Origin of the sequence: Streptomyces sp. LN549 (assembly GCF_043203805.1) — a bacterium.
In the GTDB taxonomy this organism is placed as follows: Bacteria; Actinomycetota; Actinomycetes; order Streptomycetales; family Streptomycetaceae; genus Streptomyces.
Window position 1 is genome coordinate 1897750 of sequence record NZ_JAZHRI010000002.1, and the last position, 56796, is coordinate 1954545.

Below are 56796 nucleotides of genomic sequence, written 5' to 3' on the forward strand. Positions count from 1 at the left end.
GAGTCCAGCAGCTGTACGGCGTTGACGTAGCCGTACAGTGCGGCGGTGACGGCCGTCCCCGCGAGCGCGAGCCGTACCGGATTGGCGGACCGGCTGCCGCCGAGCAGATACACGGCGACCGAGACGATCGCGGCTCCGGCGAAGGCGAACCAGACATATCCGGTCAGCGAGGTGACGCCGAAGAAGCTGATGGCGGAGACGACCGCCGCCGACGCACCCGCGTTGACGCCGAGCAGCCCGGGCTCGGCGAGCGGGTTGCGGGTCAGCGCCTGCATCACGGCCCCGGCGAGTCCGAGTGCGGCGCCGACGATCAGCCCGAGCACGGTCCGGGGGATCCGCACCTTCCGTACGAGGACGTCGTCGCCGCTCCCCCCGTAGTGGAACAGGCCGTGCCACACATCTGCGAGCGGCAGGCCCTTGGCGCCGATCGCAATACTCGCCAGGCACACCAGCACCAAGGCGGCCAACGCCACCAGGAGCCCTGCGGCACGTACCGCATGGCGCCTGGGGGGCGCGGCGCTGACCGGCGCGGCTATCGGGCCTGCGCTCGGGTTCGGAGGACTCTCAACCAACACGGGGTTAGGTTAGCCTAGCCTGCTGTGGCCTCGATCTGAGCGCCCTCACCGCGGCCCGGCCCCCGCCGGAAGCGGCCGCCCCTCACCGCCGCTACAGCCCGAGCCGGGCCACCGCCTTCCCCGAGTCCAGTGCGCACGAGCCGTCCCCGGCGTGCGTCCACGCGGCCGCGCACAGCGCCCGCAGACCGTCGAGCGCGTCCCCATCGCCTTCCAGCACCAGCGCCTCGCCACGTACGGAGGCCGTCCAGCCGCCGCAGGCGTACGCCTCGTCCGTCCGCGTCACCTCGGGCTGCCCCGTCAGCAGCCCACGCAGGTCGGCGTCCACGTACGTCGGCCGGTGTTCGGGCACCGCGGCCACCAGCTGTGCCGCATCCGTCACTCCGGTCAGCACCAGCAGGGAGTCCACTCCCCCGTTGAACGCCCCCTCGATGTCCGTGTCGAGTCGGTCCCCGACCACCAGCGGCCGCTCGGCCCCGGTCCGCAGCACCGTCTCGCGGTGCATCGGCGGCAGCGGCTTCCCGGCCACCTGCGGCTCGGCTCCGGTCGCGATCCGTACGACCTCCACGGCCGCTCCGTTGCCCGGCGCGATCCCCCGGGCGCTCGGAATCGTCAGGTCCGTGTTGGACGCGAACCACGGCAGTCCGCGATTGATGGCGTACGAGGCCTCTGCGAACCTGCCCCACGCCATGTCCGGCCCGCCATATCCCTGCACCACCGCGACCGGGTCGTCGTCCGCGGACTCCACGGGCTCCAGCCCGCGTTCACGCAGCGCCACCCGCAGCCCCTCGCCCCCGATCACCAGCACCCGTGCCCCGGCCGGCAGCTGGTCGGCGACCAGCCGGGCCACGGCCTGCGCCGAAGTGATCACGTCGGCGGGCTCGGCGGGCACCCCGATTTCGGTCAGATGCTGCGCCACTGCGGCCGGCGTCCGCAGGGCGTTGTTGGTGACATACGCCAGATGCATACCGCCGTCCCGTGCGGTACCGAGGGCCTCGGCAGCATGGTTGATCGCCTGCCCACCCGCGTACACCACCCCGTCGAGATCGAGCAGCGCCGTGTCGTACGCCTCGCTCAGCGCGGTGCTGCTCCCGCTCGGTCCGGTCCTGCTCGCCTGGCTCATATCCTGCGCTCCTCGTAGCCTGTCTGTCCCCCGATCATCGCGCATCGCCGGACCGCACATACGATGCAGAAATGAACACACGAGGCCCCGCGGACGAGGGACTGCGTCTCATTCCTTTCCGTGGACTGCGTTACGTCCCCGAGCGGGTAGGCAGTCTCTCGGCGGTGACCTCGCCCCCGTACGACGTGGTCGTACGGCCCGACGGGCTGCTCCACCTGGAATCCGCGGACCCGCACAACATCGTGCGGCTGATCCTGCCGCAGGCCGACACCGCGGCCGCCCGGCACGAACAGGCCGCCGCGACCCTGGACCGCTGGCTGGCCGAGGGGGTGCTCGCCCCCGATTCCGAACCGGCGCTGTACGTCTACGAGCAGCGCAACGGCGAGATCCTGCAACGCGGCGTCGTCGGCGCCCTGGCACTCTCGGGCCCCGCGGACGGCATAGTGCTCCCGCACGAGGACGTGATGGCCCATGTCGTCGAGGACCGCGCCGATCTGATGCGGACCACCGGAGCCCACCTCGAACCGCTGCTGCTGACCTACCGCAGCGACGGCAACGCCACAGGCGCGACCGCGGTCATCGAGCGGATCATCCACCGTCCGCCGCTGCTCGCCACAACTACCGAGGACGGCTACAGCCACCGGCTGTGGGCGGTCACCGATCCCACCGACCGGGCGGAGATCGAGACGGACCTGGCCGGTCACCAGGCCCTCATCGCCGACGGCCATCACCGTTGGGCCACCTACCTCCGCCTCCAGCAGGAGCACTCCGTCCCCGGCCCCTGGGACTTCGGCCTGGTCCTCCTGGTCGACACGGCCCGCTACCCGCTCCGGGTCCGCTCCATCCACCGGCTGCTGCACGGGCTGCCCGTCGCCGACGCGCTCGCCGCGCTGGACGGCCTGTTCCGCGTCCGCATCGTCGAGGGGCCGCTCCCAAGGGCACTGGACGCCTTGGCAGACGCGGCAGCGAAGGGCAACGCCTTCCTGCTCGCGGGCGACGGCGCCTTCCATCTCGTCGACCGCCCGTCCGAGAGCCTGCTGGCCCGTACCGTACCGGCGGACCGGCCGGCCGCCTGGCGCACCCTCGACGCGACGGTCCTGCACTCGGCGCTGCTCGACCATGTCTGGCAGATCCCCGACGACCCGGCGCACATCGCCTACATCCACGACACCGCGGCAGCCGTCGAACAGGCCGAGCGCCACAACTCCACGGCGGTGCTGATGCATCCGGTACGCGAAGAGGTCGTCCGCGACCTGGCCCGGCAGGGTGTGACCATGCCTCGCAAGTCGACCTCCTTCGGCCCCAAGCCGGCCACGGGCCTGGTCCTGCGCAGCCTGACTCTCGGCTGACCCGCCCCGAACGCAGAAGAGGGCGGCACCCCATGGGTGCCGCCCTCTTCCTATGCGTTACGCCTTGACCGGACCGTCGTCCTCGTCGTCGTCCTCGTCCTCGTCATCCGCGTCCTCGTCGTCGATGTCGTCGTCCTCATCGGCTACGACCGGCGCCTCGGCGGTGGCGGTGGCGGTGGCGGTGGCGGTGGCGGCATCGTCCTCGTCGTCACCAAGGGCATCGACGAACTCGACACCGTCCAGCTCGGCAAGGCGGTCCGACGCGTCCGTGGAGCCGTCCTTGTCGGCCTCCAAGGCCTTCCCGAACCACTCACGCGCCTCGTCCTCGCGCCCTGCGGCCAGGAGCGCATCCGCGTACGCGTAGCGCAGACGCGGCGTCCACGGGTGCACGGCGCTGGACGCGAGCTCGGAGCTCTGCAGCGTCACGATGGCGGCATCGATCTGCCCCATGTCCCTGCGGGCCCCGGCTGCCACCAGACGCATCTCGACCTGGCCGGCCTTGTCCAGCTTCTGCACCTCGGGCTCGCCCGCCATGGCCATCGCCCGCTCGGGCCGGCCCAGTCCGCGTTCGCAGTCGGCCATGACGGGCCACAGCTCCACGGAACCGGTCATCCGCCGGGACGCCCGGAACTCCGCCAGGGCCTCCGCGTACTTCTGGGTCGCGTAGGCGGCGAAGCCGGCAGCCTCACGCACCGCGGCCACACGCGAGGCGAGCCGCAGGGCGATGCGGGAGTACGCGTACGCCTGCTCAGGGTCCTCGTCGATGAGCCGGGCCACCATGACCAGGTTCCTCGCCACGTCCTCGGCCAGAGTCTTCGGGAGGCTCATCAGCTCCTGGCGGACGTCCTTGTCGATCTCGTGACCGGTGACGTCCTCAGGGATCGGAAGCCGCTTGATGGGCTCACGGTCCCGGTCGTCACGACGCTCGTACCCACCGCGGTCGTCGCGCCCGCGGTAGCCGCCCCTGTCCCGGTCGTCCCGCTGACCGCGATAGCCACCGCCACCGCCGCGGTTGTCGTCGCGACGGAATCCGCCACCGGAGGAGGAACCACCACGGCTGTCATCACGACGGAAGCCACCGCCGGAGGAGGAACCGCCACGGTTGTCATCGCGGCGGAAGCCACCGCTGCGGTTGTCGTCATCGCGACGCGGGCCGCGCGGCCGGTCGTCACGACGCTCGAACCCACCACTCGGACGCCCACCACGGTCATCGTCCCGACGCGGAGCCCGGTCATCACGGCGGAACCCACCGCCGGACGAAGAACCACCACGGCTGTCATCGCGGCGGAAGCCACCGCCGGAGGAGGAACCGCCACGGTTGTCATCGCGGCGGAAGCCACCGCTGCGGTTGTCGTCATCGCGACGCGGGCCGCGCGGCCGGTCGTCACGACGCTCGAACCCACCACTCGGACGCCCACCACGGTCATCGTCCCGACGCGGAGCCCGGTCATCACGACGGAACCCACCACCGGACGAAGAACCACCACGGCTGTCATCGCGGCGGAACCCACCGCCGGAGGAGGAACCACCACGGCTGTCATCACGGCGGAACCCACCACCGGAGGAGGAGGAACCGCCACGGTTGTCATCGCGGCGGAAGCCACCGCTGCGGTTGTCGTCATCGCGACGCGGGCCGCGCGGCCGGTCGTCACGACGCTCGAACCCACCACTCGGACGCCCACCACGGTCATCGTCCCGACGCGGAGCCCGGTCATCACGACGGAACCCACCACCGGACGAAGAACCACCACGATTGTCATCGCGAGGGAAACCACCGCTGCGGTTGTCGTCATCGCGACGCGGGCCACGCGGCCGGTCGTCACGACGCTCGAACCCACCACTCGGACGCCCACCACGGTCATCGTCCCGACGCGGAGCCCGGTCATCACGACGGAACCCACCGCCGGACGAGGAACCACCACGATTGTCGTCACGACGGAACCCACCACCGGAGGAGGAACCACCACGGCTGTCATCACGACGGAAACCGCCACCGCCGGCGCCGGCGCCACCACGGTCATCACGACGGAAGCCACCGCCGGAGGAGGAGGAACCGCCACGGTTGTCATCACGACGGAAGCCACCGGACGAGCTGCCGCCACGGTTGTCATCACGACGCGGCGCACGATCCCGGTCACGGTCGTCACGACGGAAACCGCCGCCACCACTGGTGGGCCGGCTGTCGTCACGACGGAAACCGCCGCCACTGGTGGGCCGACTGTCATCGCGACGGTCTCCGCCGCGGTCGTTGTCCCGCCGCTGGCCGCCTGACCGGTCGTCACGACCGCCGCTGAAGCCGCCCCGGTCACCGCCGTCCCGGCGACGCGGCTCGCGCTCCGAACGATCGTCGGGAGAGTTGGTGGACATCGGTGGTGCTCCTGTCATCGGGTACTACAGACATTCTTGCGCAGCCGGACACCCGACGCGCTTCGGAAAAAACAAAAAGGACCCTTGGTCCCAGCGTTGAACGCTGGGACCAAGGGTCCTTCAAAGATTGTTCGGCGGCGTCCTACTCTCCCACAGGGTCCCCCCTGCAGTACCATCGGCGCTGAAAGGCTTAGCTTCCGGGTTCGGAATGTAACCGGGCGTTTCCCTAACGCAATGACCACCGAAACCCTATCGGGTTCTAGCGAACAAGCACACTTTTCAATTAAGTAGTGAAGCTGTTCAACCGGTGCGATAACTGTTCGCAACCCGGGAACAACACAGTGGACGCGAGCAACTGAGGACAAGCCCTCGGCCTATTAGTACCAGTCAGCTCCACCCGTTACCGGGCTTCCACATCTGGCCTATCAACCCAGTCGTCTACTGGGAGCCTTAACCCTTCAAGAGGGTGGGAATACTCATCTCGAAGCAGGCTTCCCGCTTAGATGCTTTCAGCGGTTATCCTTTCCGAACGTAGCCAACCAGCCATGCCCTTGGCAGGACAACTGGCACACCAGAGGTTCGTCCGTCCCGGTCCTCTCGTACTAGGGACAGCCCTTCTCAATATTCCTACGCGCACAGCGGATAGGGACCGAACTGTCTCACGACGTTCTAAACCCAGCTCGCGTACCGCTTTAATGGGCGAACAGCCCAACCCTTGGGACCGACTCCAGCCCCAGGATGCGACGAGCCGACATCGAGGTGCCAAACCATCCCGTCGATATGGACTCTTGGGGAAGATCAGCCTGTTATCCCCGGGGTACCTTTTATCCGTTGAGCGACAGCGCTTCCACAAGCCACTGCCGGATCACTAGTCCCGACTTTCGTCCCTGCTCGACCCGTCGGTCTCACAGTCAAGCTCCCTTGTGCACTTACACTCAACACCTGATTGCCAACCAGGCTGAGGGAACCTTTGGGCGCCTCCGTTACTCTTTAGGAGGCAACCGCCCCAGTTAAACTACCCATCAGACACTGTCCCTGATCCGGATCACGGACCCAGGTTAGACATCCAGCACGACCAGAGTGGTATTTCAACGACGACTCCACAACCACTGGCGTGGCCGCTTCAAAGTCTCCCACCTATCCTACACAAGCCGAACCGAACACCAATATCAAACTATAGTAAAGGTCCCGGGGTCTTTCCGTCCTGCTGCGCGAAACGAGCATCTTTACTCGTAGTGCAATTTCACCGGGCCTATGGTTGAGACAGTCGAGAAGTCGTTACGCCATTCGTGCAGGTCGGAACTTACCCGACAAGGAATTTCGCTACCTTAGGATGGTTATAGTTACCACCGCCGTTTACTGGCGCTTAAGTTCTCAGCTTCGCCGACCCGAAAGTCAGCTAACCGGTCCCCTTAACGTTCCAGCACCGGGCAGGCGTCAGTCCGTATACATCGCCTTACGGCTTCGCACGGACCTGTGTTTTTAGTAAACAGTCGCTTCTCGCTGGTCTCTGCGGCCACCCCCAGCTCAGGAAGCAAGTTCCCTCACCAGTGATGGCCCCCCTTCTCCCGAAGTTACGGGGGCATTTTGCCGAGTTCCTTAACCATAGTTCACCCGAACGCCTCGGTATTCTCTACCTGACCACCTGAGTCGGTTTAGGGTACGGGCCGCCATGAAACTCGCTAGAGGCTTTTCTCGACAGCATAGGATCATCCACTTCACCACAATCGGCTCGGCATCAGGTCTCAGCCTTAATGTGTGACGGATTTACCTACCACACGGCCTACACCCTTACCCCGGGACTACCACCGCCCGGGCTGGACTACCTTCCTGCGTCACCCCATCGCTTACCTAGTACAAGTCTGGTTCGTCGGCTCCACCACTACCCTCAACTCCGAAGAGATCGGGCCGGCTTCACGGACTTAGCATCGCCTGATTCAGTATTGGGCGTTTCAAAGCGGGTACCGGAATATCAACCGGTTGTCCATCGACTACGCCTGTCGGCCTCGCCTTAGGTCCCGACTTACCCTGGGCAGATCAGCTTGACCCAGGAACCCTTAGTCAATCGGCGCACACGTTTCTCACGTGTGTATCGCTACTCATGCCTGCATTCTCACTCGTGAACCGTCCACAACTCGCTTCCGCGGCTGCTTCACCCGGCACACGACGCTCCCCTACCCATCCACACAGGCGTTGGCCCTATATGTGTGAATGACACGACTTCGGCGGTACGCTTGAGCCCCGCTACATTGTCGGCGCGGAATCACTTGACCAGTGAGCTATTACGCACTCTTTCAAGGGTGGCTGCTTCTAAGCCAACCTCCTGGTTGTCTCTGCGACTCCACATCCTTTCCCACTTAGCGTACGCTTAGGGGCCTTAGTCGATGCTCTGGGCTGTTTCCCTCTCGACCATGGAGCTTATCCCCCACAGTCTCACTGCCGTGCTCTCACTTACCGGCATTCGGAGTTTGGCTAAGGTCAGTAACCCGGTAGGGCCCATCGCCTATCCAGTGCTCTACCTCCGGCAAGAAACACACGACGCTGCACCTAAATGCATTTCGGGGAGAACCAGCTATCACGGAGTTTGATTGGCCTTTCACCCCTAACCACAGGTCATCCCCCAGGTTTTCAACCCTGGTGGGTTCGGTCCTCCACGAAGTCTTACCTCCGCTTCAACCTGCCCATGGCTAGATCACTCCGCTTCGGGTCTTGAGCGCGCTACTAAATCGCCCTATTCGGACTCGCTTTCGCTACGGCTTCCCCACACGGGTTAACCTCGCAACACACCGCAAACTCGCAGGCTCATTCTTCAAAAGGCACGCAGTCACGACTGCATGTGCAAGCACATACAGCGACGCTCCCACGGCTTGTAGGCACACGGTTTCAGGTACTATTTCACTCCGCTCCCGCGGTACTTTTCACCATTCCCTCACGGTACTATCCGCTATCGGTCACCAGGGAATATTTAGGCTTAACGGGTGGTCCCGCCAGATTCACACGGGATTTCTCGGGCCCCGTGCTACTTGGGTGTCTCTTAAACGAGCCGTTAATGTTTCAGCTACGGGGGTCTTACCCTCTACGCCGGACCTTTCGCATGTCCTTCGCCTACATCAACGGTTTCTGACTCGTCTCACAGCCGGCAGACCGTGAAAAAGAGATCCCACAACCCCGCATGCGCAACCCCTGCCGGGTATCACACGCATACGGTTTGGCCTGATCCAGTTTCGCTCGCCACTACTCCCGGAATCACGGTTGTTTTCTCTTCCTGAGGGTACTGAGATGTTTCACTTCCCCTCGTTCCCTCCACACTGCCTATGTGTTCAGCAGTGGGTGACAGCCCATGACGACTGCCGGGTTTCCCCATTCGGACACCCCCGGATCAAAGCTTGGTTGACAGCTCCCCGGGGCCTATCGTGGCCTCCCACGTCCTTCATCGGTTCCTGGTGCCAAGGCATCCACCGTGCGCCCTTAAAAACTTGGCCACAGATGCTCGCGTCCACTGTGCAGTTCTCAAGCAACGACCAGCCACCCATCACCCCACCCTTACAGGCGAGTTCACTGGGGCCGGCGTTTGAAGGCAGCCTTGCGGCCATACCTTCAGACACCCAACAGCGCGCCCAGTACCCGGAATCCAATCGGTTCGTTTTCCACGCTCCTAGGAGCAGTACTTACGACCCGGTTGAACCACCAGGTACTGAATAGTCAACGTTCCACCCATGAGCTGACCACCGCCGAACATTTGCCGGCGTAGTGGCTCTGGATTCCTTGCGGAATCTAGATGCTCCTTAGAAAGGAGGTGATCCAGCCGCACCTTCCGGTACGGCTACCTTGTTACGACTTCGTCCCAATCGCCAGTCCCACCTTCGACAGCTCCCTCCCACAAGGGGTTGGGCCACCGGCTTCGGGTGTTACCGACTTTCGTGACGTGACGGGCGGTGTGTACAAGGCCCGGGAACGTATTCACCGCAGCAATGCTGATCTGCGATTACTAGCAACTCCGACTTCATGGGGTCGAGTTGCAGACCCCAATCCGAACTGAGACCGGCTTTTTGAGATTCGCTCCGCCTCGCGGCATCGCAGCTCATTGTACCGGCCATTGTAGCACGTGTGCAGCCCAAGACATAAGGGGCATGATGACTTGACGTCGTCCCCACCTTCCTCCGAGTTGACCCCGGCAGTCTCCTGTGAGTCCCCATCACCCCGAAGGGCATGCTGGCAACACAGAACAAGGGTTGCGCTCGTTGCGGGACTTAACCCAACATCTCACGACACGAGCTGACGACAGCCATGCACCACCTGTATACCGACCACAAGGGGGGCACCATCTCTGATGCTTTCCGGTATATGTCAAGCCTTGGTAAGGTTCTTCGCGTTGCGTCGAATTAAGCCACATGCTCCGCTGCTTGTGCGGGCCCCCGTCAATTCCTTTGAGTTTTAGCCTTGCGGCCGTACTCCCCAGGCGGGGAACTTAATGCGTTAGCTGCGGCACCGACGACGTGGAATGTCGCCAACACCTAGTTCCCAACGTTTACGGCGTGGACTACCAGGGTATCTAATCCTGTTCGCTCCCCACGCTTTCGCTCCTCAGCGTCAGTAATGGCCCAGAGATCCGCCTTCGCCACCGGTGTTCCTCCTGATATCTGCGCATTTCACCGCTACACCAGGAATTCCGATCTCCCCTACCACACTCTAGCCTGCCCGTATCGACTGCAGACCCGGGGTTAAGCCCCGGGCTTTCACAACCGACGCAACAAGCCGCCTACGAGCTCTTTACGCCCAATAATTCCGGACAACGCTTGCGCCCTACGTATTACCGCGGCTGCTGGCACGTAGTTAGCCGGCGCTTCTTCTGCAGGTACCGTCACTTTCGCTTCTTCCCTGCTGAAAGAGGTTTACAACCCGAAGGCCGTCATCCCTCACGCGGCGTCGCTGCATCAGGCTTTCGCCCATTGTGCAATATTCCCCACTGCTGCCTCCCGTAGGAGTCTGGGCCGTGTCTCAGTCCCAGTGTGGCCGGTCGCCCTCTCAGGCCGGCTACCCGTCGTCGCCTTGGTAGGCCATTACCCCACCAACTAGCTGATAGGCCGCGGGCTCATCCTTCACCGCCGGAGCTTTTAACCTTCCCCCATGAGAGGGAAAGTGTTATCCGGTATTAGACCCCGTTTCCAGGGCTTGTCCCAGAGTGAAGGGCAGATTGCCCACGTGTTACTCACCCGTTCGCCACTAATCCACCCCGAAGGGCTTCATCGTTCGACTTGCATGTGTTAAGCACGCCGCCAGCGTTCGTCCTGAGCCAGGATCAAACTCTCCGTGAATGTTTTCCCGTAATCGGGTAGACACCACGAGAGCGGAACGACCAGGTCGGAATATGACCGATCGTCCACTGAATCCTCGCTGTGTGCATTGCCTACCAGGCCAGAGACCTGTTAGGACTTTTCAAAGGAACCTCGAACCTGCCGAAACAGGTCGGGGTATCAACATATCTGGCGTTGACTTTTGGCACGCTGTTGAGTTCTCAAGGAACGGACGCTTCCTTTGTACTCACCCTCTCGGGCTTTCCTCCGGGCGCTTCCCTTCGGTCTTGCGTTTCCGACTCTATCAGACAATTTCTTGTCCGATTCTCGGTCGAAGCGAGTTTCTCTATTACCTTCGAGGAATTCGCTTTCGCGTTTTCCCTTTCGGCGTGTCCACCACGTTAGCCGATTCCCCCGATTACTCATAATCGAGTCAGCTGGCCGAATTTCGGCATGCCGAAATCCGCACCCTCTGGGGTGAGTCGTAGGTAGTGGTTGGCCGCTTCGAGTTGCCCGGCATGCGATCCGAAGGATCGAACCAAAAGCTGTACCCGTCTCAAGCGGCTCGGACTACATTAGGCGTCCCCCAAGGGCGAGTCAAGTTGACCGGCGGCGTGGCACATGGGCCCTGTACGGGCTCACCGTGGGGTCGCCGTCGATCCAGAACCTCCATGGGTGAGTGGCCCCGTCACCGCCCACCCCCGTGCGGGGACCGCTGCGTACCTGGTCGCGGGGTGGAGGGGTGCCGTGCAGTACCGAGAGGTGCGCACCCGGGTGGGCGATGGCGTCGGTTCCGTCGAGTACCCGGTCGATGTCCAGAGCCGTCGCGAGGCGGGCCGGCCCTTTGGCCAGTTCTCTGTCGTTGCGGGCCGAGAATCGACGTTTGCGGGTGAGGTCGGCGCCCGTACGGATCTCACCGGCCCTGAGGAGCACACCGCTCGCCATGCCCTCCGGACCGCACACCAGGTTGAGGCAGTGCCACATGCCGTAGGTAACTCACTAGGCATGTATGTCGTTGGTCCGGCATCATCCGCAGGGCGACGACAAGTAGGAGACAGGCAGTGCGGGCGATCATCTACGCCAGGCTCAGCCCCACCCCGAGGGGCGAGGAATCCAAGGGCGGGAACCTGGCACAGCAGGTCGAGCTGAGTCAGGCGCTGTGCGACCGGAAGGGCTGGTCGGTCGTAGCCGTGGTCGTTGAGAAGGACACGTCAGCTTCGACCAAGCGGGGAACCAAGCGGAGTGCCGAGTGGGAGCGCGTCAAGGCTCTGGTGGAGGACGGCAAAGCCGACGCCATCGTGTCCCGCCACTACGACCGTATGTACCGCACCCCCTGGGATCTTGAAGACCTGGTGGACCTGGCCGAGGCGACCGGCGTCACGCTGGCCGCCGCACAGGCTCAGGGTGTGCTCGACCTGTCCACTCCGTCCGGCCGTCTCGCTGCCCGCATCGGCGCTGTGGTGGCTCGCAACGAGACCGAGATGCGAGTAGAGCGTCAGGTACTCGGACACCAGCGGCGCAGAGAGTCGGGGAGGCCCTTCTGGAGCACTCGCCCCTTCGGCTTCGAGCGGGACGGCCGGCATCGGGAAGCAGAGGCGGAAGCCCTCCGGCAGGCGTACCGGGATGTCCTGGCTGGCGTCACCCTCTGGTCCATCGCGAAGGACTGGAACACGCGTGGACTGCTCTCGCCGCACGGCAAGGAGTGGCGCAGCTCGAACCTTCGGATCGTCCTGTTGAAGCCGAGGAACGCGGGAATCCAGACGTACTCGCAGTGGGTCGAGAAGCCGGACGGGAAGCGCGTACGTCGGACCGAGGAGACCGGCGCGGGCAACTGGCAGGCGATCGTCTCCGAGGGCATATTCCGGGCCCTGGTCCGCTACCTGAGCGACCCCGAGCGCAACACGGGCGGTGGCGGCAAGCGCAAGGCCCTGTTGTCCGGCGTGGTCCGCTGCTCGAAGTGTCAGGCCGTCGTCACTCAAGGGTGGAGCAAGAAGAACGCGGCAGGCGAGCGGTACCGCATCTACACCTGTTCGGGTGGCCGGTGCATCACCTGCCCGGCGGACCCGCTCGACTCCTTCGTGGTCAGGAAGGTCATCGACAGGGCCGAGGAGTGGAACGCGGCACCGGCCACGGATGCCGCAGACGAGGAGCGAGAGGCTGAGCTGCTGGCCGAGGAGACGGCTGCCTCGGAGAGGCGCACCGCTCTGGCGGAGATGTTCGCCGTAGGGGACATCGACGCGTCGACCCTGCGGGCTGGCATCGGCAGGTGTGACGCCGACCTGACCAAGATCCGTGCCGAGCTGGCAGACCTGGCATCGCAGCGGGTGCGCGTCGACCTTGGCGACATCGAGTACCTGTGGGAGGAACTGGACTACGAAGACCCCGACCGCATCGACTACGTGAGGACCGTCGTCATGCAGGTCTGCGAGCGAGTCGAGCTGATGCCGCGCGGTCGAGGGGTCCGATCCTTCAAGGGCGAGCACTGCCGGATCACGTACCGGAACCCCTGAGATCCCAGCACGGAGAGTCGAGCCGGCCGTCGGTGCTCAGTGAGCACGGGCCCTGTCTGGCAAGAGTCGGGCAGGGCCCTTCGCCATGCCCGGTGAGGAAGGACCAAACATCCCTCAGAAGCCTCTGTGCGCCCCGTCGCTCCCCAGTTCATGCAACAACGTGCATGAGTCACGTCCGTGCATGGACGGCCACAGGCGGCACCCGTACGGTCGCCTCAGACGGCCCAACCGGGCCGACAGGTCAAGGGGGTTCCGCATGGCACGCGAAGAACTGACTCGACTCACTGGCAACGGCAACGGCACATGTGGAGAGGACGACTGCCCGAACGTCTACCGCACTGCTTCCGGCTCCATCGTGGTTCAGGGTGACGTGTCCGACGCTTTCAGTCCCCCGCAGGGGGAAGGGCTCGTGGAGATCCCCGAGCGCGTTCTTCGGGAGGCTGTTCGTGCTCTTGGATGGTGATGAGTGGCGGGCGACGCTCCGCGGTTTCCAGTCGGAAGCGTGGCGGCTGGAGACCCTGCCCCAGTACCTGGTTCCGCAGGAGACGGAAGAGCTTGAAGCCTTCCGGGCAGGCAACCGCGTCGACCCCCATGCCTACTCGTCCGCCTACACGGAAGACCTGAAGCGGCTGCGTGGCGAAGGGAAAAGCAAGGGGCGAGTGCACGTCCTAACTCGACCGCTCTCCGAGTACCTTCGCTTCGAGTTCTCCCGGTACTACGCCCCGCACGTGCTCGCCGGGGAGGACATCCGCATCCTTGACGTGACCGAGCGGGAGAACCCGCTGCCGGATGTCGAGGACTTCTGGATGTTCGACCGCTCGACGGTCGTCCTGATGCACTACGAGGGCGACGGCACGCAGATCAGCCGAGAGCTGTACGAGGGTGACCCTGCGCCGTTCATCGAGTGGCAGCGCATCACCGTTGCCGAGTCTGTTCCCTTCCTGGAGTACGCGGAGCGCGTGACGGAGTGACGTTCGAAGCTGAGCAGCTTGGCGAGTCCGGCACCGAACTCGCCTCTCTGCTTCGGGACTTGCGCAAGCGAGCCGGCCTCTCAGGGGACCGGCTCGCCTCGCGCTGCAACATGTCCCAGTCGAAGGTGTCTCGCATCGAGAACGGCCGGACACGGCCGTCTCTGGTCGACGTCGAGCAGATCTTGCGAGCTCTGGACGCTCCGCCGGGACTGGTCGCCGAGGTCTCCGCCCTCGCCAGGATGGCGAACACCGAGTGGCGGAACCTCCGAGAACTTCGGCGCAAGGGGCTCGGTACGAGACAGGCCGAGCTGAAGTCCCTCGAAGCGTCCTCCACGCAGATGCGGTACTTCCTGCTCTCGATGGTTACCGGACTGCTCGCAACCCCGGAGTACGTACGGGCGAGCCTGGCCCACTCGACATCCGACACGAGCAAGGCAGTGGCGGGGAAGCTGGGACGGCAAGCCGTCCTCTACGACGCCTCGAAGCGGTTCACGTTCGTTCTGACCGAGCAGGCGGTTCGCTGGCCGGTCGTCTCCCCACTGGCACTGGCCGAGCAGATGGACCGGCTGGCGTCCCTGTCCTACCTCCCGAACGTTCAGATCGGCGTGATCCCCGTAGGGACACCTACGCCCCGAACCCCTCTGAGTACGTTCACCACCTACGACGCCGCGTTGGTCACCATCGAGACGACAGCGGGAAGTCTCGTACTCCGCGACGGCCGAGATGTCCAGGCGTACCTGAAGGAGTTCGCCGGGTACGAGGAACACGCCCTCTTTGGCGAAGACCTTCGAGCGCGGCTCTCCGAGTGGTCCGCTGGTTGCCGTGCATGACTTCAGTCGACTACGCGACTGAAGCACCATCCCGTGCGCACCCCGGGGGGATCATCCTTCGGCAAGCGAACAGTCGGGAGGTCGCACGGATGAGCACACCCAAGACGACGATGGACGGGCCGGTATACGTGACCCTTCCCTCTGCACCGCCCGACCCCGTGTCGGGTTGTCGTGAGTGCCTTCGGTACGGCGTGGCTCGTGCGAACGCCACATCGGTCGGGGACTACTCGCAGGTGTCGGACGTGAACGTGGCCCTGCGGGTTCATCTCCGGAACGAACACCGGGAGCACTGATGGCGCGCACGGTTCTGCGGTTCGTGACGCACCGGATCGCGCAGCATCCGGACACTGACGTGACGTATGAGGCGGAGTGCCTGCACTGCAAGTGGAAGGCGGAGTCTTCGACGGACAGTGCTGAGGTCGACGTCGAGTGCATGAGCCATACCGGCCTGAGCAACCATCGTGGCTTCCGGCGGATCTGCACGGCGTTCGCCGTGGTGGTGCGGGCCGATGAGGATAAGCCCCCGGCATAGAGCCGAGGGCCTGTCTGAACTCATGCGCGCCCGTCTCAGGCGCTCTCTCCAAGGTGTCGGTACAGCGTGGCTCGGGAGATTCCGAGGGCCTTGGCGATGGCACTGACGCTCTCTCCCTTGGCCTTCCTGGCACGGGCCACGGTGAGTACATCCTCGTCCACCACAGACGGCCGGCCGCCGGTACGGCCCTGCGCCCTGGCCGCTTCCAGCCCGGCCCGCGTGCGGTCCTTGATGAGCGACCGTTCGAACTCCGCCATGGCCGCGATGATCTGGAAGAACAGGCGGCCATCGGCCGATGTGGTGTCGACGGAGGAGAGCGCACCGTCGAGCACGCGGAACCCTATGCCTCGCTCGCGCAGTCCATCGACGATGGACACAAGGTCGATGAGCGACCGGCCGAGCCGGTCAAGCTTCCACACGCACAGGACGTCGCCGGGTCGGGCGTAGTCCAGTACGGCCGTGAGCTGCGGCCGGTCGGTGTTCTTGCCACTGGCCGTGTCCTCGAAGATGCGGGCGCACCCTGCACCTGTCAGCGCGTCGTGCTGCAGCTGCCCTTCCTGGTCGTCGGTGGAGACGCGGGCGTATCCGATGAGCTGGCCGGTGGCAGTGGTCGTCGTCATGACACGGACCGTCTCAGAACTCATCTCAAAATATCAAGCCCAAGGCGGATGCTTCGAGACGGGTTTTGAACAGGGCTGCGCCCTCTCCCGGGGTCGCTCTCATCTCGTCTCACAAACCTTGGTTTTCGAGACGGCTCTACTCGGTCACACTGCGCCACAGTCGACGGTCAGCGGCGCGGGAGTGAGACATCGGGAGGGGTGGGGGTATGACCCCCTGAAGGGGTCTTGACTGACCGCCATGTCTTAGCAGCCAGGATTCCGCCACGGTTTCAGGTCCGTCTGACGATCCCCGATAGTGGCGGCGAGTGGATATCACCTGGTCACAGGCTTGCCATTCGCCGACAGCGACGGCGGAAGCATGTAAGGAACAGGGCCTTACGGCTGTGACAGTGGGGCGCGGCAGCGCCCCCGCGGTCTTGCTGGCTTGCCCCTGTCGGCCCCTCTCGGGGCCGCACTGTCGTAGGCCACTTGAGACTGTGGCGGCCGGTAGGCCGCCCCCTGCCGCTTCCCCTTGCCCTTGCCCTTGCCCTTGCCCTTGCCCTTGCCCTTGAGCCTGACCGCTTTCCTCTGAGCCAAATAGATAAGAGAGCACGCGAACGTTTCCGCAGGTCAGAGCCTATGCCGCTACACGCCAGACGTGCTCTGACTACACGCCCGAGATGTAGTCACCGGTCCTGATGGAGGCGGCAGGGGACTGGCGCACCCTTGCCCTTCTGGAACAGATGTGAAGGCAGGACTAGGCAGGCGGCACCGGAACGGGGCGAGACAAGGTCGAGTTCCTTGGCGCGGGCCACCGCGTTGCGGGTGCTCTGGTCGGACAGCGACTTGCCGTCCTTGGCCAATAGGGCGGCCAGCCGGCCGGGCTGGAAGCCTGCGTGTCCTTGCCGGTCTGCCCACCCGATGGCAGCGAAGTGGACGCGGTAGGCGAGTGGGTGTCCCGGGTGCTGTGCCATGCGCCGGTACTCGTGCTGGGAGACTCCGCCCCACGGGCGGTCATGGCCGAAGCTGATAGCCACTGGGGGTGGCTCCTTCCTGTGCGGCGCACACGAGTGCGCCGGTGACCCCCGCCGGATGGCGGGACATGTACCTCCCTTTCGTTGCGGGGGTGGACCGTGCACGGATGGCGCGATCTCTTCACAGGTGAACGCTCAAGCCCTTCGGGTCTGAACTCGGTCTCGTGCGGTCGGGAGCGACGGCGGCGACCTGGCCGAGGGATCTTATACGAGAGAGGGAGGACCGTTCAGGGAGCCCTCCCGTGTGGTGCTGCTCTGTTCAGCCGGAGCCTGCTTCCAGAGCGACCCGGTCAGTAGCTAGCGACCCACTGTGCTCCAGTCGGCGGGGGCAGGCGGCACCGTACGGCCTGCGGCGTGTTCGCCGAGGCGCCGGGTCAGTTCCGGCAGATCGTAGGCAGGGAAGCTGACCTGTAGGAGGCGCAGGCCGAAGTCCGACGGCTGGTCCCCCTGAAACATCGCCGCGTCCATCGGCTTGATCTTCACGTCCCAGGCGTCGGGGGCGGCCCAGTGGGTCATCCGCACGTAGAACGCGTCTCGCGGTCCGGCATTTGCGACGGCTGAAAGGAAGGCGAGTCCGCTGTCCACCGGGAAGTCGATAAGCATCCAACCGCGGCGGGACTCCACCCACTCCGCCATGTGCGGCAACTTCACCGGCCAATCCGCGTTGCTCTCGGCCAGGTCCTGGCAACAGGTGAACGTGTCGATGCCACACTCCCAGATCGCCTGGATAGCTGGTGCGAGCTGCTCGTCGATCTGGGCCTGGAGGTTGCCGACCCGGACGAGAACGGTGGGATGCGTTCCTTCGTAAGACGTCATCGCAGGAGCATAGGAGCGGAGTACGACATCAGACCCGGCGGGCCCCCGCCAGCAGTCACTCGACCGGCCAGGGATGCGTCACGGGCCGCGCTCGCGGACGATCACGCATCGCCTGACCCAACTCCGCACCGACTCACCGGCGGGCCGTCAGCAAGGCGCACAGCGAGTCAGGCTCCTGTGGTCGGTTTGGCTCGCGGGCTCAGTCGGTACGCCGAGACCGTTGGATCACCGGCGAGGTAGAACCGGTGTTGCCAGTCGTGGGCCTTGCTCACGCCTACCCGAGGACCAACCTGGATGAGCGCGGCAGGTACTGGCTCACCCTCGGACAACACGACCGAGGTACCTGTCAGGAGGTCTGCGCCGTTGTGCTCTGCCGTGATGCCGAGTGCCTGGCAGAAGTTCCCCGGGCCTCGGGCCAGACGTGAGCTCTCGACCCTCTCGCCTCGCCGCTGGCGTGCCAGGTCTTCCCCCTCGATGACCCTGCCTGCGCGGATGAGGACACCCGAGGCGATGCCATCCGTCCCTGTGACGACGTTGGCGCACCAGTGGAGACCGTGGGACCGGTAGACGTACAGGTGGCCTGCGGGTCCGAACATGACCGCGTTACGGGGTGTCCGGCCGCGGTAGGCGTGGGAAGCCGGGTCGGCCGCGCCGGAGTACGCCTCGGTCTCCGTGATGGCGATGCTCACGGTGCCCTCTGGGGTCTTGCAGGTGAGTACACTCCCGAGCAGCTTGGGGGCGACTTCTTCGGCAGGGTGGGCGAGGAGATCGACATTCATGCTGACTGCCTTGACATGCCGTAGGTGAAGTAGACGTACGCGTGGCCGGGTGGCCCGTACATCACGCTGTTGCGCGGGGTCCGGCCGCGGAAGGCGTGGGAGCCGGGGTCGATCTCGCCCGCGTACGCCTCCACCTCGGTGAGGCGCAGTTCGATGGGGCCGTCGGGCGTGCTTCGAACCAGGGTGCGGCCCAGGAGGTCCGGAGCCACCTCCAGCACGGGGCGGTCGAAGAACTCCCGCGTCAGCGGCGTACGGTCCGGTCCAGCGATCATGCCGTCCGACGTTACCGGGAACCGACTACGGTCATGGCGCGTATGTAGGGGTCAGGACCTAGGAGGAAAAACATGGGCTTCAAGCGGCTGCTCGCGAGCATGGGTGCCGGTGGCGCCTCGGTGGAGACGGAGCTGACCGAGCTCAACGTCGTACCGGGTGGGGTCGTTCAGGGCGAGGTGCGGATCCAGGGCGGGTCCGTGGACCAGCAGATCGAGGGGCTCTCCGTCGGTCTGCAGGCCCGGGTCGAGGTCGAGGGCCAGGACCAGGAGACCAAGCAGGACATCGAGTTCACCAAGCTGCGGCTGGGCGGCGCGTTCGAGGTGCGGGCGGGAGCGGTGCACGTCGTGCCGTTCGGGCTCGAGATCCCGTGGGAGACGCCGATCACGATGTTCGCGGGCCAGCACCTGCACGGCATGAACATCGGGGTGACCACGGAGCTGGAGATCGCGCGGGCGCTGGACTCGGGCGACCTGGACCCCATCAACGTGCACCCGCTGCCGGCGCAGCAGGCCATCCTGGACGCCTTCGGGCAGCTCGGCTTCGGTTTCCGGAGCGCGGACATGGAGCGCGGGCACATCCGCGGCACCCGTCAGCGGCTGCCGTTCTACCAGGAGATCGAGTTCTTCCCGCCGTCGCAGTACCGGGGGCTGAACCAGGTCGAGCTGACGTTCGTCGCGGACGACCGCGAGATGGACGTCGTCCTGGAGATGGACAAGAAGCCGGGGCTCTTCAGTGAGGGCAGCGACTCCTACCGTGCGTTCAAGGTGGGTCTGAACGACTTCCAGGGGACCGACTGGACGGCATACCTGAATCAGTGGCTGGCGCAGGTCGGCGGGCAGCGCAACTGGCTCTAGGGTCGGGGGGAAGGAGACCTTCCGAAAGCTGAACCGATCAGGAGAGGTGGCGACGTGACCGAGCCGAAGAGGGCCCCGCTTCCGCATGACTTCCATCCCGAGGTCCCTTCGTTCACCGTGGTGAGCGAGGACCTGGCCCCGGGGGCCGTGCTTGCGGACGCACAGGTCTACGCGGCGGGGAACACTTCACCGCAGCTGCGGTGGGAGGGGTTCCCGGCGGGGACGAAGAGTTTCGCCGTGACGTGCTTCGACCCGGACGCCCCCACGGGCAGCGGGTTCTGGCACTGGGTGGTCTTCGACATCCCGGCGTCCTTCACGGAACTGGTGTCGGGTGCGGGCAGCGGGAAGTTCGAAGGGCTGCCCGCGGGCGCCGTGCAGGTTCGCAACGACTACGGGGCGAAGGAGTTCGGCGGCGCCGCCCCGCCGGCCGGAGAGAACCATCGTTATGTCTTCACCGTGTACGCGGTGGACAGCGAGAAGCTCGGTCCCGACAGTGACGCGTCTCCCGCAGCGGTCGGTTTCAACCTGCGGTTCCACACGCTGGGCCGTGCCCAGCTGATCGGTGAGTACGCGGAGTCCGCCGAGAGCGAGTGAAGCAAAAGGTTCCACCGCTGTTTGCCCTGCCCTGGTCTTGGAGAGATCAGGGCAGGGCATTTTTATTGCGTTGTCCATCACGGCCTGCCCGGCCAGAGTTGATCCGGGCCCGCCAGGGGGCGGGCGGCACACGGGAGGTGGGCGAAATGCGGGACACGCTGGTGCTGAACGCGAGCTTCGAGCCGCTGTCGACGGTGACCCTGAACCGTGCGGTGGTGCTGATCCTTCAGGACAAGGCCGTCGTCGAGCAGTCGCATCCCGATCTCCGTATGCGCGGTGCCGCCGTGGACATTCCGGTACCCCGGGTGATCAGGCTCTGCCGGTATGTACGGGTGCCGTTCCGAAGACAGGCGCCGTGGTCCAGAAGGGGTGTGCTGATCCGGGACCAGCACCGGTGCGCGTACTGCGGGCGACGGGCGAGCACCGTCGACCACGTGGTGCCGCGGGCCCAGGGGGGTCAGGACACCTGGCTCAACACGGTGGCCTCGTGCGCCGAGGACAACCACCGCAAGGCGGCGCGTACGCCGGAGCAGGCGGGGATGCCGCTGCTGAGGCAGCCGTTCGTCCCGTCGCCGGCTGACGCGATGCTGCTGGCGCTGGGGGCCGGTGACAGGTCGGCCCTGCCTCAGTGGCTGGCGCACTCCGCGGCGTAGGCGCCGTACGCCGGGTGACGTAGGGGAAGCCCGCCTTCGTGAGGAGGCGGGCTTCGCCGTGTCAGCGCAGGACCAGCTGGACGATGGCGACCGTCCCGACGGTGACGATGAGGGCACGCAGGAACGTGGGGCTGAGCCGGCGGCCGATCTTGGCGCCGATCTGGCCGCCCAGTGTGGAGCCGATGGCGATCAGGACGACGGCCGTCCAGTCGAAGTCCGCGACGAAGAGGAAGAAGAGCGCGGCGATGCTGTTCACGACGGCGGCCAGGACGTTCTTCACCGCGTTGAGGCGCTGCATGGTGTCGTCGAGCAGCATGCCCATCAGGGAGAGGTAGATGATCCCCTGGGCGGCGGTGAAGTAGCCGCCGTAGACGCTGGCCAGCATCAGGCCGACGAAGAGCAGCGGGCCGCCGTCGGGGCGGGCGGTGGCGCCGGTGCTCTCGCGCCGCCGCTGGACCGCTTTGCTGATGCGTGGTTGCAGGATGACCAGGACGAGGGCCAGGGTGACCAGGACCGGCACGATGGTCTCGAAGGCCGTGGAGGGCAGCGCCAGCAGGAGGGTCGCGCCGGTGAGGCCGCCGATCATGGCGCCGACGGCGAGCTTGAGTACGCGTCGGCGCTGTCCTTCGAGTTCCTTGCGGTAGCCGATCGCGCCGCTGATGGAGCCGGGGATCAGGCCGAGTGCGTTGGAGACCGTCGCGGTGACCGGGGGCAGGCCCGTGGCGAGCAGGACCGGGAAGGTGATCAGCGTTCCCGAGCCGACGATCGTGTTGATCGTGCCCGCACTGATGCCCGCGGCGAAGACAGCGAGCATCTCCCAGATGGTCATCCCGAATCCCCCGTGCATGATCGGTGTTTGCTGCACTGATCATGCACGAGAGGTGTACACGTCAGTCGACCGGGGGTTCCTCGCGGCGTTCGTTGCCGGTGTTACCCGTGTTGAAGCCGGGCATGCCGGTTCCGAGGTTCCCGAAGGCGCCGCTGAGGCCCTTGAGGGCGTCGCCGATCTCGCTGGGCACGATCCAGAGCTTGTTGGCGTCACCCTCGGCGATCTTCGGGAGCATCTGGAGGTACTGGTAGGAGAGGAGCTTCTGGTCCGGGTCGCCGGCGTGGATCGCCTCGAAGACCGTACGGACGGCCTGGGCCTCGCCCTCCGCGCGCAGGGCGGCCGCCTTGGCCTCACCCTCGGCGCGCAGGATCGCGGACTGCTTCTCGCCCTCCGCGGTGAGGATCGCCGACTGGCGCGTGCCTTCTGCCTGGAGGATCGCGGCGCGCTTGTCACGGTCGGCGCGCATCTGCTTCTCCATCGAGTCCTGGATGGAGGTGGGCGGCTCGATCGCCTTCAGCTCGACGCGGTTGACGCGGATGCCCCATTTGCCGGTGGCCTCGTCGAGGACTCCGCGCAGCGCGGCGTTGATCTCCTCGCGGGAGGTCAGGGTCCGCTCCAGGTCCATGCCGCCGATGATGTTGCGGAGCGTGGTGACGGTGAGCTGCTCGATGGCCTGGATGTAGCTGGCGACCTCGTACGTCGCCGCCCTGGCGTCGGTCACCTGGTAGTAGATGACCGTGTCGATGTTCACGACCAGGTTGTCCTGGGTGATCACCGGCTGCGGAGGGAAGGGCACGACCTGTTCCCGGAGGTCGATCCGGTTGCGGATCGAGTCGATGAACGGGACGACGATGTTCAGGCCTGCGTTGAGGGTGCGGGTGTACCGGCCGAAACGTTCCACGATGGCGGCGCTGGCCTGGGGGATGACCTGGATCGTCTTGATCAGAGCGATGAAGACGAGCACCACCAGAATGATCAGGACGATGATGATCGGTTGCATCGTTTCCTCGTGCCCTTCGGTTGCCGACGGATCGCGATGAGCGAGGTCGAGATCGTATGGGCCGTGGGTCAGGTCGGTTGTCCTGCCGGTCCGGTTTCCATGATGATCGACATCGAGTCTCGCAGAACGGGCGCTGCTGTGGGGGCTGTTCGGTCACATGACGACGGCCGTCGCCCCGTCGATGTCGACGACATCGACCTGTTGGCCCGGTTCGAAGCTGAGTTCGGCGTCGAGGGCGCGGGCCGACCAGATCTCCCCGGCCAGCTTGATGCGGCCGCCACTGCCGTCGACCCGTTCCAGGACGACGGCCTGACGGCCCTTCAACGCGTCGATACCGGTGGCGAGTCGGGGGCGGTCCGCACGATGCCTGTTGGCGATCGGGCGGACCACGGCGATCAGTGCCACCGAGACGATGACGAAGACCAGGACCTGGGCCACGATTCCGCCGCCCAGGGCCGCGACGACCGCCGCGGCGACCGCCCCGACGGCGAACATGCCGAACTCGGGCATCGCGGTCAGGACGAGTGGGATGCCCAGTCCCACCGCGCCGATCAGCCACCACACCCACGCGTCGATGTCCACGTGGTCATCGTATGACCGTGAGTACCTCCGCGGACAGTGCGCGACCGGTCGGGTACGGCGGCGATCCGGGCAACGCCCCTCAGGCGAGCGGCAGTCCGCGGGCGGTGTAGCGGTCGCCCTGGTGCTCGACGACGAGCGGCAGACCGAAGCAGAGGGAGAGATTGCGGGAGCTGAGCTCCGTCTCCATGGGGCCGGCGGCGAGCACCTTGCCCTGGCGGATCATCAGGACGTGGGTGAATCCGGGGGCGATCTCCTCGACGTGGTGAGTCACCATGATCATGGAGGGCGCGTACGGGTCGCGGGCCAGCCGGCCGAGACGGCGGACGAGGTCCTCGCGGCCGCCGAGGTCGAGACCGGCGGCCGGCTCGTCGAGGAGCAGCAGTTCGGGGTCGGTCATCATGGCGCGCGCGATCAGAGTGCGCTTGCGCTCGCCCTCGGAGAGGGTGCCGAACTTCCGGTCGAGGTATTCGGTCATGCCGAGCCGGTCGAGGAAGGCGCGGGCGCGGTCCTCGTCGACCTTGTCGTAGTTCTCGTTCCAGGTGGCGGTCATGCCGTAGGCGGCGGTGAGCACCGTCTGCAGGACCGTCTGGCGCCTGGGCAGCTTCTCGGCCATGGCGACGCCGGCGATGCCGATGCGGGGGCGCAGGTCGAAGACGTCGGTGCCGACACCGCCGAGCTGCTCGCCGAGGACGGTGGCGCTGCCCTTGGTCGGGAAGAGGTAGCTGGACGCGATGTTGAGGAGGGTGGTCTTGCCGGCGCCGTTCGGGCCGAGGATGACCCAGCGCTCCCCCTCCTTGACCGACCAGGAGACATCGTCCACCAGAGCGCGTCCGTCGCGGACCACGGATACGTCCACCAGCTCCAGTACATCGCTCATGAGCGCGTTGTCTCCCCATGCAGTCTCGAGATCGTCGCGTGCCTGTGGGCACAGCTCCCAGGGAAAACCTACGCCACTGGGCGAGCGCTTCAGGCGCTGGGCCCGTCGTCGCGCGGTTGCCGCACCGTCCCGTCCGGCCGGGAGCCGGGTCCGGGGAGGGTGAGGACAGGGCCCGGGCCCGTTCCATGAACCGACCGCCTCCCATGTGCCGGTCGGTCTTAGGCTGTCGCCATGCTTTCGGAACCACGCTCAGGGCTGCTGGCCGCTTGGGGCAACGCGCTGCTCGCAGGACTCGTGTCGCCGGACGACGCGGCGCTCGCCATTGTCGGGGAGGACGCGGTGCACCGCGTCGAGGGGCTGCCTGGTGAGGCGGGACCGGTCGGTCTCACGCTCGCGCTGGGGCGGCTGCGGGGGCTGGGGGTGACGGGCTTCCGGGTCGCGCTGCCGGTTCCCGGGCACCCGCTGGGCCTCAGCGGTCCCGCCGAGTTCAACGCCAGGGCGCTGGAGGCGGAGGAGGCCGTGGTCACCCACGGTGCGCCGTACGGGCTGGTGCCCGAGGTGCGGGAGGCGGGGCCCGTCGGGGATCTCCACGTCAGTGTGGTGTGGCAGTGCCTGGCGGTGCGCGAGGCGCCGCCGGCGGATGTGCCGTCGCTCGGCGAGGCGGAGCGGGAGCTTGCCGAGGCGTTGCGGGATGCGACGGCTCTGTTGTCCCGACTCGATGTGGCGGGGTCGGGGCCGGTGGCCGATGCGGCGGTGGACGCGTACCGGGCGCGGGCGGAACGGGGGGGCGAGGTGCTCGCCCCGGGGTATCCGCCGCGCGCGGCCAGAGTACTGGAGCTGGCGCAGCGCGTCGGGCTGCTGGTCTCGGTGGCGTACGAGAACGGGCACGGCGGGGCGGTGAGCGCCTCGGAGATGGCGGCGCGCGGGGAGGCTCTGCGGCCGGTGGAGCGGGTGGCCCGGCGGGCGCAGGTGGCCGCGTACAACGCGTATGTGGAGGAGCGGGCGCGGTAACGGGGCGCGCCCGCGGTCCGTGATGCGGGAGCCGGGGCGTGGGCGCGTTCGAGCCGCGTGGGGGCGGACGGCGTGATGCCGCCGGCCGGTCCCACGAGGGGCCGGCCGGCGGCATCACGCCGTGGGTGCGGCGCGTCAGCCGTTCAGGCCGAAGCTGCCGAAGGCCGGGTTGAGCAGGCCGATCACGTTGACGGTGTTGCCGACCACGTTCACCGGGACCTGGACCGGGACCTGGACGACGTTGCCGCTGGCCACACCCGGGGAGTGGGCCGCGACACCGTGGGCGCCGGCACCGCTGTGACCGGTGGCGGAGGCCGCGCCGGCACCGGCGGCGATGATGCCACCGGCGATCATGGTGACGGCAGCAGCCTTCTTCAGGTTCTTCACTTCAGGATCCTCCTAGCGTCGCTGCGGCCAGCCGCCGCAGCACGCCATGAAGAACGCCCCGCACCGAAAGAGGATGCGCCGTTCGGGGTGACGTACACACGGGAGTGTGAAACCTGGGCCCGGAGGGTGACTCCCCTCTTCGGCCGTCCGTCAGCCCGCCGCCCCGTGCCGGACGGCCCAGAGGGCCGCCTGGGTGCGGTCCGACAGGTCCAGCTTCATCAGGATGTTCGAGACGTGTGTCTTGACGGTCTTCTCGGAGAGCACCAGCGCCCGTGCGATCTCCCGGTTCGACCGGCCGTCGGCGATCAGGCCCAGGACCTCCCGCTCCCGTTCGGTGAGGGTGCTCCCCCGGCCGGTCCCCGTACCCGGGTCGTCCTGGGCGAGCAGCGCACCGGCCACTTCCGGCTGGAGCAGGACATGGCCCGCGTACACCGAGCGGATGGCACCGGCCAGCGCGTCCGGGTCGACGTCCTTGTACACGTAACCGGAGGCCCCGGCGCGCAGGGCGGGGACGACGGTGCGCTGTTCGGTGAAGCTGGTGACGATCAGGACCTTGGCCGGGTTCTCCAGCTCGCGCAGCCTGCGCAGGGCCTCTATGCCGTCGGTGCCCGGCATCTTGATGTCCATCAGCACCACGTCGGGGCGGAGCTCCTCCGTCCTGGCCACGCCTTCGGCACCGTCGGACGCCTCGCCGACGACCTCTATGTCGTCCTGGATCTCCAGGAACGTACGCAGACCGCGGCGGACCACCTGGTGGTCGTCGACCAGCAGCACCCTGATGAGCTTGTCAGCCACCGGGCACCTCCATCTCGATCGTGGTGCCCTTGCCGGGCGCCGATTCAACGGTGAGCCTGCCGCCGACGCCGCTCGCCCGGTCCCGCATCGAGACGAGGCCCAGGTGCCGCCCCGCCTGACGGGTGGCCGCCGGTTCGAAGCCGCGGCCGTCGTCCGTGACCCGCAGCACCGTGCCGCCGTCGCGACGGGTGAGGGTGACGTCTACGTGCCCGGCCTCCGAGTGCCGCAGCGCGTTGTGCAGGGCCTCCTGGGAGACCCTGAGCAGCGCCTCCTCCTGGGCGGCGGGCAGGGCCCGTACACCGACGCTCGCGAAGGTGACCCGGGCCGTGTGTGCGCGGTCCAGGACCTGGATCTGGGTACGGAGGGTGGCGATGAGGCCGTCCTCGTCGAGTGCGGCGGGGCGTAGTTCGATGACGGCGGCGCGCAGCTCGTCGACGGCCTCCGCGGCCAGGGCGGCGACCTGCTGGAGCTCTCCCTTGGCACGGGCCGGGTCGCGGTCGACGAGGGCAGCGGCGGCCTGGGCGGTGAGCCGAAGGGAGAAGAGCTTCTGACTGACGGCGTCGTGCAGCTCGTGCGCGAGCCGGGAGCGCTCCTCTGCGATGGTGAGCTCACGGCTGCGTTCGTAGAGCCGGGCGTTGGTGAGGGCGATCGCCGCGTGCTGGGCGAGGGTCGACAGCAGTTCCTCGTCCTCGGCGGTGAAGCCGCAGCTGCCCTCGGGCTTCGGGCAGCGCTTGTTGGCCAGGAAGAGGGCGCCGATGATGTCGTCGCCGTCCCTGATCGGCAGCCCGAGGAAGTCGGACATGTCGGGGTGAGCGGCGGGCCAGCCCTCGAAGCGCGGGTCCTTGCGGACGTCGGCCAGGCGCTCGGGCTTCGCCTCGTGGAGCATCGCGGCGAGGATGCCGTGCTGCCGCGGAAGCGGGCCGATGGCCTTCCACTGCTCGTCGCTGACACCGTCGACGACGAACTGGGCGAAGCCGCCGTGGTCGTCGGGGACCCCGAGGGCCGCGTACTCGGCGTCCAGCAGTTCGCGGGCCGACGCGACGATCGTCTTCAGGACGTCCCGCATCTCGAGGTGCCGGCTCATGGCGAGCAGCGCGGCACTCACCGCTGCGAGGCCCGACGGTGGGCGATGGCTCATGGCCTCACGGTACCGGCGCCCCGCTCGACCCGTATCCGCCTCTGGACGGCCTCCGCTTAGGGCGCAGGCCCTAGGTCCTCTCGTTCGGATCATGCCGGGCTCGCGGGGTCCGGCACGTACATCTGCCGCGTTGTCTTCGGTCGCCGATGCTCCGAAGGCTCACCACAAACCGGATCCTCACGCTCCGCATTGCTGAAGCAACGAATGGTGAGTTTGTTACCGGCCCGATGTGAGGCCGCGCATAGGACCCACGTCACTTACGAAGTCACCTAGTTGAGGCATAAGGGCGATTTGGGGGGGCATGGGTGCGGATCGGCGGGCCCCAACGACGCCGTGTTCCACTATCCGGCTTCGTACGTCACACCTTTGCCACAGCATTTTGCCGCCGCTAACAATTGCAATCGTCCCCGACGGAGATGCGACGCCGCCTCCCGTCTTCGTCCTCCGTGAGGACCCTCCGCGATTCGAAGAGGTACGCCTGTATGTCCGCGTCCAGCATTCCCGGCCGTCTCCGTAGCCTGAACAAGACCCAGAAGCTCTCCGTCGCCGGCATCTCCGCCGTCGCCGCCGCTGCCCTCTCCTTGTCCCTGGTACCCGGTAACGCCGAGGCCGAGACCGAGCCTCAGGCACTCTCCGCCGCTCCCGTCGCCTTCACGTCCGCCGCCGGCGCCCCGCAGGCCAAGACCATCCAGGCCAGCATCATCGAGCAGCACTCCACCGCCGAGCAGCTGATCAAGGCCGCCGACACCGCGCGGGCCAAGCAGGCCGCCGCCGTGAAGGAGAAGGTCGAGGCCGTCGCCAAGGCGAACGCCAAGAAGGCGAAGGCCAAGGCCCACGCGAAGGCCGTCGCGAAGTGGAAGGCCAAGACGGCCGCCGCCAAGCGCAGCTCGCACGCCGCCAGCCGCTCCGAGGCCCGTACCCCCGTGTACGCGAACAACCTGGACGGCTGGATCAAGGAGTCCCTGGCCATCATGAAGTCCAAGGGCATCCCGGGCACCTACGACGGGCTGCACCGCAACATCATCCGTGAGTCCAGCGGCAACCCGAACGCCATCAACGACTGGGACATCAACGCGATCAACGGCGTCCCGTCGATCGGTCTGCTCCAGATCATCAAGCCGACGTTCGACGCCTACCACGTGGGCGGCACCCCCCACACCCAGTACGACCCGGTCGCCAACATCACCGCGTCGGCCAACTACGCCGCCGACAAGTACGGCTCGATCGACAACGTCAACAGCGCGTACTGATCCGTTCCGGACCATGCCGAAGGGCGGCACCCCCGTGGGGTGCCGCCCTTCGGCGTCGTGCTGTGCGCAGGGGCGCCCTGCTACTTGCGCATGACCTCGGGCTCGTGGCGGCGCAGCAGCCGTGCGACCGCGAATCCGCAGATGATGCCGAGGACCAGCAGCACCGAGATGTTCATGCCCCACTGGCCGGCCGTGTGCTCCCACAGCGGGTCCAGGTCCGTGGGGTTCTTCTGGTCCCACGGCGGCATCAGGTGGGCGAGGTCGAGCGTGGAGCCCGCGCCGGCGATGGCCCAGCGGGACGGCATCAGCCAGGCGAACTGCTCCAGGCCGGGCGATCCGTACACCTGGAAGAGGATGCCGGTGAAGACGACCTGGACGATGGCGAACATGACCAGCAGCGGCATGGTCTTCTCGGAGGTCTTCACCAGCGAGGAGATGACCAGCCCGAACATCATGGAGGTGAAGCCGAGCGCGATGACCGTCACGCAGAGCTCCACGGCCGGCGGCATGATCAGGCCCTCCGCCGGCAGATCGCGGGTGGCGAAGCCGATGCCGCAGATGATGACGCCCTGGACGGCTGTGATCACACCGAGCACGATCACCTTGGACATCAGGTAGGCCGAGCGGGAGAGGCCGGTGGCCCGTTCCCGTTCGTAGATGACGCGTTCCTTGATCAGTTCTCGTACGGAGTTGGCCGCGGCGGAGAAGGTCATCCCGATCACCAGGATCAGCATGATCGTGCCGGCGTCGCCGTTGAACCGGGACGGCGGCTTCGGCGGGGCGAGGCCGAAGTCCGCGGGGATGACCACGCTGACGATGCCCAGCACCGCGGGCAGGATCACCATGAGACCCATGAAGCCCTTGTCCGACGCGATCACCGACACGTAGCGGCGCATCAGCGTCCACAGCTGCGTCATCCAGCCCTGCGGCTTCGGCGGACGCATCTGCTGGTGCGGCGGCATGTGCACGGGCTGCGCGGCGACGGCGTCGATGTCGGCGGCGTACAGCTGGTAGTGCTGCGAACCGCGCCAGCGGCCCGCCCAGTCGTAGTCGCGGTAGTTCTCGAACGCGGAGAAGACGTCGGCCCAGGTGGAGTAGCCGAAGAAGTTGAGCGCCTCCTCCGGCGGACCGAAGTAGGCGACGGAGCCGCCCGGCGCCATCACCAGGAGCTTGTCGCAGATGGCCAGCTCGGCGACCGAGTGCGTGACGACGAGGACGGTGCGGCCGTCGTCGGCCAGGCCGCGGAGCAGCTGCATGACATCGCGGTCCATGCCCGGGTCGAGGCCGGAGGTCGGCTCGTCCAGGAAGATCAGCGAGGGCTTGGTCAGCAGTTCCAGGGCCACGGAGACGCGCTTTCGCTGGCCTCCGGAGAGCGAGGTGACCTTCTTGTCCTTGTGGATGTCGAGCTTGAGCTCGGCGAGGACCTCGTGGATCCGGGCCTGGCGCTCGGCCTCGGTGGTGTCCGCGGGGAAGCGGAGCTTGGCCGCGTACTTGAGGGCCCGGGTGACGGTCAGTTCCTTGTGCAGGATGTCGTCCTGCGGGACCAGACCGATGCGCTGGCGCAGCTCGGCGAACTGCTTGTACAGATTCCGGTTGTCGTAGAGGACGTCGCCCTGGTTGGCGGGCCGGTAGCCGGTGAGCGCCTTGAGCAGGGTGGACTTTCCGGAGCCGGACGGACCGATGACCCCGATCAGCGACTTCTCCGGGACACCGAACGAGACGTCCTTGAGGATCTGCTTGCCTCCGTCGACCGTCACCGTCAGGTGACGGGCGGCGAAGGAGACCTCGCCGGTGTCGACGAACTCCTCGAGCCGGTCGCCGACCAGCCGGAAGGTCGAGTGACCGACGCCGACGATGTCGTTCGCGCCGATGAGCGCGGAGCCGGACTTCGAGAGCGGCTGGCCGTTGACGTACGTGCCGTTGTGGGATCCGAGGTCGCGGATCTCGAAGCGGCCGTCGGGTGTCGCGTGGAACTCGGCGTGGTGGCGCGAGACCTGCAGGTCGGAGACGACCAGCTCGTTCTCCAGCGCACGGCCGATCCGCATCACCCGGCCGAGGGCCAGCTGGTGGAACGTGGTCGGGCTCCGGTCGCCGTACACCGGCGGCGCCCCCGCCGCGCCGCCGGGGCCGCCGTGGGGTGCCGGTGCCATGCCCTGCTGCTGCGGCACATGAGGCTGCTGCGGCTGGGCCTGAGGTGCCTGCGGCCAGGCCTGCTGCTGGGCGGGCGGCTGCTGCCCGCCCACTCCTCCCTGCTGCGGAGCCTGGTGCGGCTGCTGTGGAGCCTGGTGCGGAGCCTGCTGCGGCTGCTGGGCGCCCGCGGCGGCGCGCCCGCTGTACACATCGGCGCCGCTGAGGCTCAGCCGGGGTCCGTCGGTGGCGTTGCCCAGGTTCACGGTGGAGCCGGGCCCGATCTCCATCTGGTGGATCCGCTGGCCCTGCACATACGTGCCGTTGGTGCTGCCGTGGTCCTCGATGAACCAACTGCGCCCGCTCCAGCTGATCGTGGCGTGCCGCCACGACACCCTGGCGTCGTCGATCGTCATGTCGCCCTGCGGATCACGTCCGAGGGTGTACGGCCTGGACGGATCGAGCGTCCAGGTCCTGCCATTCAATTCCAGTACGAGTTCCGGCACTCCGCGCCCCACTAGTTGTCCCCCGAATTACCCCCGTTGCAGGGAGTCTAGGGATGCTGAACATCGTGGGGAACTATTCCAGGAGCAGTCCCCGATACGAAAGCCGGGCGGGAGGTTGACCGAACCGAGACCGCACTGTTGCGAACGACCAGGTCCGAACGATCACCCAAGGCCATGAATGGTCATGGGACATGGCAAGTCATGACGAACATGGATATTACGGTCGCCGGGTCGCTGTCCGGTCCTCGGGACGGGCCGTCGGGGCCGCACCGCGGACCGATACGGTGGAATCACCATGAGCGCATCTCAGCCCCCTCAGCCCTCCCTGTCTCCTGAGCCTCCTGAGTCACGTCGGGACGCAGACACGCCCACCCTTCTCGTGAAGATCTTCGGGAAGGACCGGCCCGGAATCACCGCCGGGCTCTTCGACACCCTCGCCGCCTACTCGGTCGATGTCGTCGACATCGAGCAGGTCGTCACCCGTGGCCGCATCGTCCTGTGCGCCCTGGTCACCGCACCGACCGCGGGCGGGACCACCGCGGGCGACCTGCGGGCCACCGTGCACAGCTGGGCGGAGTCCCTGAAGCTGCAGGCCGAGATCATCTCCGGTACGGGCGACAACCGCCCGCGCGGTGACGGCCGTTCCCATGTGACGGTGCTCGGGCACCCGCTCACCGCGGAGTCGACCGCCGCCATAGCGGCCAGGATCACCTCGACCGGCGGGAACATCGACCGGATCTTCCGCCTGGCGAAGTATCCGGTCACCGCCGTCGAGTTCGCGGTGTCCGGCACCGGAACCGAGGCGCTGCGCACCGCGCTGGCCGTCGAGGCCGCGGGGATCGGCGTCGACGTGGCCGTCGTCTCGGCCGGGCTGAGCCGCCGGGCACAGCGGCTCGTCGTGATGGACGTCGACTCGACGCTCATCCAGGACGAGGTCATCGAGCTCTTCGCGGCCCATGCCGGCTGCGAGGCGGAGGTCGCCGCGGTGACCGAACAGGCGATGCGCGGTGAGCTCGACTTCGAACAGTCGCTGCACGCGCGGGTGGCGCTGCTGGCGGGGCTGGACGTATCGGTGGTGGAGAAGGTGCGCGCCGACGTCCGGCTGACGCCGGGTGCCCGCACCCTGATCCGTACGCTGAAGCGCCTCGGCTACCAAGTGGGCGTCGTCTCGGGTGGGTTCACACAGGTGACGGACGATCTCAAGGAGCGGCTCGGGCTCGACTTCGCCTCTGCCAACACTCTGGAGGTCGTCGACGGAAAGCTCACCGGCCGGGTGACCGGGGACATCGTCGACCGGGCGGGCAAGGCCCGGCTGCTGCGCAGCTTCGCCGCGGAGGCCGGGGTCCCGCTGGCGCAGACGGTGGCGATCGGTGACGGGGCGAACGACCTGGACATGCTGAACACCGCGGGCCTCGGGGTCGCCTTCAACGCCAAGCCGGTGGTCCGCAAGGCGGCGCACACCGCGGTGAACGTGCCGTTCCTGGACACCGTGCTCTATCTGCTCGGCATCACCCGCGAGGAGGTCGAGGCCGCCGACGGCCTCGTCGAATAGGGACTCGCGGCCGGAACGTACACAGGGCCCGGGTGCGCACGCGTCGGCGTGCGCACCCGGGCCCTGTCGTGAGCCGGGGCGGTCAGTCGTTCGGAGTCCAGTACTCGACGAGCTTGCCGACGCCGTGCTCCACGCTCTTCCAGGTGCCGGGGAGCTCGACGACGGCGAACGCGGCGGTCGGGAAGCCACCGCGGCTCATCCGGGCCAGGGCGTCGCCCTCCGCCGAGCCCGCCAGGGCGTCGGCGAGGGCGTGCATGCCCGGGTTGTGGCCGATCACCAGCAGATCGCGGACGTCGTCGGGGGTCTCGTTGATCAGCGCGATCAGCTCGCCGAGCGAGGCCTCGTAGAGCCTCTCCTCGTACACGGTCCTGGGGCGCTCCGGCATCTCGTGCACGGCGAGCTTCCACGTCTCGCGCGTCCTGGCCGCGGTGGAACAGAGGGCCAGATCGAAGACGATCCCGGAATCGACGAGTTTGCGGCCTGCCACGGGGGCGTCCTTGCGGCCACGCTCCGCGAGCGGCCGCTCATGGTCGGAGTCCTGCGACCATTCCGCCTTTGCATGCCTGAGAAGGACGATCCTGCGAGGTGTATCGACGCTCATACACCTCAGCTTCGCATGAAATGTGCCACCTGGCGCAGGGTGTTGGAGGGCTCCTCGCCCCGGCTGCCGGACGTCAGGGGGTCAGCAGCTCCACGATTCGCTCGAGCAACCGGCCGACCGCGGGATCGCCCGTGGCGGCGTGCGCCTGGCCCGGTCCGGCGATCAGCAGGAGGAGCGCGCCGAAGGCCACTGCGGGCAGCGCGACGGCCCACCACGGCAGCCGGACCTCGACGCCGGCTGCGTCCGGGCGGGCGGAGCGGGTGTGCGTACGGGTCGGCATGTCCGCCTCCGTGGGTACTGGATTCCGATAGTCAGAACCTACGGATCCGGGGGCGCCGCTCCCATCCGGTGGCCCACCCACTTCACCCTGACCCTGGCCCCCTAGGGGATGGTGGGGCTATCCCCACCATCCCGCCCGGGAGCCGTACGTCACGGGGAGGCGATGGAGGCGATGATGCCGACGACGACCGTGATCAGCAGCATCGTCCCGAAGACGAGGAGCAGCTTCTTCTGACCGTTCTGGGGATTCGGGTCGAGCACAGGAGACATGCCCCCAGTCTCGCATCTCAGCATTCGTCCTCGATCGTCCGGTCCCGGCCGGCCAGGATGCCTGCCACCATCTGGGGCACCATCAGGGCCGCCATGAGCGCGATCGGCAGCCCCCAGCCGCCACTGTGCTGGTAGAGCACGCCGACCAGAAGCGGGCCGGGGATCGAGATGAGATAGCCGGTGGACTGGGCGAACGCGGACAGCCGTACCACCCCGGCACCGCTGCGGGAGCGCATGCCGATCATGGTGAGGGCGAGCGGGAAGGCGCAGTTCGAGATGCCGAGGAGCAGTGCCCAGACCCAGGCCCCGCCGGACGGGGCGAAGTAGAGGCCGGCGTAGCCCATGAGGCCGCAGGCGCCGAGGACGACGACGATCGGTCCCTGGGTCCTCATCCGGGTGGCGACCCTCGGGATGACGAAGGCGAGCGGCACGCCCATGGCCATGATGAGGGCGAGCAGGACGCCAGCCGTACCGGCGGAGACCCCGGCGTCCCGGAAGATCTGTGGCATCCACCCCATGGTGATGTAGGCGGCGGTGGCCTGGAGGCCGAAGAAGCAGGCGAGGGCCCAGGCGGTGCGGCTGCGGGTGATCCGCAGTGCGGGTGCCTCCGGCCGGCGGGCCGCGGGGTGTCCGGCGCCGCCGCTGCGGTCCCGTACCAGCGGGATCCAGGGCAGGATCGCGACGGCGGCGAGGGCGGCCCAGATGCCGAGGCCGGCCTTCCAACTGCCGCCCATCGCCTCGGTCATGGGGACGGTCACGGCTGCGGCCAGTGAGGTGCCGAGGGCGAGGGCCATGGAGTAGAGGCCCGTCATGGAGCCGACGCGGGCCGGGAACCAGCGCTTGACGATCACCGGCATCAGGACGTTGCTGACGGCGATGCCCATCAGGGCGAGCGCGCTCGCGGCGAGGAAGCCGGCGGTCCCGCCGACGAGGGGCCTGATCACCAGCCCCGCCGTGATGGCGACCATGCCCGCGCAGACGACCGCACCCGGTCCGAAGCGGCGGGCCAGGCGCGGCGCCATGATGCCGAAGACCGCGAAGCAGAGCGGCGGTACGGAGGTGAGCACCCCGGCGACGCTGCCGCTCATGTGCAGTCCGTCGCGTACCTCTTCGAGGAGGGCGCCGAGGCTGGTGATGGCGGGGCGGAGGTTGAGCGCGGCGAGCACGAGCCCGACCGTGACCAGGCGGAACACCCAGGGGGCGGGGCCGCCGGCCCCCTGCCCGGGCACCTCGGTGCGGGAGGTCGCCGGGGCGGCGGCGGGGTCCAGAGTCGGGGTCCGGGGGGAGGATTCGTCGTCACGCATGGGGCCATCATAGAATCATGGGATGATTACTTGTCCAATCCTCTGAGATGATCTGGACACCTCCACGAGGCGGCGGGGCGGCCCCCGCCCGCCGCACACCCGAGCAAGGAGCACCATGGCGTTGACGTCCCCGCGGCGTTCGGCACTCGCCGACCAGGTGATTGCCCAGCTGAGGAATCAGATCACCTCGGGCGAGTGGCCCGTGGGTTCGCGCATCCCCACCGAACCCGAGCTGGTCGAGCAGCTCGGGGTGGCCCGTAACACCGTCCGCGAGGCGGTGCGCGCGCTCGCGCACAACGGGCTGCTCGACATCCGGCAGGGCTCGGGCACCTATGTGGTGGCCGTCAGCGAGCTGGCCGGCGTGATGCACCGCAGGTTCGCGTCCGCCGATCCGCGCCATGTGGCCGAGCTGCGCTCGACGCTGGAGTCGTCGGCCGCGCGCCTGGCCGCCGCCCGGCGTACCGACCGGGACCTGAAGCAGCTGGACGCGCTCATGCGACGGCGCGAGGAGACCTGGGCGGCGGGGGACGCCGAGGCGTTCGTGGCGGCGGACGCGACGCTGCACCTCGCCGTGGTCGCCGCCTCGCACAACGAGGTGCTGACCGGCCTCTACGCCGACCTGGGTGATCTGCTGAGGGACTACCTGCGGGACGACATCGGCCATGAGCTGCGGCCGGAGAACCACATGGACCACGGCCGGCTGGTCGAGGCGATCCGGGCCGGCGACGCCGAGACGGCGGCGGCCGAGGCCGCGAGCCACGCGCTGAGCTGCCTGGTGGACGGGGCCTAGGACGCCTCGGCCCGGTGCGTCTCGTCGGCGTGGGTGACCCACACGGAGCCGACCTCTTTCCAGCAGCGGTCGTCCAGCCGTACGGTCCGCCCCGGGCCGACGGCGACCGGCTCGGAGTCGGCGTCGATGTCCCACCAGCGGGCGCACTCGGTGTGCAGCTGGACGCGGTCGGTGGAGGGGTACGGGTTGTGGCAGTAGGCGACGACCCGGGAGCCCTTCACCGACGTGCGGCATTCGGCGCCGGAGGGTTCGGGGTCCGCCGCGGCGGGCGCGGCCGGCCCTGCGGCGCCGACGTGCCCCGCGGCGTACAGACCGACGGGCACGACCAGCCCGGCGAAGACGGCGGAGGCCACCAGCAGGGATCGGGTTCGGTGACGTGTGCCGCGCACAGCGATCTCCTCCCCTCAGCCTGACCAGAAGTCCGGTTCCTCCACATTCTGCGGTGGATCGACCAGCTTTTCGACCTGAGCGCCGGGAGGCCGGGCGGGGCAAGGGAAACGGCCGCCCACCGCCTCCGGAGAGGCGGTGGGCGGCCGGGGTGCGAGGGTCAGGCCCCCATCATGTGCACGCCACTGTCGACGTGGATGATCTCGCCCGTCGTCCTCGGGAAGAAGTCCGAGAGCAGCGCGACGATGCCGCGGCCGGCCGGCTCCGGGTCCTTCATGTCCCACGCCAGCGGCGCGCGGGTGTTCCACACGTCGGCGAGCTCACCGAAGCCCGGGATGGACTTGGCTGCCATGGAGCCGATCGGTCCGGCCGAGATCAGGTTGCAGCGGATGCCGTCCTTGCCCAGGTCGCGGGCGAGGTAGCGGGAGGTGGCCTCCAGCGCGGCCTTCGCCGGGCCCATCCAGTCGTACTGCGGCCAGGCGTACTGCGCGTCGAAGGTGAGGCCGACGATCGAGCCGCCCTCGCTCATCAGCGGCTTGCAGGCCATGGCGAGCGACTTCAGCGAGAACGCCGAGACGTGCATCGCCGTGGCGACCGACTCGAACGGGGTGTTGAGGAAGTTGCCGCCGAGTGCGTCCTGCGGCGCGAAGCCGATGGAGTGGACGACGCCGTCGAGCGAACCGAGCTCGTCCCGCACCAGGCCGGCGAGCCGGTCGAGGTGCTCGGCGTTGGTCACGTCCAGCTCGATGACCTTGGCCGGCTTGGGCAGCTTCTTGGCGATGCGCTCCGTCAGCGTGGGCCGCGGGAAGGCGGTCAGGATGACTTCGGCGCCCTGCTCCTGGGCCACCTTGGCAGCGTGGAACGCGATGGACGACTCCATCAGCACCCCGGTGATGAGGATGCGCTTGCCGTCGAGAATTCCGCTCATGGTGATCAGTGACCCATGCCCAATCCGCCGTCAACGGGGATGACGGCTCCAGTGATGTACGACGCGTCGTCGGAGGCGAGGAAGCGCACCGCGGCGGCGATCTCCGCGGGCTGCGCGTAACGCGCGAGCGGCACCTGGGCGACGATGCCCTTGCGCTGCTCCTCGGTGAGCGACTGCGTCATGTCGGTGTCGACGAAGCCGGGCGCGACGACGTTGAACGTGATGTTCCGCGAGCCGAGCTCACGGGCGAGCGACCTCGCGAAGCCGACCAGACCGGCCTTGGACGCGGCGTAGTTGGCCTGTCCCGCCGAGCCGAGGAGGCCGACGACGGAGGAGATGAGGACGACCCGGCCCTTCTTGGCGCGCAGCATGCCGCGGTTGGCGCGCTTGACGACCCGGAAGGTGCCGGTGAGGTTGGTGTCGAGCACGGACGTGAAGTCGTCCTCGGACATCCGCATCAGCAACTGGTCCTTGGTGATACCGGCGTTGGCGACCAGTACCTCCACATTGCCGTGCTTCTCCTCGACCTCCTTGTAGGCCTGCTCCACCTGCTCGGCGTCGGTGATGTCGCAACGGACCGCGAGAACACCGGCCTCGGTGAGCGCCTCGGGCGGCTCGCCGGAACGGTAGGTGATCGCGACCTTGTCGCCGTTGTCGGCGAAAGCGCGGGCGATGGCGAGGCCGATGCCCCGGTTTCCTCCGGTGACGAGAACCGAGCGGCTCAACGGATCACCCTTTCCTTGGCGGTCTGGTACATCGAAAACCTATCGGTACCGTCCGCTCCACGAGGAATCGGCCCCTGACAGCGCCTTCCCCCGGTCACTGTGGGGTTCCTACAGAGACGTACCCGGCCCGGCAGGCCATGGCCGGACCGCGGGCCACCGGACGGCCCGTCCCCGCGTGGGGCCCGGAATTCGGCCGCGACGCCGCTGCGGCCGTGCTTCACTGCCTCGTAAACGATCCGAGGGTATGTGAAGCAGAGGAGAGGCCGCCCGTGCCCCATGAGGTAGATCAGTCGTTCCTGGCCCTCCCGCTACGGCCGCTCGCCGACGCGGCGCTCGCCCGCGCGCGGGCGCTCGGGGCCGTGCACGCCGACTTCCGCTTCGAGCGGGTGCGCAGCGCCACGTGGCGCTTGCGGGACGCCCGGCCGGCCGGGTCGTCCGACACCACCGATCTCGGGTACGCGGTGCGGGTGGTGCACGGCGGGGCGTGGGGGTTCGCCTCCGGGGTGGACCTGACGATGGACGCGGCGGCGAGGGTGGCCGGGCAGGCCGTCGCCATGGCGAAGCTGTCGGCGAAGGTGATCGCGGCTGCGGGGTCCGACGAGCGCGTGGAACTCGCGGACGAACCCGTGCACGGGGAGCGGAGCTGGGTCTCGGCGTACGACGTCGACCCCTTCGACGTGCCGGCCGAGGAGAAGGCGGGACTGCTCGCCGAGTGGAGCGGCCGGCTGCTGGGGGCGGAGGGCGTGGCGCATGTGGACGCCTCGCTGATGACCGTCCATGAGAACAAGTTCTACGCCGACACGGCGGGCACGGTCACCACGCAGCAGCGGGTGCGGCTGCATCCGCAGTTCACCGCGGTCGCCGTGGACGCGACGACCGGTGAGTTCGACTCGATGCGCACGATCGCACCGCCGGCCGGGCGCGGCTGGGAGTACCTGACGGGGACCGGCTGGGACTGGGACGCCGAGCTGGAGACCATCCCCGGGCTGCTGGCCGAGAAGATGCGGGCCCCGGGCGTCGAGGCGGGGACGTACGACCTGGTCGTCGACCCGTCCAATCTGTGGCTGACCATCCATGAGTCGATCGGCCACGCCACCGAGCTGGACCGGGCGCTGGGGTACGAGGCGGCGTACGCCGGGACCTCGTTCGCCACGTTCGACCAGCTGGGGAAGCTCGCATACGGCTCCCCGGTGATGAACGTGACGGGCGACCGCACCGCCGAGCACGGGCTCGCGACGATCGGGTACGACGACGAGGGCGTCGAGGCGCAGTCCTGGGAGCTGGTCAAGGACGGGACGCTGGTCGGCTACCAGCTGGACCGCCGGATCGCGAAGCTGACGGGCCTGGGCCGGTCGAACGGGTGCGCGTACGCGGACTCGCCGGGCCATGTCCCCGTACAACGGATGGCGAACGTGTCGCTGCAGCCGGATCCGGGCGGGCTCTCCACGGAGGACCTGATCGGCGGCGTGGAGCGCGGGATCTACGTGGTCGGAGACCGGTCCTGGTCGATCGACATGCAGCGGTACAACTTCCAGTTCACCGGGCAGCGGTTCTTCCGGATCGAGAACGGCAGGCTCGCCGGGCAGCTGCGCGATGTCGCCTACCAGGCGACGACGACGGACTTCTGGGGCTCGATGGAGAAGGTCGGCGGTCCGCAGACATACGTCCTGGGCGGCGCCTTCAACTGTGGCAAGGCCCAGCCGGGCCAGGTCGCGGCCGTCTCGCACGGCTGCCCCTCCGCCCTCTTCCGAGGCGTGAACATCCTCAACACGACGCAGGAGGCCGGGCGATGAGCGGCAACCACGGAACCGGCTGGGGGTCCGGGGGTCACTCCCCGGGGCAGCACAGTCTCGACACGACGCAGGAGGCCGGGCGATGAGCCGCGTCAGCAAGCCGCACGAGATCGTCGAGCGCGCGCTCGAACTGTCCACCGCCGACGGCTGTGTGGTCATCGCCGACGAGGAGTCGTCGGCCAATCTGCGCTGGGCGGGCAACGCGCTCACCACGAACGGCGTGACGCGGGGCCGCACCCTGACCGTCATCGCCACCGTCGACGGGTCCGAGGGTGCCGCCTCCGGTGTCGTGTCCCGGTCCGCCGTCACCGCGGCCGATCTGGAGCCCCTGGTGCGGGCCGCCGAGGCCGCCGCGCGCGGGGCCGGCCCGGCCGAGGACGCGCAGCCGCTGGTCACCGGGGTACCGGACTCCCCCGGCTTCACGGACGCGCCGGCGGAGACGGGCTCGGACGTCTTCGCGGCGTTCGCCCCCACGCTCGGCGACGCCTTCGCCCGGGCCCGCTCCGGCGGCCGCGAGCTGTACGGCTTCGCCAACCACGAGATGACGTCGACGTACCTGGGCACGTCGACGGGGCTGCGGCTGCGCCACGACCAGCCGAACGGGACGCTGGAGCTGAACGCGAAGTCGCCCGACCGGTCGCGCTCGGCCTGGGCGGGGCGCTCGACCCGTGACTTCAAGGACGTCGACCCGGCCGAGATGGACGCCGAGCTGGCCAAGCGGCTGGTCTGGGCGGAGCGCCGGATCGAGCTGCCCGCCGGGCGGTACGAGACGCTGCTGCCGCCGACCGCCGTCGCCGACCTGCTGATCTACCAGCTGTGGTCGGCGACCGCGCGGGACGCCGTCGAGGGCCGGACGGTGTTCTCCAAGCCGGGCGGGGGGACGCGGCTCGGCGAGACCCTGTCCCCGCTGCCACTGACCCTGCGCAGCGACCCGAACGCGCCGGGGCTCGAATCCGCGCCGTTCGTCATCGCGCACTCCTCCGGGGACGGTGCGTCGGTCTTCGACAACGGGCTGCCGCTGGGCCGGACCGACTGGATCAAGGACGGCCGTCTCGGCCGGCTGACGACGACCCGGCACACCGCGGGCCTGACCGGGCTGCCGGTCGCCCCGGCGATCGACAACCTGGTGCTGGAGGGCGGTGGTGAGCGGTCCCTGGAGGAGATGGTGGCCGCGACGAGCGGCCGCGCACTGCTGCTGACCTGCATGTGGTACATCCGGGAGGTCGACCCGGCGACGCTGCTGCTGACCGGGCTGACCCGCGACGGTGTCTATCTCGTGGAGGACGGCGAGGTGGTCGGCGAGGTGAACAACTTCCGCTTCAACGAGTCCCCCGTGGACCTGCTGTCGCGGGCCACCGAGGCGGGCCGGACGGAGAAGACGCTGCCGCGCGAGTGGGGCGACTGGTTCACCCGGGCCGCGATGCCCGCACTGCGCATCCCGGACTTCAACATGAGCTCGGTGAGCCTGGGCGTATGACCCGCCCAAGGGCTGTCCCGCAATTCCTGGTGGATCAGCGCGCGGCGTCAGATGCGGTGCATCGCAAGGCGGAGGGACGCCCGAATACTGGATGTATTCGGGCGTTCCGACAACGCGGCGAGGTGCCGTAGCTGTCGTCGCGCGCCCGCCAGGAATTGCGGGACAGCCCTTAGACTGACTGTTGCCTTTCGATCCACGTATCGACCACGTAGCTGAGGAGACACGGAACCGTGACGGACATCGTCGACGAGCTGAAGTGGCGTGGGCTGTTCGCCCAGTCCACTGACGAGGACGCACTGCGCAAGGCTCTCGCGGACGGTCCGGTCACGTTCTATTGCGGCTACGACCCCACCGCGGCGAGTCTGCACGTCGGCCATCTGGTGCAGGTGCTCACCATGCGCCGGCTCCAGCAGGCCGGTCTGCGCCCGCTCGCCCTGGTGGGCGGGGCCACCGGCCAGATCGGTGACCCGCGGCCGACCGCCGAGCGCACGCTGAACGACCCGGAGACGATTGCCGCCTGGGTGGCACGGCTGCGGTCCCAGATCGAGCCGTTCCTGTCCTTCGAGGGCGAGAACGCGGCGGTCATGGTGAACAACCTGGACTGGACCGCGGGCATGTCCGCGATCGAGTTCCTGCGGGACATCGGCAAGCACTTCCGGGTCAACAAGATGCTCACCAAGGAGTCCATCGCCCGGCGGCTGGAGTCCGACGAGGGCATCAGCTACACCGAGTTCAGCTACCAGCTGCTCCAGAGCATGGACTTCCTGGAGCTGTACCGGCGCCACGGATGCACCCTCCAGCAGGGCGGCAGCGACCAGTGGGGCAACCTCACCGCGGGCCTCGACCTGATCCACCGCCTGGAGCCGGGCGCCGAGGTGCACGCGCTGGCGACCCCGCTGATGACGAAGGCGGACGGCACCAAGTTCGGCAAGTCCGAGAGCGGCGCCGTCTGGCTCGACCCGGAGATGACCACGCCGTACGCGTTCTACCAGTTCTGGCTGAACGTGGACGACCGCGACGTCTCCCGCTACATGCGCATCCTCAGCTTCCTGAGCCCCGCCGAGCTGGAGGAGCTGGAGAAGGTCACCGAGGAGCGGCCACAGGCCCGGACAGCGCAGCGGACGCTGGCCGAGGAGCTGACGACGCTGGTGCACGGCGCGGACCAGTGCGCCGCGGTCATCGCCGCGTCGAAGGCGCTGTTCGGTCAGGGCGAGCTCGGCGAGCTGGACGAGGCGACGCTGGGTGCCGCACTGTCCGAGGTGCCGCACGCCCAGGTCACCGAGCTCGGTCCGCTGGTCGACCTGCTGGTCGAGGCCGGTCTGGCGCCGAGCAAGTCGGGTGCCCGGCGCACGGTCAAGGAGGGCGGCGCCTACGTGAACAACGTGAAGGCCGTCGACGGTGAGGCGGCACCGGCCCGCGAGGAGCTGCTGCACGGGCGCTGGCTGGTGCTGCGCCGGGGCAAGAAGAACCTGGCGGCGATCGAGGTCACGGCCGGCTGAGCCGTAGCGACAGCATGACGGCGGGGCACGCATCGCGCGTGCCCCGCCGTCATGCTTGTCCGGTCCGTGGTTCAGGTCTTCTGCCTGGTGCCCCGGATCGAGGCCCACAGCATGTCGCCGACACCGACCACCACCACGGCTCCGATCAGCTGGAGCACATGACGTGTCCAGTCGATGCCCTTGGTGTCGTTGACACCGATCCAGGTGGCGACAGCGTTGCCGAGGATGCTGCCGATCATGCCGAAAATGACTGTCAGCCAGAGTGGGATCTCCTGCTTGCCCGGCAGGATCGCCTTGGCGATCAGGCCGAGCACCAGGCCCACGATGATTGCCCACAACCAGCTCATGCGGCCTCCTTGTGCGACGCGGTGTCGCGCATGTCCGCCCAGTCTCGGCCCCGGGCCGGTACGCCGCATGTCGGACGGGTCCGTACGTGGGGCGGGGCGGGGCGGGGGAGTGTACGTATACGGCGCGCCCCGGTCTCGAACGGAGGGGAGGCCGGGCGTACCGTGGGATCCGGTCCGGTCCGGGGAGCGTCCGGCGCAGGAACGGGGTCTCCCCCAGTCGTCATGAGCTCGGGGAAGGTTGGTGGAGACGTGTTGGGGAAGCAGAGCGGTGCGGAGGTCTTCCGGATCACGGGGGCGCGGCAGGGGCTCGCGGAGGATGTGCGCGGCCGACAGCGGCGTTATGTGATCTCGATGTCCGTGCGCACGGTTTCGGTGGTCGCTGCCGCGGTCCTGTGGAACGTGGAGCGCCATGTGGCGATCGTGGCGCTGGCGCTGGGGGTTCTGCTCCCGTACGTCGCGGTCGTCATCGCCAACGCGGGCCGGGAGAACAGCCCTTCGATTCCCTCGACCTTTGTGCCGGCGCCGACGCGGCTCGCGCTGGACGCCGCTCCGGTGGCCGGTCCGGCGGAGCCCGGTCCGGAGAGCGGACACGCCTTCCGGAGTCCGGATCCGCAGGAGCACGGCTGAGCCCTGCGGTCACCCAAGCTCAAGAAAAGCTCAGATCAATCATGAGGTTCCAGTGCACCGCACCCCGGTCTGCGTGACATACTTTGTGAGCGCTCCGCATCCCCCGTCGGAGCGACGGACCGACGCCGGGCAGCTCCCCCCGTGGCTGCTCGGCGTCGCCATTTCTCCGGCGGGGATGCCGCAGGGCCTGCCTTCCGGCTCAGGCCCTAGGGTTGAGTCCGTGAACTCCCCCGAATCCGATCCCGCGGCCGAGCGTGCTGCCACCGCCCCCGTCTGCTCGGCCAAGGGCTGCCGCACCGATGCCGTGTGGGTGCTGGCCTGGAACAACCCGAAGCTGCACACCCCCGAGCGCCGCAAGACCTGGCTGGCCTGTGACGAGCACCGGGAGCATCTCTCCTCGTTCCTGGGGGTGCGGGGTTTCCTGAAGGACGTGGTGACACTGGCCGAGTGGGAGTCGTCGGACTCGCCGCCCGCGTAACGGCTCGGGCGCCAGGTCCTTCGTTCGGACCGGGCCGGACCCGGCGAGCCCGGCATGATGCAGACGAAAGGCCCTAGCCGCCGATCGCCGACATCGGGCGGTCCGGCTGGAGGAACGACGGGTCGTCGAGGCCGGATCCGGCTTTCTTGCCCCACATGGCGAGCTTCCAGAGCCGGGCGATCTCCTCGTCCGGTGCCTCCGAGCGCAGGGCCCCGCGCAGGTCGGTCTCCTCGCGGGCGAACAGGCAGGTGCGCACCTGCCCGTCGGCGGTGAGCCTGGTGCGGTCGCAGGCCCGGCAGAACGGCCGGGTGACCGAGGCGATGACGCCGACCCGGTGGGGGCCGCCGTCCACGAGCCAGCGCTCGGCGGGGGCGGAGCCGCGCTCGCCGTCCTCCTCGGCGGTGAGGTCGAAGCGGGTGCGCAGCGACTGGAGGATGTCGCCTGCCGTGATCATTCCGTCGCGCTTCCAGCCATGCTGGGCGTCGAGCGGCATCTGCTCGATGAAGCGGAGCTCGTACTCGTTGGCCACGGCCCAGGCGAGCAGGTCGGGCGCTTCGTCGTCGTTGAGCCCCGGCATCAGGACGGTGTTGACCTTGACGGGGGTGAGGCCGGCGTCGCGCGCTGCCTCGAGTCCGGCCAGGACGTCGTGGTGGCGGTCGCGGCGGGTGAGGGTCTTGAAGACGTCGGGGCGCAGGGTGTCCAGGGAGACGTTGACCCGGTCCAGGCCTGCGGCCTTGAGCGCGGCGGCGGTCCGCTTCAGTCCGATGCCGTTGGTCGTGAGCGACATCTTCGGGCGGGGTGCCAGGGCCGCGCACTGCTGGACGATGGAGACGAGTCCGGGACGCAGCAGCGGCTCCCCGCCGGTGAAGCGGACTTCGGTGATGCCGAGCTGCGTGACGGCGATGCGGACGAGGCGGACGATCTCGTCGTCACTCAGCAGGTCGGGCTTGGCCAGCCATTGCAGGCCCTCTTCGGGCATGCAGTAGGTGCAGCGCAGATTGCAGCGGTCGGTCAGCGAGACGCGCAGGTCTGTGGCGACCCGGTCGTAGGTGTCGATGAGCATGGTGGGCCCCCTCCCCCGGTGACTTCCCGGTTGCGGTATCTGACTCTTCCGAGACTACGCGAGACCTGTGACAGCGGAGGGGCCCGTTTGACACGAGGTGCGGCGCAGCCGCGTCGTAGGACTCTACGACGCGGCCGCGGGAAGGGAGGGTGCGGGAACCGCTCCCCTCTGTGAACTTGTGTGAATTCGTGCTCTCAGTGGGCTCCGATGCCGGTGAGGGACTTGACCTCCAGCTCGGCGTACTTGCCCTTGTCCGGCTCCTCCTTCGACAGGAGGGAGCCGATCCAGCCGAGCAGGAAGCCCAGCGGGATGGAGATCAGGCCCGGGTTCTCCAGCGGGAACCAGGCGAAGTCGACGCCCTTGAACATCGAGGTCTTCGCGTTTCCGGAGACGACGGGCGAGAACAGCACCAGGATCACCGAGCTGGCGAGACCTCCGTAGATCGACCACAGCGCGCCCTGGGTGGTGAACCGCTTCCAGAAGAGGCTGTAGAGGAGCGTCGGCAGGTTGGCCGACGCGGCGACGGCGAAGGCGAGCGCCACCAGGCCGGCGACGTTCATGTCGCGGGCGAAGGCACCCAGCACGATCGCGGCGGCACCGATGAAGACGGTGGCCCAGCGGGCCGCCCGCATCTCCTCCTTCTCGGTGGCCTTCCCCTTGCGGATGACGTTGGCGTAGATGTCATGGGCGAAGGACGACGAGGAGGCGAGGGTGAGTCCCGCGACGACGGCGAGGATGGTGGCGAAGGCGACCGCGGAGATGACGGCGAGCATGACGGCTCCGCCGGTGGAGCCGACCCCGCCGAGGTACTCGGCGAGCTGCGGGGCTGCCGCGTTGCCTGCCGGGTTCTTCGCCTTGATCTCGTCCGGGCCGATGAGGGCCGCGGCACCGAATCCGAGCGCGATCGTCATCAGGTAGAAGGCGCCGATGATGCCGATGGCCCAGTTGACCGACTTCCGGGCCGCCTTGGCGGTCGGCACCGTGTAGAAGCGGATCAGGATGTGCGGCAGTCCGGCGGTGCCCAGCACCAGGGCGATGCCGAGGGAGAGGAAGTCCAGCTTCGAGGTCCCGGTGGCGCCGTACTTGAGCCCGGGCTCCAGGAACGAGGCGCCGTGGCCGCTCTTCTCGGCGGCGGTGCCCAGCAGGTCGGAGACGTTGAAGTCGAACTTCCACAGCACCATGAAGGTCATCAGGATGGCACCCGCGATGAGGAGCACGGCCTTGACCATCTGCACCCAGGTGGTGCCCTTCATGCCGCCGATGGTGACGTACACGATCATCAGTACGCCGACCAGCGCAACAATGAGGATCTTTCCGGCGTCACTGGTGATCCCGAGGAGCAGCGAGACCAGAACTCCCGCTCCTGCCATCTGCGCCAGCAGGTAGAAGATCGAGACGACGATGGTGGAAACACCCGCGGCGGTACGGACCGGGCGCTGCCGCATCCGGTAGGCGAGAACATCGCCCATGGTGTAGCGGCCCGAGTTGCGCAGCGGTTCGGCGACCAGCAGCAGTGCCACCAGCCAGGCGACGAGGAAGCCGATCGAGTAGAGGAAGCCGTCGTAGCCGAAGAGGGCGATGGCTCCGGCGATACCGAGGAACGACGCGGCGGACATGTAGTCGCCGGAGACCGCGAGTCCGTTCTGGAAGGCGGTGAACTGGCGGCCGCCCGCGTAGAAGTCGGAGGCGCTCTTGGTCTGGCGGCCGGCCCAGACGGTGATGCCGAGGGTCGCCGCGACGAAGATCGCGAAGAGCGAGATGATCAGCGGCCGGTGCTCGCTGGTGGACGAGGCGGCGAGCGTCACGGCGGTGTGGGAGTGGTACGCGGCGCTCATACGTCGGCCTCCATACGGGACTTGATGGCCTCGGCCTTCGGGTCGAGCTTCGCGTTGGCGTGCCGCGAGTAGAACCAGGCGATGAGGAAGGTGGTGAGGAACTGGGCCAGGCCGAAGACGAAGGCCACGTTGAAGTTGCTGTACACCTTGGTGCCCATGAAGCCGCCGGCGTAGTTGGAGAGCAACACGTACAGCAGGTACCAGAGGACGAAGGCGATGGTCAGCGGAAAGGCGAACGAGCGGTACGAGCGGCGGAGTTCGCCGAATTCCTGGCTCGCCTGCTCCGCGACGAACGCCTCGGTCGTGGGCTGGGCGGGGCCGGTCTCCGTACTGCCCTCGGGCGGCGGTGCATCGGTAGCCACGGAATCTCCTCGCGACGCGGGTGCGGTGGTGGTGGGGACGGTGGATTTCACTGGGGACCTCGATATCGGGGAGTGGTGGTGCGGCTCCCCTGACAACGGCACGCAGCGCGCGGCGAAGCGGTTCACCGCGGTTTCCGCCTTCTCCGTGTCACCCCTTCGGGCGCTCCGGCGGGAATCGGTTCTCCCGGACTCATTGATGAGCGGGGATGATCAGCGATAGCTTCACTCGTCATGTACGCGACTGGACACACCCCGTGTCCGGTCGACTGACACGGATGAAGTGGAGACCCCATGGCTCATCTGGGATCCAGACGGACGCGCGCAGTGACGCTGCCCGTCGGATTGGCCCTCACCGCTTCGCTCGGCTTCCTGCCGATGGGCGTCGCCTCCGCCTCGCCGGTGGAGGACACGCCCTCGGCAGCGGTGTCGACGGACGGTCCGAAGCTGTCGTACGTGGTCAACACCCGCGGCGGTCACGGCACCGTCAAGCAGGTGCGCAAGGCGATCGAGCGGGCCGGCGGCACTGTGGTGATCGCCTACGACCGGATCGGGGTCATCGTCGCCCACTCGCAGAACCCGCAGTTCGCGCAGTCGATGCGCCGTGTGAAGGGTGTCGATTCGGCGGGCGCCACCCGTACCAACCCGATCGTCCCGCAGGCCACCAAGGACATCGGGGTCGAGCAGCCGCTGACGGCGCAGCAGGAGCGGACCGCGGCGGCGCAGGCGACGGCGGGTCAGGACCCGATGGAGCCGTTGCAGTGGGACCTGCCCGCGATCAAGGCGGACAAGGCGCACGAGAAGTCGCTGGGCAGCTCGAAGGTCACGGTCGCGGTCATCGACACGGGCGTGGACGACACCCACCCGGACCTCGCCCCGAACTTCGACCGCCGCGGCTCGGCGAACTGTGTCTCCGGCGCACCGGACACCACGGACGGCGCCTGGCGCCCGAAGACCGGTGAGAGCGATCACGGCACGCATGTCGCGGGCACGATCGCCGCCGCTAAGAACGGCATCGGGGTGACGGGTGTCGCGCCGGGTGTGAAGGTCTCCGGCATCAAGGTGGGCAACCCGGACGGCTTCTTCTACACCGAGGCCGTCGTCTGCGGCTTCATGTGGGCGGCGGACCACGGTGCCGACGTCACGAACAACAGCTACTACACCGACCCGTGGATGTACAACTGCAAGAACGACCCGGACCAGGGCGCGCTGGTCGAGGCCGTCGCGCGGGCCACCCGGTACGCCGAGAGCAAGGGCACGGTCAATGTCGCCGCGGCCGGAAACTCGGCCGAGGACCTGGCGGCCGACACGATCGAGGACACGGGCAGCCCGAACGACACCGAACCGGTCACCCGGACCATCGACCCGAAGGTGTGCCTGGACATCCCGACGATGCTGCCGGGTGTCGTGACGGTCTCGGCGACGGGCGCGAAGGGGCTGAAGGCCTCGTACTCGAACTACGGCAACGGCGTCATCGACGTGGCCGCGCCGGGCGGGGACTCGACGGTCTACCAGACGCCCGAGCCGCCGGCGACGAGCGGTCTGATCCTCTCCACGCTGCCGGGCGGGAAGTACGGCTACAAGGCCGGTACGTCGATGGCTTCCCCGCACGTCGCGGGCGTCGTGGCCCTGATCAAGTCGACGCACCCGTACGCGTCGGCCGCCGCGGTCAAGGCCCTGCTGACGCTCGAGGCCGACGCCACGGCGTGCGGTGACCCGTACGACATCGACGGTGACGGCAAGATCGACGCGGTCTGCGAGGGCGGCAAGAACCGCAACGGCTTCTACGGGGCCGGAGTGGTGGACGCGCTGGACGCGGTGCGCTGGTAGCAGCCGGTGCGGGGGCCGGGATGGTCCGGCCCCCGCACCGAACCGGGGCAGGGACCCCTGGCCGTGCTCCCGCCGGCCGGCCTACCCCGCGACTGGCACTCAGTGCCATAGTGCGGGGATGACTTCTGCCCCCATCTCCGCCACCGAGCAGGCCTGGGCCGCTCTCGGCGGTGACCCCGCACTTCTCGGCCGTATCGGGACCTCGGGGCCGGCCGGGCTGCTGTCCTCCCGGCTGCCCGTACGGGAGCTGGCCCGCGCCGCTGTCGCGGTCTGCTCCCTGGCCGCCGCCGAACTCGCGGCCCGCCGCACCGGTGGACCCGTACCCCGCGTCCCGATCGACGACGGCGCGGTGGCCACCGCGTTCGTCAGCGAGCGCCATCTGCGCATCGACGGCCGCGCCCCGGCCAATTTCGCCCCGCTGTCCCGGTTCTGGCGCACGGCCGACGGCTGGGTCCGCACCCACGCCAACTACCCGCACCACCGGGCCCGGTTGCTGGGCACGCTGGGCCTGCCCGCGGACACCGCCGACGACCTGGCCGTGGATGCCGCGGCCGCGTCCTTCGCGGGGCGCCGGGGGGCCGAGATCGAGGAGACGGTGTACGCGGCGGGCGGGCTGGCCGTCGCCGCCAGGACACCCGGGGAATGGGCCGCGGACCCGCGCCGCGCCGCCCTCTGCGACGTGCCGCTGGTGGAGCGGGAGCGGATCGACGCCGCCCCGGTGCGCCGGACATCTCCGCTCACCGGCACACCGCTGCGACCCGCTGCCGGACTGCGCGTCCTGGACCTCTCCCGGGTCCTCGCGGGGCCGGTGGCCACCCGTACGCTCGCGCTGCTCGGCGCGGACGTGCTGCGCATCGACGCCCCGCAGCTCCCGGAGAGCCAGGACGCGCACAGCGACACGGGGTTCGGGAAGAGGTCGGTGAGCATCGACCTGTCGAGCGATGCCGGCCGCGGTGTCTTCGACGAGCTGCTCGCCGGAGCGGACGTGGTCGTCACCGGATACCGGCCAGGTGCGCTGGAGCGGCTGGGGCTGACACCGGAGTCCCTGGCCGCGCGCAGGCCGGGCCTGGTGATCGGCAGGCTGTCGGCCTGGGGGCACGGCCCGTGGGACCGGCGGCGCGGTTTCGACAGCCTGGTGCAGGTCGCCACCGGCATCGCGATGACCGAGGCCGAGCCGGGAGCGCACGACGGCCCGCCGGGTGCGCTGCCCGCCCAGGCGCTGGACCACGGCACGGGCTACCTGCTGGCCGGGGCCGTACTGCGGGCACTGACCGAACAGCACGACCGGGGCGGCTCGCGGCTGGCCACGCTCTCGCTCGCTCGCACCGCCGCCTGGCTGACCGACGAGATCCCCGCATCACCGGACCGCGTCGCGCAGGACGGCACGTACGACCCGCAGAAGTGGCTCACCGAGACCGACAGCCCGCTGGGGCGGCTGCGCCATGCGCTGCCGCCGGTCGGTTTCGACGGGGCACCCGCCGACTGGTCGCGTCCGCCCGGCCCGCTGGGGGCGGACGCGGCCGCGTGGCTCACGGCTTGATGAGGACCTTCAGCGCCGTGCGCTCGTCCATCGCCTTGTAGCCGGCCGGTACCTCGTCGAGGCCGATGGCCAGGTCGAAGACGGGCGACGGGTCGATGGTGCCGGACAGGACGTCGGGGAGCAGTTCCGGGATGTAGGTGCGGACGGGGGCGACCCCGCCGCGCAGGGCGATGTTCCGGTCGAACATGACGCCGAGGTCCAGTCCGGTGCCGCTGCCGTGCGGCACGCCGACGTAGCCGATCGAGCCGCCGTCGCGGGTGATGTCGACCGCCGTGCGCATCGACTGCTCGGTGCCGACGGCCTCGATCACCGCCTGCGCGCCTTCGCCGCCGAGCAGTTCCCGTACCGCAGCGACGGCCGCCTCGCCGCGCTCGGCGACGACGTCCGTGGCACCGAAGGTGCGGGCGATGTCCGTGCGCGCCCGGTGGCGGCCGAGCGCGATGATCCGCTCGGCACCGAGCCGCTTGGCGGCGATGACGCCGCACAGGCCGACGGCGCCGTCACCGACGACCGCGACCGTGGAGCCCGGCTTCACACCGGCGCCCACGGCCGCGTGGTGGCCGGTGCCGAGGACGTCGGAGAGGGCCAGGAGCGCGGTGAGCAGGTGGTCGTCCGAGGCCGCGGCGGCGGGGAGCTTGACCAGCGTGCCGTCGGCGAACGGGACACGCACGGCCTCGCCCTGCCCGCCGTCGGAGCCGACCGATCCCCAGAAGCCGCCCTGCGAGCAGGAGGTGGTCAGGCCCTCGGCGCAGTAGGCGCAGGTGCCGTCGGACCAGACGAAGGGGGCGACGACGAGGTCGCCGACGGCGAAGCCGTTGACCTCGGAGCCCGCCTCCTCGACGATCCCCAGGAACTCGTGGCCGATGCGCTGGCCGGGCTGCCGGGCGGACTCGCCGCGGTAGGCCCACAGGTCGCTGCCGCAGATGCAGGCCCGCAGGACCCGCAGCACCACGTCGGTGGGCTGCTGGATCACCGGGTCCGGGACCTCCTGCACGCGGATGTCGTGGGGGGCGTGAATGACGGTGGCGCGCATGCGTGGGGGTCCTTGCTGATCTCAGATGCTGATACTCCGCTCACGGTACGCCCCGAGGACCGCACCGGCCCCTTTCGCCCCCGGCGCGAGCACGCCCAGGGTCAGCAGGAACTGCGCCGCCACATAGGTGAGCATGACCCAGAAGTCGGGGGCGGGCAGCTGCGGCCAGTCGGCGATGCCGGTGGCGATCAGCGCGTCGGAGAGCAGGAAGAGCGCGCCTCCGGTGGCCGCGTACCGGCCGAGGACGCCGGAGCGGTAGGCCATGGCGGTCAGCAGCAGGCTGTAGCCGGCCATCGGGACCCGTAGCCCGGTCGGCAGCCCGTCCCAGATCAGGACGACGAAGACGGTCAGGACGACCGCGTACCCGATCCCGGGAAGCAGTGCGCCCCGGGCCCGCCCGAAGAGCCGCAGATAGCAGAGGTGTCCCGCGGCGAAGCCGCCCATCCCGATGAGGAAGGCGAGGTCGGCGTCGGCCAGCAGGAAGACGTCTCCGATCCAGCCGCAGAGCAGGGCGGCGATCAGCAGCCGGGGCCCGCGCCGGGCGACGGCGTACGCGGCGAGCAGCGGCATCAGCAGCGGCTTGGCGACGAGGTGCAGGACATCGCTGTCGATGAGGACCCCGGCGAGGTCGACGGTGCACGCGACGAGGAAGGCGATGAGCAGGGGACGCGCCCAGCGCTCCCGCCGGCCGCCCGGAAGCGGGTCGGCGCTCATCCGGTGCGCTCCTGCGCGAGAGCGGCCGTGGCGGCCTTGCCGCTGCCCGCCGTCGCCCCGGCCGGCTGCCAGCCGGGCCCGCGGAAGACCCGCCCGGCCCGCTCGCTCCAGCTGCCCGCCGCGCGCACGTCGCGGGCGATGGCGGCGTACTCGTGGGTGGCGACCCGCAGCGGGTTGAACGTGTCGATGTTCTTGGTGAGTCCGAACACGGGCCGCTCCGTCTCCGCGGTGAAGGAACCGAACCACCGGTCCCACACGATCAGGATCCCGCCGAAGTTCCGGTCGAGGTAGCCGCCCTGGGAGGCGTGGTGCACCCGGTGGTGGGAGGGCGTGTTCAGTACGTACTCGAACGGCCGGGGCAGTTTGTCGATGCGCTCGGTGTGCACCCAGAACTGGTAGACGAGGTTGGCCGACGAGCAGAAGGCCAGCGCCGCCGGGTGGACGCCGCAGGCGATCAGCGGGAGGTAGAACGGCCAGACGGTCAGCGAGGTCCAGGGCTGGCGCAGCGCGGTGGAGAGGTTGAACTTCCGGCTGGAGTGGTGGACCACGTGGCAGGCCCAGAGGATCCGGATGACGTGGTGGCCGCGGTGGGACCAGTAGTAGAAGAAGTCCTGCCCCAGCAGCATCAGCGGGACGGTCCACCACAGGACGGGGATACTGAGCGGGGTCAGCTCGTACACCGCGGTGTAGACCGCGACGATGGGCACTTTCCACAGCAGGTCGAAGGCCAGGCTGCCCAGCCCCATGGTGATGCTGGTGGTGGCGTCCTTCGCCTCGTACCCGGCGGCGTCCTCGTCGGGGTGGAAGTGGTGGAGGGCCATTTCCAGAACGGTGAGCAGGACGAAGGCCGGTATGGACCAGAGCACTACATCGGGCAGGTTCGTCGGCATGACTGCACCGTAGAGCGGCAGGCCGACGGGGAACAGACGTTGTTACCAACAAGTATGCGAGACGTGTTGTCAGCAGCCTTTGGCACCTTCTGACAAGGCGGGGGCGTGATCTCCCCGGGCGTCCGCGCCCTACACCCCCGCCGCCCCCAGCAACTGCCCCGCCGCGTACGTCACGGCCATCGCCACCGCGCCCCCGCCCATGTTCCGCAGCACCGCCGGGCCCACCGCCGCGTCGCCCAGCCGGGCGCTCCACCAGCCCGTCAGGGCCAGGGCGGCGAGCACCGACAGCACCGTCACCAGCAGGCGCACCGACGACGGCGGCAGCACGATCGCCAGCAGGGGCAGCAGCGCGCCCACCGTGAACGCCAGGAAGCTGGCGCCCGCCGCGTGCCAGGGGTTCGTCAGGTCGTCCGGGTCAATACCCAGCTCGACCTCGGCGTGGGCGCGCAGCGCGTCTCGTTCGGTGAGCTGGACGGCGGCCTCGCGCGCCACCTCCCGGCTCAGCCCCTTTCCCTCCAACAGTCCGGTGAGCTCGGCGAGTTCCGCCTCCGGGGTCTCCTGGAGCTCCCGCTTCTCCGTCGCCAGCGCGGCCTTCTCCGAATCGCGCTGGGTGGAGACCGACACGTACTCGCCCGCCGCCATCGACATGGACCCGGCCAGCAGCCCGGCCAGGCCTGCCGTCAGCAGCGTGCCGCGGTCACCGGTGGCGCCTGCGACGCCGACGACGAGCCCCGCGGTGGAGACCACACCGTCGTTGGCCCCGAGGACCGCGGCGCGCAGCCAGTTGAGCCGAGCGCCCAGACCGCTGCCATGAGGTTCGTCGTGCGCCTGCGTATCCGTCACCCGGGGATGGTCTCACCTCGCGGCGTCACCAGACGCGTACCGACCCACCCGGCGCGAAGGCGGGGCTCGTCGCGTCCGCCGGGACCTCCTTCAGGGGTTCGGCGATCTCGTCGACGGTCGGGCCCACGACGGCGGCGACACGGTCCAGCGCCGGCAGGTCGAAGCCGTAGACACGGGCCGCGTTCCCGCCGGTCATGGCCGCGATCTCGGCCGGCGGCAGTCCCGCGTACGCGATCCTCAGTCCCTCCCGTGAGTAGGGGGCGGTGCCCTCGTCGTGCGGGTAGTCGCTGCCCCACATGATCTTGTCGAGGCCGATCCGGTCGCGGAGCGGCACCTCGTGCGGGCGCATGAAGCTGGCGCCGACGAAGCAGTTGTCGCGCCAGACCTTGCTGGGGCGCGCGCCCATCGAAGCGGCCAGCCCCGCACCGAACCTGGACTCGGCGGTGGCCGCCCTGGAGGCCGCCGCGACGAGCCGTCCGTGGTAGTAGTCGAGCATCTCCACGATGCCCGGGATCCAGCCGGAGCCCTGTTCGGTGAGGACCAGCTTCAGATCGGGGTGGCGGCGGAACGCACCGCCGAAGATCAGGTGCCACAGGGCCCGGTGGGAGAACCACGTGGTCTCCACCATGAAGACGGCGCGGGCGGCCGGTTCGTCGCCCAGCGGTGGGGAGGCGGAGCCGCCGTGGTGGTTGACCGGTACGCCGAGCTCCGCGCAGAGCGCCCAGATCGGGTCGTACACCGGGGAGTGCAGCTCCGGGATGCCGCTTCCCGGCGGTGCCCCGGGCAGCAGGATTCCGCCGGTCAGGCCGGCCTCCTTGGTCCGGCGGATCTCGCGGACCGCCTCGGCCGGGTCGTTGAGGAGGATCTGGGCGACACCCGCGCGCCGGCCGGGTGCGGCGGCGCAGAAGTCGGCGAGCCAGCGGTTGTGGGCGCGCAGCCCCGCCCAGCGCTGCTCGTACTCCTGCCGGGAGGGCGCCGGGGCCATCAGGGAGGCGGAGGGGAAGAAGGGCGGGATGGTGTTGGGGAAGACGACCTCCGCGACGATGCCGTCGGCCTCCAGTTCGGCGAGGCGGCGGTCCGAGTTCCAGTTGCGGTCGGCGGTGTCGGCGACGAGGTCCTCGTACGGGTTGACGTACGTGGCCGCCCAGGCGTCGAAGTCCTCGTGGTGCTTCGACTCCAGGTAGGGCCGGTAGTCGAGGAGGTCGGCGCCTGCGTGGCAGTCGGCGGAGATGACCGTGTAACGGTCCGTCATGACGCCCCCAGGACCGGGAAGTCGTGGTCGGTCAGCCAGTGCCTGCCGACCTCGCGCGAGCGGGCCCAGGAGGTCTCGGCCGCGCTCTGGTCGGCGCTCTGGCCCAGGTCGGCGGGGGTGGGGCCGATGCGTGCCGCGATGGGGGCGAGCCTGTCCGTGTCGAAGCCGAAGACCTCGGCTGCGGCCAGTCCCAGCATCACGCGGGTCTCGGCGACGGGGATGTCGTGGAAGGTGTCGCGCAGCCAGTTCGCGGTGTTCGGCCAGGTGCCCTCGGGGTGCGGGAAGTCGCTGCCCCACAGGATGTTGCCGACGCCGATCTCGTACCGCTGGGCGAGCTCGCGGCGTTTGGTGTTGGTGGCGCAGATGAACACCTGGCGGTCGAGGTATTCGTGCGGCGGGCGCTTCAGTTCGGCGAACGGGGAGAGCTTCTTGCCGCCATGGGCGCCGAGGTAGAGCCGGTCCATGAACCAGAGGAGGTTCGGCAGCCACCAGCAGCCGGACTCGGCGACGCCGAACCTGAGCCCGGGGTGACGTTCGAAGGCGCCCGACCAGAGGAGGAACCAGAGGGGGCGGGAGGGCCACCAGGTGACCTCGGATACGTAGATGCCGAGGTGGTCGCCGTACTCGTGGCGCGGTGCCGCCCCGGAGTGGGTGACGACGGGCATGCCCGTCTCGGCGGCGGCCGCCCACACGGGGTCGTAACGGCGGTCGTGGTACGGGGCCTTGTC

The 56796-nt window shown here is 68.5% G+C and carries 53 protein-coding genes, 3 rRNA genes and 2 pseudogenes (2 of these 58 cut by a window edge); 21 read left to right on the plus strand and 37 right to left on the minus strand.

The window, feature by feature from the left end; all coding sequences use genetic code 11:
• A protein-coding gene (locus SH922_RS08285; RefSeq protein WP_393063494.1) for a FecCD family ABC transporter permease crosses the window boundary here: on the minus strand, nucleotides 1-473 show its 5' portion. 487 nt of this gene lie to the left of the window's left edge; only the first 473 of its 960 coding nucleotides appear in the window; its start codon is at nucleotides 471-473; the stop codon falls past the left edge of the window.
• A 193-nt stretch (nucleotides 474-666) separates the two neighbouring features.
• Nucleotides 667-1695: an HAD-IIA family hydrolase gene (locus tag SH922_RS08290; RefSeq protein ID WP_393056493.1), complete on the minus strand. Its 1029-nt coding sequence runs from the start codon at nucleotides 1693-1695 to the stop codon at nucleotides 667-669.
• Nucleotides 1696-1766: 71 nt separating this feature from the next.
• Here SH922_RS08290 and SH922_RS08295 point away from each other — a divergent pair, with 71 nt between their 5' ends.
• Nucleotides 1767-3044 (plus strand): DUF1015 family protein, encoded by a 1278-nt coding sequence (locus tag SH922_RS08295; protein ID WP_393056495.1) that lies wholly within the window; start codon nucleotides 1767-1769, stop codon nucleotides 3042-3044.
• Between the two features lie 57 nt (nucleotides 3045-3101).
• Here the strand turns inward: SH922_RS08295 and SH922_RS08300 are convergent, their stop codons facing one another.
• Complete coding sequence (locus tag SH922_RS08300; RefSeq protein ID WP_393056497.1) at nucleotides 3102-3872, minus strand: tetratricopeptide repeat protein; 771 nt, start codon at nucleotides 3870-3872, stop codon at nucleotides 3102-3104.
• Between the two features lie 30 nt (nucleotides 3873-3902).
• On the opposite strand from SH922_RS08300, the gene SH922_RS08305 reads away from it, so the two are divergent.
• Nucleotides 3903-5315: a hypothetical protein gene (locus SH922_RS08305; protein ID WP_393056499.1), complete on the plus strand. Its 1413-nt coding sequence runs from the start codon at nucleotides 3903-3905 to the stop codon at nucleotides 5313-5315.
• A 225-nt stretch (nucleotides 5316-5540) separates the two neighbouring features.
• On the opposite strand, the gene rrf is transcribed toward SH922_RS08305, so the two are convergent.
• The 4 genes and pseudogenes from rrf to SH922_RS08325 all read right to left on the minus strand — a co-directional run.
• Nucleotides 5541-5657 (minus strand): 5S ribosomal RNA (gene rrf, locus SH922_RS08310).
• Nucleotides 5658-5768: 111 nt separating this feature from the next.
• Nucleotides 5769-8893 (minus strand): 23S ribosomal RNA (locus SH922_RS08315).
• 307 nt (nucleotides 8894-9200) lie between these two features.
• A 16S ribosomal RNA gene (locus tag SH922_RS08320) occupies nucleotides 9201-10726 on the minus strand.
• Together the 16S, 23S and 5S rRNA genes form the textbook arrangement of a ribosomal RNA operon.
• Nucleotides 10727-11302: 576 nt before the next feature.
• Nucleotides 11303-11698, minus strand: a pseudogene (locus SH922_RS08325) (DNA-3-methyladenine glycosylase); the annotation flags it as partial.
• A 68-nt stretch (nucleotides 11699-11766) separates the two neighbouring features.
• On the opposite strand from SH922_RS08325, the gene SH922_RS08330 reads away from it, so the two are divergent.
• The 5 genes from SH922_RS08330 to SH922_RS08350 all read left to right on the plus strand — a co-directional run bounded on the left by SH922_RS08330 (nucleotide 11767) and on the right by SH922_RS08350 (nucleotide 15548).
• Nucleotides 11767-13215, plus strand: coding sequence for a recombinase family protein (locus SH922_RS08330; protein WP_393056501.1), 1449 nt, complete (start codon nucleotides 11767-11769; stop codon nucleotides 13213-13215).
• 256 nt (nucleotides 13216-13471) lie between these two features.
• Entirely contained in the window at nucleotides 13472-13678 is a 207-nt protein-coding gene (locus tag SH922_RS08335; protein ID WP_393056503.1) for a hypothetical protein, read from the plus strand.
• On the plus strand, nucleotides 13662-14186 hold the full coding sequence (locus SH922_RS08340) for a DUF6879 family protein (RefSeq protein ID WP_393056505.1): 525 nt from the start codon (nucleotides 13662-13664) through the stop codon (nucleotides 14184-14186). The genes SH922_RS08335 and SH922_RS08340 overlap by 17 nt, the downstream gene beginning before the upstream one ends.
• Nucleotides 14183-15016 carry a helix-turn-helix domain-containing protein gene (locus tag SH922_RS08345; RefSeq protein WP_393056507.1) on the plus strand — a complete coding sequence of 278 codons (834 nt, stop codon included), beginning with the start codon at nucleotides 14183-14185 and terminating at the stop codon, nucleotides 15014-15016. Before SH922_RS08340 ends, SH922_RS08345 begins: the two co-directional genes overlap by 4 nt.
• A gap of 292 nt (nucleotides 15017-15308) precedes the next feature.
• Nucleotides 15309-15548: a hypothetical protein gene (locus SH922_RS08350; protein WP_393056509.1), complete on the plus strand. Its 240-nt coding sequence runs from the start codon at nucleotides 15309-15311 to the stop codon at nucleotides 15546-15548.
• A 35-nt stretch (nucleotides 15549-15583) separates the two neighbouring features.
• On the opposite strand, the gene SH922_RS08355 is transcribed toward SH922_RS08350, so the two are convergent.
• The 5 genes and pseudogenes from SH922_RS08355 to SH922_RS08375 form a co-directional block, all read right to left on the minus strand.
• On the minus strand, nucleotides 15584-16168 hold the full coding sequence (locus tag SH922_RS08355) for a recombinase family protein (RefSeq protein ID WP_393056511.1): 585 nt from the start codon (nucleotides 16166-16168) through the stop codon (nucleotides 15584-15586).
• 665 nt (nucleotides 16169-16833) lie between these two features.
• On the minus strand, nucleotides 16834-17184 hold the full coding sequence (locus SH922_RS08360; RefSeq protein WP_393056513.1) for a hypothetical protein: 351 nt from the start codon (nucleotides 17182-17184) through the stop codon (nucleotides 16834-16836).
• A gap of 294 nt (nucleotides 17185-17478) precedes the next feature.
• Nucleotides 17479-17997: a hypothetical protein gene (locus SH922_RS08365; RefSeq protein ID WP_121711534.1), complete on the minus strand. Its 519-nt coding sequence runs from the start codon at nucleotides 17995-17997 to the stop codon at nucleotides 17479-17481.
• A 167-nt stretch (nucleotides 17998-18164) separates the two neighbouring features.
• Nucleotides 18165-18776 (minus strand): DNA-3-methyladenine glycosylase, encoded by a 612-nt coding sequence (locus SH922_RS08370; RefSeq protein WP_393056516.1) that lies wholly within the window; start codon nucleotides 18774-18776, stop codon nucleotides 18165-18167.
• A gap of 14 nt (nucleotides 18777-18790) precedes the next feature.
• Nucleotides 18791-19048 (minus strand): annotated as a pseudogene (locus SH922_RS08375) (DNA-3-methyladenine glycosylase); the annotation flags it as partial.
• Between the two features lie 72 nt (nucleotides 19049-19120).
• Between SH922_RS08375 and SH922_RS08380 the strand changes: the two are divergent.
• From SH922_RS08380 to SH922_RS08390, 3 genes are all read left to right on the plus strand, one after another.
• Complete coding sequence (locus SH922_RS08380) at nucleotides 19121-19903, plus strand: sporulation protein (RefSeq protein WP_389063701.1); 783 nt, start codon at nucleotides 19121-19123, stop codon at nucleotides 19901-19903.
• Between the two features lie 54 nt (nucleotides 19904-19957).
• The gene (locus SH922_RS08385; protein ID WP_393056519.1) at nucleotides 19958-20497 is read left to right on the plus strand and encodes a YbhB/YbcL family Raf kinase inhibitor-like protein; all 540 of its coding nucleotides are present in this window, start codon (nucleotides 19958-19960) and stop codon (nucleotides 20495-20497) included.
• A gap of 146 nt (nucleotides 20498-20643) precedes the next feature.
• Nucleotides 20644-21150 (plus strand): HNH endonuclease, encoded by a 507-nt coding sequence (locus SH922_RS08390; protein WP_393056521.1) that lies wholly within the window; start codon nucleotides 20644-20646, stop codon nucleotides 21148-21150.
• Between the two features lie 61 nt (nucleotides 21151-21211).
• Here the strand turns inward: SH922_RS08390 and SH922_RS08395 are convergent, their stop codons facing one another.
• From SH922_RS08395 to SH922_RS08410, 4 genes are all read right to left on the minus strand, one after another.
• Nucleotides 21212-21979, minus strand: coding sequence for a sulfite exporter TauE/SafE family protein (locus tag SH922_RS08395; protein ID WP_393056523.1), 768 nt, complete (start codon nucleotides 21977-21979; stop codon nucleotides 21212-21214).
• Nucleotides 21980-22040: 61 nt separating this feature from the next.
• On the minus strand, nucleotides 22041-22979 hold the full coding sequence (locus SH922_RS08400) for an SPFH domain-containing protein (RefSeq protein ID WP_393056525.1): 939 nt from the start codon (nucleotides 22977-22979) through the stop codon (nucleotides 22041-22043).
• A gap of 153 nt (nucleotides 22980-23132) precedes the next feature.
• Nucleotides 23133-23561, minus strand: a complete 429-nt coding sequence (locus tag SH922_RS08405; RefSeq protein ID WP_352124865.1) for an NfeD family protein — start codon at nucleotides 23559-23561, stop codon at nucleotides 23133-23135.
• A gap of 79 nt (nucleotides 23562-23640) precedes the next feature.
• Entirely contained in the window at nucleotides 23641-24438 is a 798-nt protein-coding gene (locus tag SH922_RS08410) for an ABC transporter ATP-binding protein (protein ID WP_362557206.1), read from the minus strand.
• Nucleotides 24439-24669: 231 nt separating this feature from the next.
• Between SH922_RS08410 and SH922_RS08415 the strand changes: the two genes are divergently transcribed.
• Nucleotides 24670-25449 (plus strand): hypothetical protein, encoded by a 780-nt coding sequence (locus SH922_RS08415; protein WP_393056528.1) that lies wholly within the window; start codon nucleotides 24670-24672, stop codon nucleotides 25447-25449.
• Nucleotides 25450-25584: 135 nt separating this feature from the next.
• Here the strand turns inward: SH922_RS08415 and SH922_RS08420 are convergent, their stop codons facing one another.
• From SH922_RS08420 to SH922_RS08430, 3 genes are all read right to left on the minus strand, one after another.
• Complete coding sequence (locus tag SH922_RS08420; protein WP_393056530.1) at nucleotides 25585-25836, minus strand: chaplin family protein; 252 nt, start codon at nucleotides 25834-25836, stop codon at nucleotides 25585-25587.
• Nucleotides 25837-25986: 150 nt separating this feature from the next.
• A complete protein-coding gene (locus SH922_RS08425) occupies nucleotides 25987-26631 on the minus strand; it encodes a response regulator (RefSeq protein ID WP_393056532.1) in 645 nt (214 codons plus the stop codon).
• Nucleotides 26624-27769, minus strand: a complete 1146-nt coding sequence (locus tag SH922_RS08430; protein WP_393056534.1) for a GAF domain-containing sensor histidine kinase — start codon at nucleotides 27767-27769, stop codon at nucleotides 26624-26626. Before SH922_RS08430 ends, SH922_RS08425 begins: the two co-directional genes overlap by 8 nt.
• 482 nt (nucleotides 27770-28251) lie before the next feature.
• Between SH922_RS08430 and SH922_RS08435 the strand changes: the two genes are divergently transcribed.
• Complete coding sequence (locus tag SH922_RS08435) at nucleotides 28252-29019, plus strand: transglycosylase SLT domain-containing protein (protein WP_393056537.1); 768 nt, start codon at nucleotides 28252-28254, stop codon at nucleotides 29017-29019.
• An 80-nt stretch (nucleotides 29020-29099) separates the two neighbouring features.
• Here the strand turns inward: SH922_RS08435 and SH922_RS08440 are convergent, their stop codons facing one another.
• Nucleotides 29100-31664 (minus strand): FHA domain-containing protein, encoded by a 2565-nt coding sequence (locus SH922_RS08440; RefSeq protein ID WP_393056539.1) that lies wholly within the window; start codon nucleotides 31662-31664, stop codon nucleotides 29100-29102.
• A 283-nt stretch (nucleotides 31665-31947) separates the two neighbouring features.
• On the opposite strand from SH922_RS08440, the gene serB reads away from it, so the two are divergent.
• Nucleotides 31948-33204 carry a phosphoserine phosphatase SerB gene (serB, locus tag SH922_RS08445; protein ID WP_393056541.1) on the plus strand — a complete coding sequence of 419 codons (1257 nt, stop codon included), beginning with the start codon at nucleotides 31948-31950 and terminating at the stop codon, nucleotides 33202-33204.
• 82 nt (nucleotides 33205-33286) lie between these two features.
• Here serB and SH922_RS08450 read toward each other — a convergent pair whose 3' ends face one another.
• The 4 genes from SH922_RS08450 to SH922_RS08465 form a co-directional block, all read right to left on the minus strand.
• A complete protein-coding gene (locus SH922_RS08450; RefSeq protein ID WP_393056544.1) occupies nucleotides 33287-33805 on the minus strand; it encodes a SixA phosphatase family protein in 519 nt (172 codons plus the stop codon).
• Between the two features lie 73 nt (nucleotides 33806-33878).
• Nucleotides 33879-34085, minus strand: coding sequence for a hypothetical protein (locus SH922_RS08455; RefSeq protein ID WP_350999473.1), 207 nt, complete (start codon nucleotides 34083-34085; stop codon nucleotides 33879-33881).
• A 149-nt stretch (nucleotides 34086-34234) separates the two neighbouring features.
• Nucleotides 34235-34345 (minus strand): SGM_5486 family transporter-associated protein, encoded by a 111-nt coding sequence (locus SH922_RS08460; RefSeq protein ID WP_326740547.1) that lies wholly within the window; start codon nucleotides 34343-34345, stop codon nucleotides 34235-34237.
• 26 nt (nucleotides 34346-34371) lie between these two features.
• Entirely contained in the window at nucleotides 34372-35658 is a 1287-nt protein-coding gene (locus SH922_RS08465; protein ID WP_393056546.1) for a CynX/NimT family MFS transporter, read from the minus strand.
• A gap of 115 nt (nucleotides 35659-35773) precedes the next feature.
• Between SH922_RS08465 and SH922_RS08470 the strand changes: the two genes are divergently transcribed.
• Complete coding sequence (locus tag SH922_RS08470) at nucleotides 35774-36448, plus strand: FadR/GntR family transcriptional regulator (RefSeq protein WP_393056549.1); 675 nt, start codon at nucleotides 35774-35776, stop codon at nucleotides 36446-36448.
• Here SH922_RS08470 and SH922_RS08475 read toward each other — a convergent pair.
• The 3 genes from SH922_RS08475 to fabG form a co-directional block, all read right to left on the minus strand.
• On the minus strand, nucleotides 36445-36837 hold the full coding sequence (locus SH922_RS08475) for a hypothetical protein (protein ID WP_393056551.1): 393 nt from the start codon (nucleotides 36835-36837) through the stop codon (nucleotides 36445-36447). The two genes, SH922_RS08470 and SH922_RS08475, sit on opposite strands and share 4 nt — an antisense overlap.
• Before the next feature lie 158 nt (nucleotides 36838-36995).
• Nucleotides 36996-37763: an enoyl-ACP reductase FabI gene (fabI, locus tag SH922_RS08480; protein WP_356322505.1), complete on the minus strand. Its 768-nt coding sequence runs from the start codon at nucleotides 37761-37763 to the stop codon at nucleotides 36996-36998.
• 5 nt (nucleotides 37764-37768) lie between these two features.
• Nucleotides 37769-38488, minus strand: coding sequence for a 3-oxoacyl-[acyl-carrier-protein] reductase (gene fabG, locus SH922_RS08485; protein ID WP_393056553.1), 720 nt, complete (start codon nucleotides 38486-38488; stop codon nucleotides 37769-37771).
• Between the two features lie 269 nt (nucleotides 38489-38757).
• Between fabG and SH922_RS08490 the strand changes: the two genes are divergently transcribed.
• The 3 genes from SH922_RS08490 (at nucleotide 38758) to tyrS (ending at nucleotide 43257) form a co-directional block, all read left to right on the plus strand.
• Nucleotides 38758-40281: a TldD/PmbA family protein gene (locus SH922_RS08490; protein ID WP_393056555.1), complete on the plus strand. Its 1524-nt coding sequence runs from the start codon at nucleotides 38758-38760 to the stop codon at nucleotides 40279-40281.
• 82 nt (nucleotides 40282-40363) lie between these two features.
• Nucleotides 40364-41758 carry a metallopeptidase TldD-related protein gene (locus SH922_RS08495; RefSeq protein WP_393056557.1) on the plus strand — a complete coding sequence of 465 codons (1395 nt, stop codon included), beginning with the start codon at nucleotides 40364-40366 and terminating at the stop codon, nucleotides 41756-41758.
• 230 nt (nucleotides 41759-41988) lie between these two features.
• The gene (gene tyrS, locus SH922_RS08500; protein ID WP_393056559.1) at nucleotides 41989-43257 is read left to right on the plus strand and encodes a tyrosine--tRNA ligase; all 1269 of its coding nucleotides are present in this window, start codon (nucleotides 41989-41991) and stop codon (nucleotides 43255-43257) included.
• Nucleotides 43258-43328: 71 nt separating this feature from the next.
• Here tyrS and SH922_RS08505 read toward each other — a convergent pair whose 3' ends face one another.
• Nucleotides 43329-43604: a GlsB/YeaQ/YmgE family stress response membrane protein gene (locus SH922_RS08505; RefSeq protein ID WP_356322510.1), complete on the minus strand. Its 276-nt coding sequence runs from the start codon at nucleotides 43602-43604 to the stop codon at nucleotides 43329-43331.
• Nucleotides 43605-43853: 249 nt separating this feature from the next.
• Between SH922_RS08505 and SH922_RS08510 the strand changes: the two genes are divergently transcribed.
• Together SH922_RS08510 and SH922_RS08515 are read left to right on the plus strand one after the other, a co-directional pair.
• The gene (locus tag SH922_RS08510) at nucleotides 43854-44231 is read left to right on the plus strand and encodes a DUF3099 domain-containing protein (RefSeq protein ID WP_393056562.1); all 378 of its coding nucleotides are present in this window, start codon (nucleotides 43854-43856) and stop codon (nucleotides 44229-44231) included.
• A gap of 220 nt (nucleotides 44232-44451) precedes the next feature.
• Nucleotides 44452-44709 (plus strand): hypothetical protein, encoded by a 258-nt coding sequence (locus tag SH922_RS08515; protein WP_393056564.1) that lies wholly within the window; start codon nucleotides 44452-44454, stop codon nucleotides 44707-44709.
• 73 nt (nucleotides 44710-44782) lie between these two features.
• Here SH922_RS08515 and moaA read toward each other — a convergent pair whose 3' ends face one another.
• From moaA to SH922_RS08530, 3 genes are all read right to left on the minus strand, one after another.
• A complete protein-coding gene (moaA, locus tag SH922_RS08520) occupies nucleotides 44783-45772 on the minus strand; it encodes a GTP 3',8-cyclase MoaA (protein ID WP_393056566.1) in 990 nt (329 codons plus the stop codon).
• Nucleotides 45773-45966: 194 nt separating this feature from the next.
• Nucleotides 45967-47607, minus strand: a complete 1641-nt coding sequence (locus SH922_RS08525) for a cation acetate symporter (protein WP_393056568.1) — start codon at nucleotides 47605-47607, stop codon at nucleotides 45967-45969.
• The gene (locus SH922_RS08530; protein ID WP_328948045.1) at nucleotides 47604-47969 is read right to left on the minus strand and encodes a DUF485 domain-containing protein; all 366 of its coding nucleotides are present in this window, start codon (nucleotides 47967-47969) and stop codon (nucleotides 47604-47606) included. Before SH922_RS08530 ends, SH922_RS08525 begins: the two co-directional genes overlap by 4 nt.
• Nucleotides 47970-48260: 291 nt before the next feature.
• Here SH922_RS08530 and SH922_RS08535 point away from each other — a divergent pair, with 291 nt between their 5' ends.
• A complete protein-coding gene (locus SH922_RS08535; protein ID WP_393056570.1) occupies nucleotides 48261-49796 on the plus strand; it encodes a S8 family serine peptidase in 1536 nt (511 codons plus the stop codon).
• 118 nt (nucleotides 49797-49914) lie between these two features.
• Complete coding sequence (locus SH922_RS08540; RefSeq protein ID WP_393056572.1) at nucleotides 49915-51336, plus strand: CoA transferase; 1422 nt, start codon at nucleotides 49915-49917, stop codon at nucleotides 51334-51336.
• Here SH922_RS08540 and SH922_RS08545 read toward each other — a convergent pair.
• The 6 genes from SH922_RS08545 to SH922_RS08570 all read right to left on the minus strand — a co-directional run.
• Nucleotides 51326-52369 (minus strand): zinc-dependent alcohol dehydrogenase family protein, encoded by a 1044-nt coding sequence (locus SH922_RS08545; protein WP_393056574.1) that lies wholly within the window; start codon nucleotides 52367-52369, stop codon nucleotides 51326-51328. The two genes, SH922_RS08540 and SH922_RS08545, sit on opposite strands and share 11 nt — an antisense overlap.
• 21 nt (nucleotides 52370-52390) lie before the next feature.
• The gene (locus tag SH922_RS08550) at nucleotides 52391-53083 is read right to left on the minus strand and encodes a lysoplasmalogenase (RefSeq protein WP_393056576.1); all 693 of its coding nucleotides are present in this window, start codon (nucleotides 53081-53083) and stop codon (nucleotides 52391-52393) included.
• Entirely contained in the window at nucleotides 53080-53973 is an 894-nt protein-coding gene (locus SH922_RS08555; RefSeq protein WP_393056578.1) for a sterol desaturase family protein, read from the minus strand. The genes SH922_RS08550 and SH922_RS08555 overlap by 4 nt, the downstream gene beginning before the upstream one ends.
• Before the next feature lie 129 nt (nucleotides 53974-54102).
• A complete protein-coding gene (locus SH922_RS08560) occupies nucleotides 54103-54816 on the minus strand; it encodes a VIT family protein (RefSeq protein ID WP_393056580.1) in 714 nt (237 codons plus the stop codon).
• A 25-nt stretch (nucleotides 54817-54841) separates the two neighbouring features.
• On the minus strand, nucleotides 54842-56068 hold the full coding sequence (locus SH922_RS08565) for an amidohydrolase family protein (RefSeq protein WP_393056582.1): 1227 nt from the start codon (nucleotides 56066-56068) through the stop codon (nucleotides 54842-54844).
• On the minus strand, nucleotides 56065-56796 hold the 3' portion of the coding sequence (locus SH922_RS08570; RefSeq protein ID WP_393056584.1) for an amidohydrolase family protein. 549 nt of this gene lie beyond the right edge of the window; the window shows 732 of its 1281 coding nt (coding positions 550-1281); its start codon lies off the right edge, out of view — the gene reads right to left on this strand; its stop codon occupies nucleotides 56065-56067. The genes SH922_RS08565 and SH922_RS08570 overlap by 4 nt, the downstream gene beginning before the upstream one ends.

Coding starts and splice junctions, on each gene's coding strand:
- SH922_RS08365 (WP_121711534.1), bottom strand. CDS start 17,997: ATGACGTCTTACGAAGGAACGCATCCCACCGTTCTCGTCCGGGTCGGC.
- SH922_RS08430 (WP_393056534.1), bottom strand. CDS start 27,769: ATGAGCCATCGCCCACCGTCGGGCCTCGCAGCGGTGAGTGCCGCGCTG.
- SH922_RS08380 (WP_389063701.1), top strand. CDS start 19,121: ATGGGCTTCAAGCGGCTGCTCGCGAGCATGGGTGCCGGTGGCGCCTCG.
- SH922_RS08350 (WP_393056509.1), top strand. CDS start 15,309: ATGGCGCGCACGGTTCTGCGGTTCGTGACGCACCGGATCGCGCAGCAT.
- SH922_RS08535 (WP_393056570.1), top strand. CDS start 48,261: ATGGCTCATCTGGGATCCAGACGGACGCGCGCAGTGACGCTGCCCGTC.
- moaA (WP_393056566.1), bottom strand. CDS start 45,772: ATGCTCATCGACACCTACGACCGGGTCGCCACAGACCTGCGCGTCTCG.
- SH922_RS08415 (WP_393056528.1), top strand. CDS start 24,670: ATGCTTTCGGAACCACGCTCAGGGCTGCTGGCCGCTTGGGGCAACGCG.
- SH922_RS08540 (WP_393056572.1), top strand. CDS start 49,915: ATGACTTCTGCCCCCATCTCCGCCACCGAGCAGGCCTGGGCCGCTCTC.
- SH922_RS08335 (WP_393056503.1), top strand. CDS start 13,472: ATGGCACGCGAAGAACTGACTCGACTCACTGGCAACGGCAACGGCACA.
- SH922_RS08300 (WP_393056497.1), bottom strand. CDS start 3,872: ATGAGCCTCCCGAAGACTCTGGCCGAGGACGTGGCGAGGAACCTGGTC.
- serB (WP_393056541.1), top strand. CDS start 31,948: ATGAGCGCATCTCAGCCCCCTCAGCCCTCCCTGTCTCCTGAGCCTCCT.
- SH922_RS08435 (WP_393056537.1), top strand. CDS start 28,252: ATGTCCGCGTCCAGCATTCCCGGCCGTCTCCGTAGCCTGAACAAGACC.
- SH922_RS08390 (WP_393056521.1), top strand. CDS start 20,644: ATGCGGGACACGCTGGTGCTGAACGCGAGCTTCGAGCCGCTGTCGACG.
- fabI (WP_356322505.1), bottom strand. CDS start 37,763: ATGAGCGGAATTCTCGACGGCAAGCGCATCCTCATCACCGGGGTGCTG.
- SH922_RS08470 (WP_393056549.1), top strand. CDS start 35,774: ATGGCGTTGACGTCCCCGCGGCGTTCGGCACTCGCCGACCAGGTGATT.
- SH922_RS08450 (WP_393056544.1), bottom strand. CDS start 33,805: ATGAGCGTCGATACACCTCGCAGGATCGTCCTTCTCAGGCATGCAAAG.
- SH922_RS08370 (WP_393056516.1), bottom strand. CDS start 18,776: ATGAATGTCGATCTCCTCGCCCACCCTGCCGAAGAAGTCGCCCCCAAG.
- SH922_RS08465 (WP_393056546.1), bottom strand. CDS start 35,658: ATGCGTGACGACGAATCCTCCCCCCGGACCCCGACTCTGGACCCCGCC.
- SH922_RS08550 (WP_393056576.1), bottom strand. CDS start 53,083: ATGAGCGCCGACCCGCTTCCGGGCGGCCGGCGGGAGCGCTGGGCGCGT.
- SH922_RS08295 (WP_393056495.1), top strand. CDS start 1,767: ATGAACACACGAGGCCCCGCGGACGAGGGACTGCGTCTCATTCCTTTC.
- SH922_RS08545 (WP_393056574.1), bottom strand. CDS start 52,369: ATGCGCGCCACCGTCATTCACGCCCCCCACGACATCCGCGTGCAGGAG.
- SH922_RS08505 (WP_356322510.1), bottom strand. CDS start 43,604: ATGAGCTGGTTGTGGGCAATCATCGTGGGCCTGGTGCTCGGCCTGATC.
- SH922_RS08395 (WP_393056523.1), bottom strand. CDS start 21,979: ATGACCATCTGGGAGATGCTCGCTGTCTTCGCCGCGGGCATCAGTGCG.
- SH922_RS08555 (WP_393056578.1), bottom strand. CDS start 53,973: ATGCCGACGAACCTGCCCGATGTAGTGCTCTGGTCCATACCGGCCTTC.
- SH922_RS08495 (WP_393056557.1), top strand. CDS start 40,364: ATGAGCCGCGTCAGCAAGCCGCACGAGATCGTCGAGCGCGCGCTCGAA.
- SH922_RS08290 (WP_393056493.1), bottom strand. CDS start 1,695: ATGAGCCAGGCGAGCAGGACCGGACCGAGCGGGAGCAGCACCGCGCTG.
- SH922_RS08565 (WP_393056582.1), bottom strand. CDS start 56,068: ATGACGGACCGTTACACGGTCATCTCCGCCGACTGCCACGCAGGCGCC.
- SH922_RS08410 (WP_362557206.1), bottom strand. CDS start 24,438: ATGAGCGATGTACTGGAGCTGGTGGACGTATCCGTGGTCCGCGACGGA.
- SH922_RS08525 (WP_393056568.1), bottom strand. CDS start 47,607: ATGAGCGCCGCGTACCACTCCCACACCGCCGTGACGCTCGCCGCCTCG.
- SH922_RS08455 (WP_350999473.1), bottom strand. CDS start 34,085: ATGCCGACCCGTACGCACACCCGCTCCGCCCGCCCGGACGCAGCCGGC.
- SH922_RS08400 (WP_393056525.1), bottom strand. CDS start 22,979: ATGCAACCGATCATCATCGTCCTGATCATTCTGGTGGTGCTCGTCTTC.
- SH922_RS08355 (WP_393056511.1), bottom strand. CDS start 16,168: ATGACGACGACCACTGCCACCGGCCAGCTCATCGGATACGCCCGCGTC.